This window comes from Saccharothrix lopnurensis (assembly GCF_042658445.1).
In the GTDB taxonomy this organism is placed as follows: Bacteria; Actinomycetota; Actinomycetes; order Mycobacteriales; family Pseudonocardiaceae; genus Actinosynnema; species Actinosynnema lopnurensis.
On sequence record NZ_JBHSQO010000003.1, the window covers coordinates 59,724 to 117,394 of the forward strand.

Here is a 57,671-nt window from a genome sequence, read left to right on the forward strand (position 1 = left end):
GGTGGTGGGCCGGGTGGGGGGGGGGGTGGCCGCGGTGGGCGCCGGAGCAGCGGCACCCACCGCGGGTCACCGGATCAGCCCCTGGTGCAAGGCTGACCGTTCACCCGGAAGTCGGTCGGTTCGCCCGAACCCGACCCCGAGGAGTTGAACCCGACCTGCGTCGAGCCGCCGTTGGCGAGGTTGCCGTTCCACTGGAGGTTCGTCGCCGTCGCCGCCTGGCCGGACTGCGACCAGGTCGCCGACCAGCCCTGCGAGATCCGCTGGGTGCCCGGCAGGGTGAACTCCAGCTTCCAGCCGGTCCACGCCTGGCCGCTGGCGTTGGCGATGGTGATGTTCGCCGACATGCCGCCGCTCCACGACGTCGCCCGCCAGGTGATCTTGCAGGACCCGGCCGGGGTGTCGGTGGCCTTGGTCCGCACGGTCGTGGCGACCGACTGCGACTTCAGCCCGGCCCCGTTCTTGGCCACCACCGCCAGGTGGTAGGCGGTGTCGGGGGTCAGGCCGGTGAGCGTCGCCGACGGGCTGGTGACCGTGGTCAGCACCCGCTGGGTGGTGCCCTCGACCGACACCACGTCGTACCCGGCGACGCCGCTCTCGGCGTCGGTGGACGCGGTCCACGTCAGCTTCGCGCCGGTGGTGGTGATGTCCGACGCGGACGGCGCGCCGGGCTGCGACGGGGCGGTCGTGTCGACCGGCGGGGCCGTGGTGACCTTCTCCGCCGCCCAGTTCGCCACCCACGCGAACGCCGAGTTCCAGTTGACCGTGACCTCGTTGACCGAGTACGCCTCGATGTGGTCGACGAAGCACTTCTGCGGCGCGCAGCCCTGGAGCAGGCGGGCCGCGATCGGGTCCTGGAGGGCGCTGTTCGGACCACCGGAGAGCGCGCCGGGCGGCGCGGTCGGCAGCTCGGGGTCGAGCTGGTTGGCCCAGTGCCGGTGGTGGACGTTCTTCACCGGCTGCTCGCCGTAACCGGTGACGTAGGAGTACGACAGCGGGTTGCGGCCCAGGAAGTAGTGCAGCGCCTGGAACACGCCCTCGCGGTACTTGGCCTGGCCGGTGAAGTCGTGCGCCAGCGCGAGCACGGCCGTGTTGTTGGCGATCAGGCCGCCCGAGCCCCAGTCGTACTCGCCGGTGCGCGTCTTGTACGGCGCCGGGTAGCCCTGGCTCGCCATCTGGGTCAGGTGCTTGTCCGCGATCGCGACGAACGCGTTCTTGATCGCGGTCACGTCGGAGGCCGGCAGGCCGTTGGGCACCAGGGCCAGCGTGATGTCGCCCAGCGGGCCGGTGGCGCCCCAGTCGAAGCCGCGGTCGTCCAGGCTCGCGGCCCGGTAGTGCGGCGACGAGGTCAGGTCGGACCGGTAGGTCGACTCGCCGGTGGTGGTGAACAGCTCCGCCGCGGCCCAGTAGAACTCGTCGGTCACGGTCGGGTCGCTGTAGGAGCCGCCGCCGGTGCCGTCGTTCGGGTCGGCGATCTTGTTCGGGTTCGCCTTGGCCGCCGCGTACGCCTTCACGGCCGCCGCCTGCGCCTTGGCCGAGAACGTCGGGTCGATCGTCTTCCAGATGCGGGCGGCCTGGGCGGCCACCGCGGCCGTGTTCAGCGTCGCGGCGGTGCTGGTGTCCGACAGGCGCCGCGGCTGCGGGTCCTCGTGCGGCAGCAGGGGCAGGCCGGTCCAGTTCACGTCGTGGATCTTGTGGTGGACCATCCCGTTGGGCGCCTGCATCTTCAGCAGGAACTCGACCTCCCAGCGGGCCTCGTCCAGGATGTCGGGCACGCCGTTGGCGCCCTCCGGGATGCGCAGCTTGCCGTCGCCCAGGGCGGCGGCGTCGCCGATCAGCTTCGCGCGCTCGTAGGTGTTGAGCACCTGCCACGCCGAGATGCCGCCGTTGACGACGTACTTGCCGTGGTCGCCCGCGTCGTACCAGCCGCCGCGCACGTCCAGGTTGTAACCGCAGCTCAGGGTGGCCAGGCAGGGCACGTTGTTGTCGCCCTGGTTCGGCGCCACGTTGAGGTGGCCGGCCGGGCGGGCGTACGTCTCGCCGACGTACTGCGCCTGGATCTCGATGCCGCTGCGGTTGTGGTAGAAGTACGCCAGCGAGTCGTAGCGCAGCTTCGAGAACGCGGTCGTGCCGATGTCGAACGGGAAGCTGGTCTCCGTGCCGACGGTCAGCGCGTAACCGGTGCCCGGGGTGTTGAACGACGAGAAGTCGATCAGGTGCACCCGGTCGCCGGACGCCGCGTCCAGGCCCTTCGGGGTGGTCTGACCGGTGGCCACGGTGGCGCCCGCGGCGTTCTTCAGCGCCCACGTCTGGGCCGCGGTGGCGTCGGAGGTCAGCGTGGCGTGCTTGGTCAGGCCCGGCACGTACGCGACCTGGTCGACGTTGATCTTCTTCGCCGGCTCGTTCACGTCGCCGCCCGGCGGCTTCACGCCGCCGACCAGGGAGACGTTGTCCACGCAGACCGTGTTGGCCGCGGCCTGCCCGCCGAGCTGGAACGACGCCTGGCCGTTGCCCGCGTCGGGGAAGTCCAGCTCCGGGGTGAACGTGAAGCTGAACGACTGCTTGGTGGTCGTCAGCTGCACGGTGTGGGCGGCGATGCCGCGGTACGGGCTGACCGCCTCACCGAGGTTCGCCGTGATCGGCTGGGGGCTCGCGGCCCAGGCGTCGAACTTCATCGTGTACGACTGGCCGGCCTCGAACGGCACGCCGTTCTGGCCGATCAGCGCGTCCCACGGGTTCGCCGTGCCACCGGGGACGGTCGCGCACAGCTCGCCGTTGACGACCCGGTTGCCGACCCCGGTGCCCGCCCACCACGGGTCGGCGCCGGCGCTGAAGTTCCCGTTGATCAGGCGCTCGTAGTCCGCGGCGTAGGCCGTACCGGACGCCAACGCGCCGCTCACCGCCACTAGGGCGAGGGCCGCGGTGGTCCGACGGCGCCACCGGGGAGAAGGAAGCGATCTCATGGACTTGGGTCTCCTCCGTCTGCTCTGACGGTTGACGACGCTTCTGGGAGCGCTCCCTGGGAGCGCTCCCAGAGACTCTAGGGTGAGCCCTCGCACATTCACAAGACTGAATTTGACCCCTGGTCAACCCGGCGTCACGCACCGTGCCGGCCGGTGCGGCAGGTCCGGGCGCCGGTTCCCGCCCGTGGCGGGGGCGCGGCGCGCGCCGGGCTCCTCCCCGCTCCGGGGGAGGGTCGGGTGGGCCGATCGGGCGCACCCGGGGTGATCCGGTCGGGGTGTTCCCCCGGGGACGGGTGACCGGCCGGCGCGGGACCACCGCGGCGCCGGCCGGTCGTGGTGGAGGGGCCGGTCAGACCATCCCGGCGTAGCCGCCCTTGACGAAGTGCTGGGCCATCGTGGCGTAGACCGCTGGGTCCTCGGGGGCCCACGTGCCCAGGCCGTCCACGTAGCGGTTCAACATGCAGAACGCGGCGGCGATGAGCACGGTGTCGTGCACCTCCAGGTCGCTCGCGCCCTCCTCCTTCGCCTTGGCGACCAGCTCCGGCGTCACCGCCCGCCCGCTCTCGGCCACCGCCGCCGCGATGTCCAGCAGCGCGTTGAGCTTCGCGGACCGCACGTGGTCGGCGGGCAGCTGGGCGGCGGCGAACGCGGCGTGGGACGAGGCGCAGAAGTTGCAGCTGTTGAGCTCGGACACGTGGGTGGCGATCAGCTCGCGCTCGCCCCGGGACAGGTCGCTGGGTCCGCGCAGCAGGACCTCGGCCAGCTCGCCGAGCGGCCGGGCGGTGTCGGGCCGGTAGGCCAGCAGCCCGCCGATGCCGGGCAGGTCGTTGTTCAACTCGATGTGCGCCATGCACCCCAGTGTTGTGATCGACGACGGGGCCGGCGACCGTCGAACGGGTCAAACCACCCGGCCTGGCCCGTACCGGGCGTAGTCGCGGGTGACGCGTCGTCCGCGGGGGGTGTGCGGACCGCGCGGCCGGGAAGTCCGCCGGGACCCGGGCCGGCGACCCGCGTCAGGCGCGCGCCGCCCGCGCGTACACCGCCGGGGTGATGCCGTAGCAGCGGCGGAACCACCGGGTCAGGTGCGCCTGGTCGGCGAACCCCGTGGCCGCCGCCACCCCGGCCGGCGGCACGCCCGCCGACAGCAGGGCACGGGCCTCGCGCAGCCGGCGCTGGCGCTGGTGGTCGCTGGGTGACAGCCCGTACCGCGAGCGGAACGCCCGGTAGAGCGCGAACCGGCTCAGCCCGGTCGCCCCCGTCAGCGCCTCGACCGGCACGTCCTCCGCCCAGTGCGCCTCCAGCAGGTCCCGGGCCGGGCCGGGGTCGCCGTCGGGGCCCGACCGGGGGCGCGGCGGCATCACGTGCGCCGCCATCGCGTGCACGGTCCGCACCAGCTGCTCGTCGCGGGCGAGCGCGGTGCCCTCGCGCAGGGCGGTGTGCAGGTCGCGCAGGGCGTCGGCGAGGGCGGGCGCGTGGCGCACCGGGTCGCGGAACAGCGGCGCCCGGGGCAGCAGGTCCGCGACCAGCTCCGGTCCGATGTGGATGATCCGGTAGGTGAAGCCGTCCTCGGTGGCGGGGTAGCCGTCGTGGACCTCGTCCGGGTTGAACGCGACCACGGTGCCCGCCGGGCTGGTGTGCGCCCCGCCCCGGCACCGGAACGACTGCGCGCCCTCCTCGGTCACGCCGAACGAGTAGGCGTCGTGGCTGTGCCGGTGGTAGCGGTGCGAGGTGAAGTGCGCGTGCATCGCCTCCACGGGGCGGTCCGCCGCCCGCCAGTAACGGGTCCACTGCACGCCCCCATTAGACCGCGTCCGTCCCCGGACAGACCGCCGGACAAACGTAGAAAATGCTCAGGTTTCACCTTGACTGGTGTAGACCATTTCCGGTTGAGTGACCGTCAGTCACGTCCAGGGCGCTCAACGTCGAAATGAGTGATCACGTGTCGAGATTCCGCGTACTGGCGGCCGCAGTCGCCTTCGTCGTCGGGGCGGCACTGACCGTCTTCGTCGCCAACACCGCCTCCGCGGCGGCCTGTGCCTCCGCGTGGAGCCCGTCCGCCGTCTACACCGGCGGCATGACGGCCTCGCACAGCGGCCGCAACTGGCGGGCCCAGTGGTGGACCCAGAACGAGGCGCCCGGTTCGGCCGCGGTCTGGGCCGACCAGGGCACCTGCGGCGGCGGCACGACCCCGCCGCCGGCCTGCACGCACCCGAACTGGGTGCAGGGCCAGTTCTACGCCGCGGGCAGCATCGTCCGGTACACCAACGGCCTCTACTACATCGCCGAGCACGACAACCCGGGCTACGACCCCACCATCAGCACCTGGTACTGGGAGCCCTACACCTGCTCCGGCGGCCCGACCACCACGACCAGCACGCCCGCACCCGGCGGCTTCGTGGTGAGCGAGGCGCAGTTCAACCAGATGTTCCCGAGCCGGAACCCCTTCTACACCTACGCCGGCCTGACCGCGGCGCTGAGCGCGTACCCTGGTTTCGCCAAGACCGGCAGCGACACCGTCCGCCGGCAGGAGGCCGCGGCGTTCCTCGCCAACGCCAACCACGAGACCGGCGGCCTGGTGCACGTCGTCGAGCAGAACCAGGCCAACTACCCCCACTACTGCGACCCCGGCCAGCCCTACGGCTGCCCCGCCGGCCAGGCCGCGTACTACGGCCGCGGCCCGATCCAGCTCAGCTGGAACTTCAACTACAAGGCCGCGGGCGACGCGCTGGGCCTCCCGCTGCTGACCAACCCGTGGCTGGTCCAGAACGACGCCTCGGTCGCCTGGAAGACCGCCCTCTGGTACTGGAACACCCAGAACGGTCCGGGCACCATGACCCCGCACAACGCGATGGTCAACGGCTACGGCTTCGGTGAGACCATCCGCAGCATCAACGGCTCCCTGGAGTGCGGCGGGCGCAACCCGGCGCAGGTCCAGAGCCGGATCAACGCCTACCAGCGGTTCGTGGGCGTCCTCGGCGTGCCGGCGGGCAACAACCTGTCCTGCTGAGCGCCGTCCGGGAGGGGTCGCGCCCGCGCGGCCCCTCCTACCGGGCCAGGTGCGCGAGCACGGCCCAGCCGAACGACCCCGGCGACGCCTCCCACGGCACGTGGCCCGCGCCGGGCAGCACGACCCGCGCCACGTCCGGCAGCGCGTCGGCCAGCACGTCCGCCGGCGCGCTGCCGGGCCCGGCAGCTCCCCGACCAGGGGCGCCGTCCACCGCGCCGCCCACCGCGCCGGCTGCCGTGCCGTCCACGAGCAGCGTCGGCACGGCCAAGCCGCGGCACCCGGCGGGCGCCTCGCGCGGGCCGGTCGCCGAGACCGCGACGAGCGACGACACCAGCTCCGGGTTGGCCAGCGCGTAGCGCAGCGCCACCTCCGCGCCGCCCGCGTGGCCCAGCAGCGCGAAGCGGGACAGCCCGAGGTGGGCGCGCAGGGCCTCCAGGTCGGCGAGGGAGCCGGACTCCCGCTGCTCCCAGCGGATCACGCGCACCCGGACGGCCAGCAGCCCGGCCAGCGCGTCGAACCCGCCCCACCACCCGCTGCCGCCGTGGCACAGCACCAGCGGCTCGCCGGCGCCCAGCTCGACCGCGCGCACCACGTGACCGCCGTTCGCGATGACCTCGTGCTCCTCCATGCCCGCCAGTGTCAGCCAACCGCGCGGCGGATCACACCCGCGGTGCCGATCGGGCGGTGGCGCGCCCGCGCGCCGGTGACCGACCGCTCGGCGTTCGCGCGGTCGACCCCGTTCCGCCCGGCTCCGCGCGACAGCGCCTCGCGCGCCGCGACCGGGCCGGCGTACCGCGTTCCGGGATGTCCGTTCACAGTCGGGGGTACGGGTGGCTGGACCAGTCGGTTCACTCCCTTGACCCGGATGTCGTTCCCGATTATGGTCTAGACCACGTTGCGGTGCGTCATCCCCTCCTGACGCGCCGCATGATCCGGCCGCCGCGGACAACGGACCCTGCACCGGAGACCTCCCTGGGTCTCCTGCGAAGGAGCTGGACACATGAGCTTGAAACGCAAGCTGGCCGCGGTTCTCGCGGGCACCGCCGTCGCACCCCTGCTGGTCGTCGTGTCGGCGGGCACCGCGAGCGCCCACGGCTACATCTCCTCGCCGCCCAGTCGGCAGGCGATGTGCGCCCAGGGCCGCATCTCCAACTGCGGCCCCATCGTCTACGAGCCCCAGAGCGTCGAAGGCGCCAAGGGGCAGCAGAACTGCCACGGTGGCGTGGGCTCGTTCGCGCAGCTCAACGACGACAGCCGCCCGTGGCCGACCACGAGCGTGGGCAACAACGTGACGTTCAACTGGACGCTCACCGCCCGCCACTCCACCACCACCTGGCAGTACTTCGTGGGCGGCAGCAAGATCGCCGAGTTCAACGACGGCGGTCGCCAGCCCGCGGCCAGCGTGTCGCACAACGTGAACCTGGGCGGCCGCACCGGTCGGGTCAAGCTGCTGGCCGTGTGGAACATCGCCGACACGCCCATGGCGTTCTACTCCTGCGTCGACCTCCAGGTCGGGTCCGGTGGCGGCAACCCGCCGACCACCACCACGCCCAACCCGCCGACCACGACCACCACGCGGCCGCCGACGACCACGCAGCCGCCGGTGGGCGGCACGTGGGCGCCCAACACCGCGTACTCGGTCGGCTCGCAGGTGACCTACGGCGGCGTCTCGTACCGCTGCATCCAGCCGCACACCTCCCTCGTGGGCTGGGAGCCGCCGAACACCGCGGCCCTCTGGCAGAGGGTCTGACGCGGTGACACACGCCCGCCCGCGCTGCCCTGTACGGCGCGGGCGGGCTTCCGGCTTCGAGGAGGACGACCTTGCGACGCCTCGCGACCCTGTTGGCCGGCCTGCTGGTGCTCACCGCCTGCGGCGGGGGCGACCCCACCCCGCAGGCGGCCCCGCCACCGACCGCGTCGACCGCGGCGGAGACCGCCGAGTTCAACGACACCGACGTGATGTTCCTGCACATGGCCGTGCCGCACCACCGCGCCGGCCTGGAGATCGTGCGCCTGGCCGAGGAGCGCGACATCCGGCCGGACGTCAAGACCCTGGCCTCCGCCATCAAGGTCACCCAGCTGTCCGAAGTGGACTCGATGACCCAGTGGCTGGCGGACTGGGGTCAGCCCGAGTCCGCGGGTGACACCCCCGAGCTGCACGCCGGCCACGGCGGCGACCACTCGACCAGCCCGGAGGCCATCGCCGAACTGGCGGCCACCCCCGCCGCCGACTTCGAGACGGCGTTCCTGAACCTGCTCATCGGCCACCAGCACAACGCGGTCGAGATCGCGAAGCTGGAGCGCGAGGGCGGGGCCAACCCGCAGGCCAAGGAGCTGGCGAACCGGATCTTCGAGTCGCGCACGGCCCAGATCGCCCAGCTGCTCGGCTACCTGGGCTAGAGCTCCAGCCGCAGGGTGCTGGCGAAGCGCCGGTGCTCACCGGTCACCGGATCGGTGAACTCCAGCGCCTTCGCCAGCAACTGGAGCGGGTCGGTGAAGTCGTCCAGCGGCTTGTCCCGCAGCACGGGGTAGAAGTCGTCGTTGCGGATCGGCACGCCCAGCGACGCCATGTGCAGCCGCAGTTGGTGCGTGCGCCCGGTGGCGGGCACCAGCCGGTACCGGCCCCACCCGCCGCGGTGCTCGACCAGCTCCACGTGCGTCTCGGCGTTGACCGGGCCCTCGACCTCCTGCGCCGTGATCACGCCCTTGACCTTGACGATCCGGCTGGTCACCCGGCGGGGCAGCGCCAGGTCCGGCCGGTGCGGCGCGATCGCCTCGTACTCCTTGCGCACCAGGCGGTCCTTGAACAGCAGCTGGTACCGGCCGCGCAGCCGCGGGTCCACCACGAACATGATCAGCCCCGCGGTGACCCGGTCCAGCCGGTGGGCCGGGACCAGGTCCGGCAGGCCGAGGTCGCGGCGCAGCCGGACCAGGGCGGTCTCCACCACGTGCCTGCCGCGCGGGATGGTGGCCAGGAAGTGCGGCTTGTCGACCACCACGATCGCGTCGTCCCGGTGCACGACCCCGATCGCGAACGGCACCGGCGCCTCGTCGGGCAGGTCCCGGTGGAACCAGATCCAGGTGCCCGGGACGAACGGGGCGTCCGGCGCGACCGGCCCGTCCAGGCCGTGGACGCGCCCCTCGGCCAGCATCGCGTCGATCCGCTCGGGCTCGACCCGGTGCAGCCGCTCCACCAGGTGGTCTCGGACGGTCGCCCAGGGGCCCTCCGCGGGCAGCCGCAGGCGGGCGGGGTCGAGGCCGTGGCGCTGGGGGAGCGGTGGCCGGAGCTTGCGCCTCATCGGGCGGGCAGTCTACGCCCGCGCACCCCGCCCACCCGCCGGCCCTGCTCACCGCTCACCCCCACAGCACTGCGCGGGCACCGCCGCCCACGAGCGTGAAGTCCCCGATCACCAGCCCGGACCCCGTCACCCGCCCGGCGCCGCCCGCCACCGCCCCCGCCGGCGCGGGCAGCTCGACCGGTCCGCGCCGGCGGTCCCACCGGACCGGCCGGTCGACCGCGCCGCCCGCGCGCTCGCCGCCGCCCACCACCACGCCCCGGTCGTTGAGGTGCGCGGCGTGGCTGCGCCCGCCGCCCGGCAGGACGCCCAGGTCGGTGGCCCGCCCGTACCGGTCCCAGCGGGTGGCGCGCCCGTCGGCCTGGCCGACGACGACCCCGCGCGCGTCGACCGCCGTGGCGATGCCGCTCGCCGCGGACAGCGCGGTCACGCGACCCTCCCGGTCCCAGCGCACCGGGACGACCGAGTCCGCGCCGGCCGACTGCCCCACGGCGGTCCCGTCGTCCGCGACGGCCACCGCGTTGTGCGCCGCGCCGCCCAGGCCCTCCAGCACCGTGACCCGGCCGTCGCCGTCCCACCGCAGCGCGACCACGCCCGCCCCGGTGTACGCGCCGCCCACGACACCGCCCACGTCGTTGACCCCGTTGACCCAGCTGCCGAGCGTGCCGGGCGGCGTGGGCAGCTCGGTGACCCGGCCGTCCGGGTCCCAGCGCACGGCCCGCTGGCCACGTCCCCCGGTGTCGGAGACGCCCGCCACCGCGCCGTCGTCGCCGATCTCCTCGGCCCGGCTCGTGGTGGCGCCCGGCAGCGCGCCGAGGTCCCGCACCCGGCCGGCGGGGTCCCACAGGACGGCGCGCACGGTGCCCTCCGCGTCCTGCGCGTGGCCGACCACCGCGCCCCGCTCGTCGACCGCGTTCGCGGTGCCGACCGCGCCGCCCAGCGTGCCCAGGTCGGTGGGCGCGCCGGGGTGCGGTCCCAGCGCACGGCGCGGCGCGGCGACAGCGAACCCCGGGTGGGCGTTCACCACGATGCTCCCGCCCACCAGCGGTCCGGGGCCGGCGGCCGTCCGGCGGCCGGTCGCCGTCGGGTGGCCGCCTCGGTCGGCTGCCTCGGTCGGCTGCCGCCGGGCCGGTTGGCTGCCGCCGGTTGGCCGCGTCGCCTTGCCTCTGCCGGCCGGCCGCGTCGCCTTGCCTCTGTCAGCCGGCGCGCCGCCTCGCCGCCACCGGCCGGCCGCGTCAGCCGACGGCCGTCAGTCGGCCGCCGCGGTGAAGGTCACCTGGTAGCCCAGCGCGCCGAACATGCCGGTCAGCATCTTGCGGGTGTTCTCCTCCGCCCGCCCCGCCAACCCGGAGTCGCGGGCCGCGTCGGAGATCTTCTGCTCCGCGGCCACGTAGAACGGCTGCTGGTCCTGCGTCTCCACCAGGGAGCTGAGCCGGTCGAGCAGACCCCGCTCCTGGGCGAACACGTAGCACCGCTCCTGCACCAGGTTCGGCTTGTCCAGCACCGCCGGCGGCAGGGCCAGCTCGACGGTCTTGGCCTCCGGCGACACCGTGAACGACTCCTCGGCCAGCCCGCCGAAGTCGACGTAGGCGTTGACCGTGCCCGCGGCCACGAACAGGGTCCGCTGCCCGGCCAGCGCGGACGGCACGAAGCGCACGTCGTTCTCGATGTCCAGCACGACCTGGAAGTCGCCCGCCGCCGCGTGGTACTGGCTCAGGTCGCGCAGCGACTGCAACAACGCCGGCTGGCTCCGGTCGATGGTGTCCGTGCCGAAGCGCGGTACCACCACGAACACCGACACCAGGGCCGCGACCGCCACCAGCACCAGGCCCGCCACCACCACACCCATGCGCCGCTTCATGCCGCACGGGTACCCAGCGGGAGCTACCAGGGAACCCGCTTCCCGTCCCGGAAGAAGCCACCGGTGGGCCCGCCGTCGGGCAGCGTCGCCGCCCAGACCACGCTCGCCGCGCCGTGCTCGACCGGCCGCCCGCCGGGTCCGCCCATGTCGGTGGCCACCCACCCCGGGCACACCGCGTTGACCAGGATCCCGCGCAGCTCCGAGGCCAGCATCAGCGTCAACGCGTTCAGCGCGGCCTTCGACGTGCCGTAGGCGGGCGTGCCGCCGCCCATCGACGCCAGCGACGCGGCCTCGCTGGACACGTTCACCACGCGGGCGCGCCGCGAGGACCGCAGCAGCGGCAGCAGCGCCAGGACCGTCCGCCACGGTCCGTAGAAGTTGGTCTCCATGGCCTCGCGCACCACCCCCAGATCGGCCGAGGAGGCGTGCTGCCAAGGGTCGTAGTGGATGGCGGCGTTGTTGACCAACACGTCGACCCGGCCGTACCGCTCGCCCAGGTACCCGGCCAGCCGCGCGACGGACCCGTCGTCGGTCACGTCCAGCCGGTGGTGGTCCACCCCCAGCTGATCGGCGACCGCCGCGGCCCGCGCGGGGTCGCGCGCGGTGAGCACGACGTCGTGGTCCAGGTTGACCAGCTGGCGGCACACCTCCCGCCCGATGCCGCGGTTCCCGCCCGTCACGACCGCCACCGGCGTCTCGCCCATCCCGCCTCCGTTCGTCGGGGCGGATTCTCCGGCACACCCGGGCCGGGCGCACCCACGCCGGACCGACTCGGTCAAGTGCGGCGGTCGGGCCCGGTCGGGGTCGCGCGTCACAGGTCGTCCCACCACCAGGCGATGGTGGGCAGCGGCAACGGGTCCGGGTTGTCGTCGGCGGGTTCGTCGGCCCAGCCCGGGGCCACCAGGCCGCGGTAGCGGGGCACCCCGAAGGCCCAGTCGTTGTTGCCGCGGATGGCGTGGCCCAGGCAGTCGAGGTAGGTCCGCAGGGCCACGCTGGCGGGCCGGGCGGCGACGACCTCGCGCAGCCGCAGGAACCGGGTCAGCACCCGGTCCCGCAGCCGCACGGCCTCCGCCACGGCCCGGTCGGGCGGCAGGCGCCAGTGGTGGGCCAGCACGTTCACCAGGTTCTGGTCGGTGTGGTGCTCCCCGGCCTCCTTGTCGTAGGAGTGGAAGTCGTTGTCCCACGCCGCCACCGTGATCGCCATCTCGGTCAGCGCCCGCACGGCGGGGGAGTCCATCTCCGCGCCGGGCACCTCCGGGCCGTTGGCGATCTCCAGCAGCGCGATGGTCGGCGCGCCGCCGCAGGTCTGGAGGCGCATCGCGGCGTAGTCGTCGAGGGTGGGCACGTGGCCGCGGGCGCGGTTGGCGACCTGCCACGTCGTCGCGAACAGCCACGCGCGGTGGGCGTCGGTGAAGCGCCGCGCCTGCGTGGGGGTGCGCAGCTCGTACACGTCGCGCACGATGTCCTGGACGGCCCGCGCGTACCGGTCGTCCACCGCCCCGCTCCACGGCGCGTCCACCGCGCGCTGCACGCGCGCCGCCATGGGCGGGAACGCCACGGGGTCGTCGCTGAACCGGCCGCCGTCGCAGCGCCGGTCGTCGAAGAGGAAGCCCCAGTACACCCACCGCACCGCGAGCCGGAGCCCGTCGTAGTCGGCGCGGGGGGCGAGCCGCGCGTAGAAGTCGGCGCTGTTGGTGCGCAGCAGGCGCTCGCGGGCCTCACCGTCGGCGGCGAGGCCGATGCGGTCGACCCAGGCGAGGGCGTCGCGCTCGGCCTCGGCCGCGCGCGGGTGGACCGCCGCGGGCACCGGGCAGTAGAACGGGCGCAGGCTGATGGACGCCGGTGCGTCGACGGCGGACACGTGCCGCCGCCCCGGAGCACGTCGTTCGACCGCGCGGCCCGGACCGTCCGCACAGGACAGTGCGGTGGCCGCGTGGAGGTGGCGGAGGACGGCGTCGGTCATCGGTGGCTCCTGGTGCCGCGGGGAGGGGTTCCCGGAGAACCGGGACGAGGGGGAACGTGCCTCACCCCCCGGTGCGGTTCAAGCGAATCGACGCCTTTCACGCCAGAGGTCCACGCCGATCACACGGACGTGTGCGCACGATCCCGGGATTTCCGGGCAGGTGACGCTGCGCAGTGCCCGCGCGCCGTGCCTCCCACCGCACGGGGAGTTTTGCCGGGTGAAGCCGCTGGTGGGTATTCCGCGGTCGAACCCGAACGGCGACGGCGCGCCCGAGCGCGGTTGGTGGCCGGCCACGCGGCCCCCGCCCCCCGACTGCCCCCGACTCCCGCTGGCTCCCCCTCCGACTCCCGCTGGCTCCCGCCCCCGGTTCCCACCTCCCGATCGCCCCTCGGCTCCTCTCCGAACCTCAGGCCGACCGGTGGCCCTCCAGCGACAGGTGGTCCTCGACGGGGAAGGGCAGGTGGTCCGCGGCGGGCCGGTGCCGGTCGGGCGATTGCTCGGTCGTCGTGCACCACCCGCGCTCCTGGTGCCACCGCAGCACCGCACCGCGCTCGGTCACCATCCGCGCCTCGAACGGCTCACCCGGGTTGAGGTCGACCTCGACCCGGGCCACCACGACCCCGGCGTCCCGCAGGTGCTCGCGCACGGCGTCGAGGTAACGGGTCACGGTCACCGCGCTGCGAGAGCTCACCAGAAGCATCCGGTCACACCTTTCCGAGTCGTCACCTCCTCCATCGGCACGGCGCGAGCCGATCATCAGGGACCAAAGTCCCGATCCGGAGGGGACCGAAGGCCCGAACGGGCGACGGGCCGACCGGCCGAACCGGGTGGCGCGATCAGCCCTGAGGGGGTGGGTAGGGACGCCCCCTCGGGGGTAACTCCCCGTCATGCAGAGGGCTGACAACAGGCGACCGGACGGGGTGGACGACGCGACCGTCGAGGCGGTCGGGGCGTTGACCGAGGCGTTGGAGACCACGGAGCGGGCGCGGGGGCACCTGTTCTCTTTCCACCAGCTGACGGGCAAGGCGGACGCGGAGGCGCAGCGGGCCGTGGGGCTGCTGCGCGAGGCCGGGCACGACGAGCAGGCCGACCGCCTGGAGGCCGAGCTGATCGGGCGCAACGTGATCCACGGCCGGTGGACGTTCCAACTCGTCGAGGACTACGACGACGGCTACTACCGCGCGTTCCGCGAGTGTGAACGAGAGGTGCGCGACCAGCTGGCCGGCGGCGTCCGGCACCTGTACGAGTCCGAGCTCAAGGAGCGCAACACCACCCCCGGCCGGCCGGGCCACGAACTGAACCCCTGACCGCGAGTCGTACGTCCAGGCCCGTCGTGTCGTACGTCCAGGACCCTCGAATTCAGCGTTCAGGTACCCCCGAACGGGTGCCAACCCCGTCGCGAACGTTGAACTCGGGGGTCCTGAACGTACGACACGGTGGTCCTGGACGTACGACTCGCGCGTTCTGGAGGTACGACACGGGGGGTCTGGACGTACGACTCGCGGGTGGGTCAGGGGTGGGGGTGGGGGTGGTTCAGGAGGCGGCGGGAGCGCAGGGCGATCTCCAGGGTCAGGCGTTCCTCCGGGTCGGCCAGGCGGTCGCCCAGCAGTTCCTCCAGCTGGTGCATGCGGTAGCGGACGGTCTGGGGGTGCACGTCCAGGCGCGCGGCGATCTCGCCGATCCCGCCCTGCGTCTCCAGCCACGCCAGCAGCGTGGTCTCCAGCCGCTCCCGCTGCTTGACCGTCAGGCCGGCGAACGCGGCCAGGGCCCGTTCGCTGAGCCGACCCACCAGGAACTCGTCGGACAGCAGCGCCAGCGTGGCCAGGTGGTCGTCGCACCAGGTCAGCGGTGTGACCGGCAGGACGCCCCGCCGCACCAGGCCCAGCGCGCGCCGGGCGCACGCCAGTGACTGCCGGGCCTCGGCCAGCGGCACCGCCGGCCCCACCGCCGCCCGCCGCCCGCGCAGGTCCAGCCGCAGCCGTTCGGCCGGGTTGGCCACGACCAGGCAGGGCGTCGAGCTCTCCAGGTCCACCAGCACGTCGCGGCCCAGCGCCACCGGCGGCAGTTGGTGCTGGTCCTCGCGGTACTCCAGGGCCACCACGGCGACCCGTGCGGGCAGCGGCCAGTCCGTGGTCGCGGCGAGGTCCGCGACGGAGCGCGCCGACGCCGGCTGCTCGGCCAGCACCAGCTTGAGCAGCTGCCGACGCCTGCGCTCCAGCGCGCCGCCGGCGTTGGCCTGCGCCTCGGCGTACCCGGCGATGGCGACCCGGCACAGCTCGTCGACCCAGGCGAAGATCGCGTCACCGACCAGGAACAGCGTGTCGGTGGGCACGCCCAGCTCGCGCCCCCGCTCGCTCAGGTGCCGCCACACCACGCGCGCCCCGACCCGCACGGCGGTCTGGAGCGAGTCCATGGTGCGACCTTCGAGGTACTCGATCCGACCGCTGTAGCGCAGCACGGCCTCCCAGTCGCCCTGCGCCGCGTCGGGGTTGACGATGATGTCGAAGCACTTCGAGATGGCCATCTCGACCGCGCCGACCAGGACCTCGCGGAACTTGCCCTCCAGGGGCCGCGCGTACGCGGGCACCGCGCGGCGGATCTCCCGCACCGCGTCGCGCACCAGGACGCCGGCCAGCGGCGCCATCCGCTCGGCCAGCTCGGTCGGGACGCTCGCCCAGAGCTGCCGCGCCGCGCTGTACTCGCTCGCCGGGTGGACCGCCGGTCCGGTCGTCGTGCCCCCGGCGAACGTCCGCTGCCGCGCCAACCCGTTCAGTGAGATCGTCATGCTGCCGCCTCCGCATGCCGAAGCACCGCCTTGGGACTTCGCCCGATCGACAGTAAAATCAGCCGTCGAGGGGTGTCAAACGCTCTTTTCGCCGCCTCGACGGCGTTCACTCGTTCGAGTGAGTAAAACCCCGTAGCGCCGTGACAACCAGGCACCGCGGAACGCGCACGTGGGTGATAAATCCGGCGGATGGTCGGCGCGCGAACGGCGTACCGCGCATTGTCGCCGTCACATTACTCCGAAGGTGCCTTTCACAAAAGACGTCCCGGATTTGGAGAGGGGAAGGGGGAAGGGAGGGAGAAGGGGAGGGGTAGGAGGGAGGGGGAGGGAGGGGAGAGGGGAAGGGGAAGGGGAAGGGGAAGGGGAGGGGCGGTGGGAGCCGGTGCGGTGGGCGGGTCGGTGGTGGCTGTCGGCAGCGGTCGGCGGACCGGTCGCGACGAAGTCGGACGGCACGCCCGCGGCCCGTGCCGTCCTGAACGCCGTCGGGTGTTCCGCCCTCGGAAATCCGCCGAAGAAAATGCCGGACCGGCGGAAGCCGGCGAGCATCGCGGTAGGCGGGTGGGGCTTCTCCGGAAAGCACGTGAGGCGGAGTGGAATTCCGGCCACCGGGAACCGGGTGAACGCGTGCGCCGGTCCCCGGAGGGGCGTCCTACTCGCCGCCCTCCTCCTTCTCCTCGCCGCGGCGGCGCAGGAACGAGAAACCGGGGATGCCGAGGATCGCCTGCTTCATGTCCTTGGTGACCTCCAGCAGCTGGTGGATCTCCGGACCCACCTTGTCCAGGGTCGTCAGGATCGGCAGCACGTCCTCCATGATGTGCTTGGTCAGCACCGGGAGCTGGTCCACCAGCTCGATCGCGGCGTCCACCTCGTGCGGCGACAGCTCCTCGACGAAGCGCCGCGCCAGCGGTTGCGCCTGCCGCGCCAACGGCGCGTAGTCGTCCATCAGCTCGCGCGACACGCGGGCCGTGCGGGCGACGTCGGCGGTGATGCCGTCCGCCGCCGCGGTCACCACCTTCGCCCGCTCGACCAGCGCCTCGGTCTCGGCCAGCACCCGCTCGGTGCGCGCCACCAGGCCGTCGGCCCGGCGGACCACGGTCTCGGCCGCCCCCAGCAGGTCCAGCACCCGGCCGGGCACGGCCACGGCGGTCTCCACGGTGGTCCTCGCCAAGGAGAACAGGGTGCGCGGCGTCAGCTCCATGCCACCACTCTGCCGTACCGGGACGTACCGGGCTCCCCGGTGATCCTTGTTGCGGGTCGTCCAGACCAATTACAGTGACCGGCGTCGCCGCCCCGACACTCCCCGGAACCGGGGGGTCGAAGGAGGTGCCCATGCCCAGGACGCCCCGGGCCCTGGCCGCGCTCGCGCTCACCGCCGGGCTGGCGATGGCCGCGCCGACCGCGCGGGCCCAGGTGGAGGCCGGTCCCTGGACCTCGTACTCGCCCTCGTTCACCGTGCAGGAACGCGGGTGCGGCGACGTCGCGGACCTGACCTTCCGGCTCACCTGCGCCACGGCGAGCGGCGACCAGCGCGCCGAGCGCCGGTACGCCACCTACACCGGCGGCACCCGCCAGTTCGAGGGGTCGTTCCGCGTCACCAGCCTGGGCGGCACGCGCGTCAGCCTCAAGCAGACGTTCCACGAGTCCGCGGCCGGGCCGTTCTTCATGCTCGCGGTCGAGCGCGGCGGGCGGCTGTACGCGGTGCACGGCGGCGCGACGGTCGCCACCGGCGCGACCGTCGGGGCGACGGTGCGGGTGAACACCGTGCACGTGGTCGGCGGCGAGCACCGCACGTACGTCAACGGGTCGCTGCGGCACACCTACGCCAGTCCCGGCGGCAGCTTCTACGACAAGTTCGGCGCGTACCGCACCAACAGCGGCCAGGGACCGGCCACCGTGGTGTGGAGCGGTGTCCGGTTCTGGCGCAGGTGAGGCGCCTCCTCGTGGTCCCCCTCCTCGTGGTCCCGGTGCTGCTCCTGGCCGCCTGCGGCCGGGAGCGGCCCGAGGAGCGGCCCGCGCGGCCGACCCCCGAACTCGTGGCCGAGCTGACCTCCGCCGTGGACGTCGCGCTGCGCTGGCGACCGGAACCGGGCGCCGCGGGCCAGGTCGTCGAGTACGCGAACGAGCCCGGGGGCGCCTACACCGCCCTGGAGTTCGCCCCGCCCCACCGGAACTCCTACGAGCACCTGGACCTGATCCCGCGGACCTCCTTCCACTACCGGGTGCGGTCGTTCCACGGCCCGGCGTCGGAACCCGCGGACGTGGCCCTGCCGCCGGGCGACGAGGTGCCGGAGTCGGACGGGCACGGGTGGGCCGAGCCCGTCCGGGGACCGAGCGGGACCCGGCCGGTGCGCTCCGCCGACGCCGCGCCCGCCGACTTCCGCGCGGAGGTCAGGCACGCCAACGGAATCCTGTTCACCTGGACCGATCGAGCGGCGGGGGAGGAGGGCTACCTGGTGGAGGTGAGGCCCGCCGGGGCGGCGGACTTCACCGTGGCCGCGCAGCTCGACCCGGACGTGCGGTCGTTCGGGTTGATCACGCTGCCCGAGGAGAAGACCGCCACCTACCGCGTGCGGCCCTACTACTACGGGGCCACCACGAACACCGCCCACCAGCGGACCGGCGGCCCCTAGGCCGAGACCCCCTCCTCGGCCTCCTCGGCGAACTGGGTCCGGTACAGCTCCTCGTACCGGCCGCCCGCCGCGAGCAGTTCGACGTGCGTGCCGCGCTCCACCACCCGGCCGCCCTCCACCACCAGGATCAGGTCGGCCGCCCGGATGGTCGACAGCCGGTGCGCGATGACCACCGCGGTCCGCCCGGCCAGCGCCTCGCCCAGCGCGGCCTGCACCGCGGCCTCCGAGGTGGAGTCCAGGTGCGCCGTGGCCTCGTCCAGGATCACCACGCGCGGCTTGGCCAGCAGCAGCCGGGCGATGGTCAACCGCTGCCGCTCACCGCCCGACAGCCGGTAGCCGCGCTCGCCGACCACCGTGTCCAGCCCGTCCGGCAACGACGCCACCAGGTCGGCCAGCCGCGCCCGCCGCAGCACCTCCGCCAGCTCCTCGTCGGTCGCCGACGGTTGCGCCAGCAGCAGGTTCGACCGGATCGACTCGTGGAACAGGTGGCCGTCCTGCGTCACCATGCCCAGCACCTCGCGCACCGAGTCGGTGGTCAGGTCGCGGACGTCGACCCCGGCCAGCCGCACCGCGCCCGCGTCCACGTCGTAGAGCCGGGGCAGCAGCGAGGCGATCGTGGACTTCCCCGCGCCCGACGAGCCGACCAGCGCCACGACCTGGCCGGGCTCGGCCCGGAAGCTGATGTCGTGCAGCACCTCCACGCCGCCGCGGGTGTCGAGCACCGCGACCTCCTCCAGCGACGCCAGGGAGACCTTGTCCGCCGACGGGTAGGCGAACCGGACGCCCTCGAACTCCACCGACACGGGCCCGTCCGGCACGGTGCGCGCGCCGGGCTTCTCGGTGATCAGCGGCTTCAGGTCGAGCACCTCGAACACCCGCTCGAAGCTCACCAGCGCGCTCATCACCTCGACCCGGGCGCTGGCCAGGGCCGTCAGCGGGGCGTACAGCCTGGTCAGCAGCAGCGCCAGCGCCACCACCGAGCCCGGGTCCAGCTCACCGCGCAGCGCGTAGAACCCGCCCAGTCCGTAGACCAGGGCCAGCGCCAGCGCGGAGACCAGGGTCAGCGCGGTGAGGAACACCGTCTGCACCATCGCCGCGCGCACCCCGATGTCGCGCACCCGCCGCGCCCGCACCTCGAACTCGGCCGACTCGTGGGCGGGCCGCCCGAACAGCTTCACCAGCGTCGCGCCCGGCGCGGAGAACCGCTCGGTCATCTGGGTGCTCATGGTGGCGTTGTGGTTGGCCGCCTCGCGCTCCAGCCGCGCCAGGCGGGAGCCCATCCGCCGCGCGGGCACCACGAACACCGGCAGCAGCACCAGCGCGAGCAGCGTGATCTGCCACGACAGGCCGATCATGACCACCAGCGTCAGCACCAGCATCACCAGGTTGCCCGCCACGCCGGCGAGCGTGTCGCTGAACGCCCGCTGCGCCCCGATCACGTCGTTGTTGAGCCGGCTCACCAGCGCCCCGGTGCGGGTGCGGGTGAAGAACGCGACGGGCATCCGCTGCACGTGGTCGAAGACCGTGGTCCGCAGGTCCAGGATCAGGTCCTCGCCGATGCGCGCGGACAGCCACCTCGTCAGCAGGCCGAGCGCCGCCTCCACCACCGCGATGCCCGCGATCACGCCGGCCAGCCCGACGACCACCCCGGTGGCCGAACCGCTGACGATCGCGTCCACCACCCGGCCCGCGAGGACGGGCGTCACCACCGCCAGCACCGCCATGACCACGCTCAACGCCAGGTACTGGGTCAGCCGCGTCCGGTGCGGCCGCGCGAAGGCCCGGATGCGGCGCAGCGTGGCGGCGGAGAACGGCCGGCGGTCGTCCTGCGCGTTCGTCACGTGGTACAGCGACATCCACGCGGTGGTTTCCATGTCCATGGGCCGAACGCTAGGACCTGGAGCCGACTGGAGGTCAAGGAACCGGGGTGGTCGCGCGGCGGGTTCGCCGAAGTCGGGAATGACCGGCGGTCCGGCGGCGTTGACGTTCAGGAGACTGGTCTGAGTACATGGGGAGGCACGACGTGGCGCTGGACCCGGAGGAGCTGTTCGAAGTCGACTCCGACGTCCCGGACCTGACCGGAGCGGTGCTGCTGCACCACTTCGACGGCTTCATGGACGCCGGTGCGGCCGGTTCGGTGCTGGTCGAGCACCTGTTGGAGACGCACGAGCACCGGGTGATCGCCCGGTTCGACGTCGACGACCTGATCGACTACCGGGCCCGCAGGCCGCCGATGACCTTCGTGACCGACCGGTGGGAGGACTACGCCGCGCCCGAGCTGGTGGTCCGCCTGCTGCACGACGCGGTCGGCACGCCGTTCCTGGTGATGCACGGCCCGGAGCCGGACCGCCGGTGGGAGGCCGTGGTCGCCGCGGTGCGGTCGCTGGTCGAGCGCTGGGGCGTGCGGCTGGCCATCAGCTTCCACGGCATCCCGATGGGGGTGCCGCACACCCGCAAGCTCTCGGTGATCTCGCACGCGACCAGGCCGCAGCTGGTGGTGGAGAAGTCGCCGTTCAACCGGGTGCAGGTGCCGGGCAACCTGTCGGCGCTGCTGGAGCTGCGCCTCGGCCAGGCCGGGCACGACGCGATGGGCTTCGCGGCCTACGTGCCGCACTACCTGTCCCAGAGCACCTACCCGACCGCCGCGCTGGGGCTGCTGGACTCGATCACCAAGTCGACCGGGCTGGCCCTGCCGATCGGCGCGCTCCACGAGGCCACCCGGCGCACCGACGCCGAGATCGCCCGCCAGGTCGCGGACTCGGACGAGGTCGCGCAGGTGGTCGAGGCCCTGGAGCGGCAGTACGACGCCTTCGCGGAGGCGTCGGAGAACCTGTTGGCGGCGGCGGGCGAGCCGCTGCCGAGCGCGGACGAGCTCGGGGACCAGTTCGAGCGGTTCCTGGCCGACCAGCAGCGCGACCACTAGCGGGACGAGGGCCGGCGGGAACACCGCCGGCCGGGACGTCCTCGCCGGGCAGTCCCCCGCCGGGGCACCCTCGCCGGGGCGTGCCCGCTGGCACACCCTCGCCGGGACGTCCCCGTCGAAGGCGTCAGAGGTCGAGCTCGGCCAGCAGGCGGTACGAGGTCAGCAACGCCGCCCGGTCGTGGGTGCTGGTGGTGACCAGCACCTCGTCCGCGCCGGTGCGCTCCACCAGCGCCTCCAGGGCCTTGCCGACCTCGGTGGGGGTGCCGTGGACGTGGCCCTCCAGCGACTGCTCGAACAGGGCGCGCTCGCGGTCGGTCATCGGGGTCGCGAGGATCTCCTCCGGAGTGCTGAGCGGCGGGAACTCGCCCCTGGTCCGCGACCAGGTCATCGCCCACGCCTCCGGGACCAGCAGCCGCCACGCCTCGTCGGTGGTCGCCGCCGCGGCCACGTTCGCGGAGATCACCACGTAGGGCTCCGACGCCCAGACCGAGGGGCGGAACCCGGCGCGGTAGGCGTCGATCGCCCCGGTCATCGCCCGTTCGCCCCGGAAAGAGCCGATCACCAGCGGCAGGCCCTGCTCGGCGGCCACCCCGGCGCCGGTGGCCAGCACGAAGGGCCGCACGCGCAGGCCGGGCGCCGGGTAGGCGCGCACCGGCCGGTCGTCGGTGAAGTGGCCGAGCAGCTCGGCGAGCCTCGGGCCGAAGGCGTCGGCGTCGTCCCGGTCGTGGCCCAGCGCCGCGCGGACGGCCCCGGTGAAGCCGACCGACCGGCCCAGGCCCATGTCGATCCGCCCCGGGAACAGGGACTCCAGCACGCCGAACTGCTCGGCGACCACGAGGGGCTGGTGGTTGGGCAGCATCACGCCGCCGGTGCCCGCGCGGATGGTCGTGGTGGCCGCCGCGACGGCCGCCGCCAGGACGGTGGGGGCGGAGCCCGCCACGCCGGGGACGCCGTGGTGCTCGGAGACCCAGAACCGGTGGTAGCCGAGGGCCTCGACCTGCCGGGCGAACCCGACGGTCTCGCGGAGGGCCTCGGCGTGGGTCTGCCCGGAGCGCGTGCGCGAGCGGTCCAGCACCGAGAGCTTCACGGTCGGTCCAACGCGGGCTGACGTGCGGGAATTCCCCCGGGTGTCGACCGAAGGAGGTGGGCACGGGCCGCTGCCCGTGCCCACCTCGACCACGGCCGCCCCGGACCGGCGAGGCCCGCGGCGGCGGTCGCGGCCCTTCCGCGACCGACGGGGAGAGTCGTCGGTCGCGGGGGTCCCGGCCGCTCCGGCTCGGATCGGTCACCGGCCCCCGGCACGTGCTCCCGGGACCGGTTGCCCGCCGATCAGGCCGCGACGTTCCACTTCTGGTTGGCGGCCCCGGTGCACGTCCAGATGTGGAGCCGGGTGCCGTTGGCGGAGCTGTTGTTCTGCGCGTCCAGGCACTTGTTCGCCTGGATGTTCACGATGTCGTTGGCCCCGCTGACGGCCCACCGCTGGGCCCCGCTGCCGTTGCAGTCCCACAGCTGCACCAGGGTGCCGTCGGCGGTGCCGCCGGAGGCCGCGTCCAGGCACTTGCCCAGGGCGCGGAGGGTCTCACCCTGGCGGGTCCACTGCTGCGCCGCGCTGCCGTTGCAGTCGTAGAGCTGCACCGCGGTGCCGTTGGCGGGGTTCGCGCCGGCCACGTCCACGCACTTGCCGCCGATGCCGGTGATCCGGTTCCCGCCCGCGGGCGGGTTGCCGTCGACGGTGGAGACGCGCACGTAGTCGATCACGAACTGCTGCGGGAACGTGGTGCTGGCGTCCGGGTAGCCCGGCCACTCACCGCCGACCGCGAGGTTGAGGATGATGAAGAACGGCTTGTTGAACACCCACTGCCGGCCGCCGAGGTCGGCGGGCGTGCGGCGCTGGAAGACGTTCCCGTCCACGGACCACGCGATGCCGCTGGGCGACCACTCGATGGCGAAGGTGTGGAAGCCGTCGGCGAAGTTGGGGCCGTTGTACGCCGAGCCGATGCCGCCCGCGCCGGAGTAGCCGGGGCCGTGGATGGTGCCGTAGACCGTGTCCAGGTCGTGGCCCAGGAACTCCATGATGTCGATCTCACCGCTGCCCGGCCACGGGTTGCCGGAGTTGATGTCCTGGCCGAGCATCCAGAACGCGGGCCAGATGCCCTTGCCGCGCGGCATCTTCATCCGCGCCTCCACCTTGCCGTAGGTGGTGGTGAACTTGCCGGCGGTGTTGATCCGGGCGGAGGTGTACTGGCAGCGGCCGTACCAGCAGTTCCAGTTGCCGGGGTTCTCCTTGCGAGCGGTGATGACCAGGTTGCCCTGGCCGTCCATCGAGGCGTTGCTCGCGGAGTTCGTGTACCACTGGTGCTCGCGGTTGTTGCCGTTGTTGTTGCCCGTCTCCGTGTTCCACCTGGAGCCGTCGACCCGCGTGCCCGCGGCGCCGTTGAACTCGTCGGCCCAGGTGACGGCCATGGTGCCCACACCGGGGTCGGCGGCGGGTGCGGCGACCACGCCCTGCTGCGCGACGGGCACCGCGAGGGCGCTCAGGGCGAGCGCGACCGCACTCACCACCACTCGTGTCCTCATCGACACTCCCTTCAACTCTGGCGGCGGCCAGGGCAGAACTTACTGCATGGCCTTTAATCAAGTCACGATGAAAGTAGGGGGCTCTACTCTTCGACCCAGGCCGGGACACCCACCGGCACGACGAGGAGGTCAACACCCGATGGCCATGCTGCGCAGCTACGTGTCCGGACGCTGGCACACCCCCGACGGCGAGGGCGCGCCCCTGCACGACGCGGTGACCGGCGAGGAGATCGCCCGGATCTCGTCGCGGGGGATCGACATGGCGGCGGCCCTGGACCACGGCAGGCGCGTCGGCGGCCCGGCCCTGCGCGAGCTGACGTTCCACCAGCGCGCCGCCCTGCTCAAGGCCCTGGCCTCGCACCTGCGCGAGCACCGCGACGAGCTGTACGCGCTGTCCGCCCGCTCGGGCGCGACCAGGACGGACTCGCTGATCGACGTGGACGGCGGCATCGGCGTGCTGTTCGGCTACGCGAGCAAGGCCAAGCGCGAGCTGCCCAACGACCGGGTCTACGTGGACGGCCCGGTCGAGCCGCTGAGCCGGGGCGGCACCTTCGTCGGCAGGCACATCGCCACCCCGCTGCGGGGCGTGGCCGTGCAGATCAACGCCTTCAACTTCCCGATGTGGGGCCCGCTGGAGAAGTTCGCGCCGGCCTTCATCGCCGGGGTCCCCTCGCTGGTCAAGCCCGCCTCGCAGACCGCCTACATCACGGAGGCGCTCGTCGGGCTCATGCTCGGCTCCGGCCTGCTGCCCGAGGGCTCCCTCCAACTCGTCTCGGGCGGCGCGGGCGACCTGCTCGACCACCTCACCGAGCAGGACCTGGTCGGCTTCACCGGGTCCGCGTCGACGGCCCGGCTGCTGCGCACCCACCCGACCGTGGTCCGCAACAGCGTGCGGTTCAACGCCGAGGCCGACTCGCTGAACTGCTCGATCCTCGGCCCCGACGCGGTCGCGGGCACGCCCGAGTTCGACCTGTTCGTCAAGCAGCTGGTCGCCGAGATGACGGCCAAGGCCGGCCAGAAGTGCACCGCGATCCGGCGCGCCCTGGTCCCCGCCGGGCTGCTGGACGCGGTGGCGGAGGCGGCGAGCGCGCGGCTGGCGAAGGTGGTGATCGGCAACCCCGCGAACGAGACCGTGCGGATGGGCGCGCTGGCCGGGCTGGAGCAGCGCGAGGAGGTGCGGCGGTCGCTGAAGGCGCTGCTGGCGGCCGGCGAAATCGTGCACGGCTCGCTCGACCGCGTGGACGTGGTGGACGCCGACGCCGAGCGCGGCGCGTTCCTGTCCCCGGTGCTGCTCAAGGCGGACCCCGACCACGCCGAACCGCACGAGGTCGAGGCGTTCGGGCCGGTGTCGACGCTGCTGCCCTACCGGGACGCGGCGCACGCCGTCGAGCTGGCCGCGCGGGGCGCGGGCAGCCTGGTCGGCTCGGTCGTCACCCACGACCTGGACTTCGCGCGCGAGGTGGTGCTCGGGGTGGCCCCGTGGCACGGCCGCCTGCTGGTGCTCGACCGCGACGACGCGAAGGAGTCCACGGGGCACGGCTCGCCGCTGCCGGCGCTGGTCCACGGCGGTCCGGGGCGCGCGGGCGGCGGCGAGGAGATGGGCGGGATGCGCGGCGTGCTGCACCACATGCAGCGCACCGCCGTGCAGGCGAGCCCGCGGGTGCTCGGCGCGGTCACCAACCAGTGGGTCACCGGCGCCCCGCGCACGGAGTCGGACGTGCACCCGTTCCGCAAGTCGCTGCGGGAGCTGCGGATCGGTGACTCCGTGGTCGCCGGGCCGCGCGTGGTGACGATGGCGGACGTCGAGCACTTCGCCGAGTTCACCGGCGACACCTTCTACGCCCACCTGGACCAGGAGGCCGCGGCGGCGAACCCGTTCTTCGGCGGCCGGGTCGCGCACGGCTACCTGGTCGTGTCGTTCGCGGCGGGGCTGTTCGTCTCCCCCGAGCCGGGGCCGGTGCTGGCCAACTACGGCCTGGAGAACCTGCGGTTCGTCACGCCGACGTTCCCGGGCGACGAGCTGACCGTGACGCTGACCGCCAAGCAGATCACGCCGCGCGAGGACCAGGACTACGGCGAGGTCCGGTGGGACGCCGACGTGGTCAACCAGAAGGGCGAGTCGGTGGCGAAGTACGACGTGCTCACGCTGGTCACCAAGGAGTAGGGGAGCGGGCCCCGGCCGGGTGGCCGGGGCCCGTCCCGCGCGGGCGGGGACCACGGGCCGGGAACAACGGGGCGGCCCCGCGGTGTTGCGCCAGGTGAAGATCGTTCCCGACGGACGAGGAGCACCACAGTTGGCCGGCACCACCACGATCGGCGGCGACCTGACGGTCAACCGCCTGGGCTTCGGCGCCATGCGGTTGACCGGGCGGGGCATCTGGGGCCACCCGGCGGACCGCGACAACGCGGTCGCCGTGCTGCGCCGCGCGGTCGAGCTCGGCACCACCTTCATCGACACCGCGGACTCCTACGGCCCGCACGTCAACGAGGAGTTGATCAAACGGGCGCTGCACCCGTACGCGGACGACCTGGTCATCGCCACCAAGGGCGGCCTGCTGCGGACCGGCCCGGACCAGTGGGTCCCGCTGGGCAGGCCCGCCTACCTGCGGCAGGCGGTGGAGACCAGCCTGGTGCGCCTGGGCGTCGAGCGCATCGACCTCTACCAGCTGCACCGCGTCGACCCCGAGGTGCCGCTGGAGGACCAGCTCGGCGTGCTGGGCGAGCTGCGGGACGAGGGCAAGATCCGGCACATCGGCCTGTCCGAGGTCGGCGTCGACCAGGTCCGCGCCGCGCGGGCCGTCGTGCCGGTCGTCAGCGTGCAGAACCTCTACAACCTGGCCAACCGCGGCCACGAGGACGTGCTGGAGCACTGCGAGGCGAACGGCATCGCGTTCATCCCGTGGTTCCCGGTGGCGACCGGCGACCTCGCCCGCCCCGGCGGCGTGCTGGACGCGGCGGCCGCGGAGTACGGGGCCACGCCCGCCCAGCTCGCGCTGGCGTGGCTGCTGCGCCGGTCGCCGGTCGTGCTGCCGATCCCCGGCACCTCGTCCCTCGCGCACCTGGAGGAGAACACCGCGGCGGCGGGCGTCGAGCTGGCGCCGGAGGCGTTCGAGAAGCTGTCCGCCCTGGCCTGAGCCGCTAGGCGGGGCGGGGCAGCCGCCGCGCGACCTTGCGCCGCAGCTTGTCCGGCAGGTCGTCGCCCGCCGCCAGCAGGCCGGGCAGCAGCTCGGGCTCGGACAGCACCGCGCGGAACGCGTGGGCGATCGTGACGTCGTGGTCGGGCCGGTGCTCGACCACGACCTCGTCCCCCGCCGTGACCGTGCCGGGCTCCAGCACCCGCAGGTACGCCCCGGGCAGCGCGCGCCGGGTGAAGGTCTTCACCCAGCCGCGCCGCTCCATCACCCGGGCGAACGTCCGGCACGGCACGCGCGGGTAGGTCACCTGGAGCAGCGTCCCGCCCACCCGCCAGCGCTCGCCCAGCCGCGCGCCGGACACGTCCAGGCCCACCGTGGTCAGGTTCTCCCCGAACAGCCCCGGCGGCACCTCGTGGCCCAGCTCCTCCGCCCAGGCGTCCAGGTCCTCCCGCGCGTAGGCGTACACCGCCTGGTCGTCGCCGCCGTGGTGGCGCAGGTCCGAGATGTGGTCCCCGACCAGGCCGCTGCCGCCCACGCCCCGGGGACCGGGCGCGCGGACCTCGACGGGGGTGGGGACGGGGCGCTTGCCGATGCCGGTGTGGCCGGTGTCCGAGTCCTCGAACGCGACGCGGGAACCGAGGTTGACGGAGAGCACGTGAGGCATGGCGCCGACGGTAGTCCAGGCACTTCGCGGGTTCGCGCCCACGAGCGGGGGCGCGTGGGGGAGGATGGCGGGACCACACCGCTCCCGGGGAGGACCATGCGCAGGGCAGCAGTCGCGTTCGTGCTGGCCGCGGTGCTGTCGGGCTGCGCGGAGCGGACCGGCCTGCCGGAACCGACGCTGGGCCCGGTCCTGGACGACAGCGCCGCGCTGGTCGCTCTGGTCGGGGGACGCGCCGACGAGCAGCGCTCGGTCCGGTTCGACGCGGAGACCACCATGTCCGGGCTCGACGTGGGGCTGAACGGCGACCTGGTGCGCGCCCGCGAGGGCCGGCTGGTGTCGCTGACCGACTCCGCGACCGACGTGGTCGTGCTGGCCGACGCGGGGTGGTCGCGCGGCCCCGGCGGCGCCTGGACCCGGCACGAGCTGGCCGACCGGGCGCCGGTGCGGGCGGACACCACGGTGGCCGGCCTGCCGGACGAGGTCGACCCGGCCGCGGTGGTGCGCTCGCTGGCGGGCAGCCTGGTCGTGTCGCGGGACGACGTGGACCTGGACGGCGTGCCGACGCACCGCTACACCATGCTCGTCGACCTGCGGCGGCAGGCGGACCGGACGACCGGCACCACCCGCCGCGCGCAGCTCATGGCGGCCTACGAGTCGGGCTTCACCGCGACGGCGACGGTGTGGGTGGGGCCCGGCGACCTGCCGGTGAGGGTGGAGCAGGTGATGAAGACGCTGGACGAGAACGTCTTCCAGCGCACCCTGCACCGGTTCACCGACTGGAACGCCGACCTCCGGGTGACCGCGCCCGCCCGGTAGTTCCTCAGCGGGGTTGCCCCAGCGGAGTCGCCTCAGCGGAACCGCTGGGCCCGCTCGACGTCCGCGGTCAGCGCCGGCGCGCCGTCCACCCCGCCGCCGACGACCCCGCCCGCCGCGATCCGGTCCAGCGTCGCCAGCCCGGCCTCGGTCACCCGGCCGAACACCGCGTAGTCGGGCCGCAGCACCGAGTCCGACGTGACCAGGAAGAACTGGCTCCCGTTCGTGTCCGGCCCCGCGTTCGCCATGGCCAGCGTGCCGCGCGGGTAGGTCCGCCGCGGGCCGGTCGGGTCGTTCGGCGCCGGCGGCAGCGTGGTGGGCAGCTCGTCCCGGTACCGGTAGCCGGGACCGCCCTCGCCCGTGCCCGACGGGTCGCCGCACTGGAGCACCTTCAGCGTCGGGTACGCCGTCAACCGGTGGCACGTGGTCGCGTCGTAGAAGCCCCTGCGCACCAGGTGCAGGAAGCTCTGCACCGTGCAGGGCGCCTGCGCCCGGTCCAGCACCACCGGCACCGGACCCCGGTTCGTCTTCAGCAGCACCCCGGGGTGGCCGCGGTCCGGCGTGCGCCGCGGGTCGGGCGGCAGGGGGACCGGCCGGGCGGCGGGCTCGTCCGGCGTCCTCGTGTAGCCGCACGGCCCGTGCGTCGTATCCGGCGGCGTCGGGGGCGACGCCTGCGCCGTCCCGCCACCGAGGACCGCGGTCAACGCCACCACCAGCAGGATTCTCACCACACCAGGTCTAGCGGACCCCGTCGGGACCCCACCAGGGCCGGACGGCGGGTCCCAGCGCCGCCGCGAACGCGCTGAGCTCCTCCCGGTCGGACCGACCGGTCTTGGTGATCAGGCTCGCCACGTGCTTCTCCACCGTGCGCGGCGAGATGTGCAGCCTGGTCGCGATCGCCTTGTTCCCCAGCCGCCCCGCGAGCAGCCGGAACACCTCGAACTCGCGCACCGTCACGCCCCGCTCCCGCAGCTCCCCCGGCACCTGGTCCGACCCGGTCCGCCGCTGCGGCACGGTGGCCCCGGCCTGCCGCAGCAGCGCGCGGCACGCGCCGGCCACCGCCGCGTGCCCGGCCTGGTGGAAGAACTCCTCGGTCGGCCGCAGCCACGCCACCGGCTCGCCCCAGCCGTCCGCCACCGCCGCCTCCGCCACCAGCCGCAGGCCCAGGTGCCGGGCCAGCGGGTAGATCGACGCCGCGTCCCGGGCCGCCCGCACCGCCTGCGCGGCCTCGGCCTCCCGCCCCGCGCGACCCGCCAGCACCGCCAGCGCGAGCTGCCCGAACACCCGGTTCCAGCGCATCCCGGCCGCCGCGGGCCGCGTCGCCGCGCGGTAGGCGTCCTGGTCGAGCCGCCCGGACAGCGCGTCGAGCAGCAGCTGGAGCCCGTGCCGACCGGACAGGTGGTAGACGGTCGGCGTCTCCTCCTCGTGGGCCAGCGCCCGCGCCAGGTCCCGCTCGGCCGCCGCCCGGTCCTCCTCCAGCAGCGCGCAGAACGCCCGCGCCAGGCCATAGCACAGCGGCCGCTCCTGCGAGCCGACCCCGCCGACCTCGTCGAACGCCTCGATCGCGGCGTCCATCTCGGCCCGCCTGCCCTGGTGCGCCGCCGCGGTGGCCTGCGCCATCAGCCCGTACAGGGTCAGGTGCTTGAGCTGCAACCGCCGGGTGTCCGCGACGGTCCGCGCCAGCTCCTCCGCCGCGCCGTCGTACTCCCCGCGCAGCACGGCGTCCAGCCCGAGGATGCAGTCCGCGTTGTAGGCCAGGCTGATCGCGCCGACCCGCAGCGCCTCCTCGTGCACCTCCACCAGCCCCGTCGCCGACCCGTCGGCCAGCCACTCCAGGCCCGCCTGCCTCAGCAGCGCCCACACCCGCTGGATGATCAGCCCGTGCTCCTCGGCCAGCTCGCGCGCCCGGCTGAAGCACTCGGTGGCCAGGCCCAGGTCGCGGTCGCGCGCCAGCACGCCCAGCAGCTGCCACGTCTCGCAGCCCACCTCGGGCAGCGGCACGCGCTTGGCCGCGTCGGCCGCGCGCCGGGCCAGGAACTCGGCCGTCGCGATCCGGTCCGGCACCTTCAGGTGCAGCGTCATCAGGGCCGCCACCGCGTCGAGCCGCGCCAGGTGCTCGTCGTCGGGCTCCGGGCCGAGCAGCGCGCGCGCCGTGTCCACGTGCACCGCGCTCTCGGTCCACCGGCCCGCGGTGTTGGCCACCTGGGCGAGCTTGGTGTGCAGCTCGGCCCGGCGCACCCGCGGCAGGCCCGCCGCGCTCAGCTCGGCCAGCGCGTCCACCAGCGCGAACGCCCGTTCGAACCGGCCCGCCTCGCCCAGCGCGGGCAGCAGCGAGTCCAGCACGTCGGCCCGGATCTCCACGTCCACCTGGCTGGCCAGCAGCCGGTGCGCGTGGTCGAGCAACCGCACCGCCGACCCGGCCGCGCCGTCGTCCAGCGCCCGCCGGCCCGCCTCGGCCAGCAGCACGCCCGCCTCCGCGTGCTGCCCCGCGTCCAACCGCAGCGACGCCACCAGCGCGCACCACTCGCCGGGCAGGTCGGGGTGCAGCTCCCGCACGGCGTCGGCGGTGCGGCGGCTCAGCTCGGCCCGGTGCGGCGGCGGCAGCTGGGCCAGCAGCGCCTCGGCGGTCAGCGGGTGCCGGAACGCGTACCAGTCGGGCACCGGCTCGTCCGGCGTCACCAGCTGCGCGGCGACGCCCGCGTGCAGGTGGGCCAGCATCCCCCGGTCGTCCATGCCGGTCACCCGGCGCAGCACCGACAGCGGGAACCGGTGGCCCAGCACCGCGGCCGTCGACAGCAGCTCGCGCCCCTGCGGGCCGAGCCGGTCTGTGCGGTGCGCGATCGCCCGCACCAGCGCGGTCGGCACGTCGACGCGCAGCTCGCCCAGCACCTGCCACCCGGCCGGGCCGCGCACCAGCTGACCGCTGTTGACCAGGCCGTGGAGGATCTCCTCGACGATGAACGGGTTGCCCGCGCTGTCCGCCCACAGCCGGTCCACGGCCTCGCCGGGCACCTCGTCGTCGGCCACCTCCAGGCACAGCGCGGCCAGTCGGCGCACCCGCGGCTCGTCCAACCGGCGCAGCTCCAGCAGCGCGCCCGCCTCCCGCTGGGCGGCCAGGCGCACCACGTCCAGCGTCGGCCCGGGGTCCGCGCGGGCGGTCACCAGCAGCGCGGCGGGCACCTCGTCGAGGTTGTCGGCCAGGTAGTCGACGACCGCCAGCGTCTCCGCGTCCGCGTCGTGCAGGTCCTCCAGCACCACCAGGCACGGCCGGTCCCGGCCGACCAGGGCCAGCAGCCGCAGCACCGCCTCGGCGAGCACCACCACGGAGTGCCCCTGCCGCGGCTGCTCCTCGACGCCCCACTCCGGCACGAGCCGGCCCAGCACCGCCTGGTACGGGCCGAGTTCGCGCAGGTCGGGGCCGTCACCGGCGCGCAGCAGCGACATCAGCGCCTCGGCCAGCGGCCGGAACGGCACGATCGGGCCGATCGTGCTGCCGCGGCCCCGCAGCACCCGCATCCCGCGGTCGAACGCGGCGCCGGCGGCGAAGCGCGCCAGCCGGGTCTTGCCGATGCCCGGCTCCCCGACGAGGAACACGGTGCGGCCCCGGCCGTCGACCGCGTCGGACAGTACCCGTTCGAGTACCCGGAGTTCTTCGTCGCGGCCGACCACGACCGGCGCGCGGTTGTGCATGGGGCGAACCTTAGCCAAGCCGAACTACCGCACGCCAAACTGCCCGCACCCCCAGTGTGGGCGGGCAGTTCGGCGGTCCGGCGGGACGGGCTACCCGTTGATGACGGGTGCGCTCACGGTCCCGCTGGCGGCGCTCGCGGTGACCACCGCGTAGGCGCCGACGGCGAGGGCCATGCCGGCCAGGGCCCGGGCGCGGCCACCGACCCGGCTCTTGCGGGACAGCGCCATGTCCCCGGCGGGGTGGTCGCCGTCCTGGGCCTCGTCCCAGGTGGTGACCGCGTCGTGGCCGGCGTTGCTCATCGGGTGTTCTCCTCGTGTGGGTCGGGGTGGTGCGGGGTGTCGAGCAGGAGCACGGAAGGCACCTGCCCGGGGAATCCGAGGCGGAGCAGGCCGTACCCGATGCCCGAGAGGCCGGTCAGCAGCCCGGCCGACGACACGCCGCCCGGGGTGCCGCAGCGGGCCCCGTACTGGTCCAGGGCGCCGAGGACCAGGCCGGCGCGCCGGGTCTGCATGGCCGAGGCCAGGGCGTGCCCGCGTTCGGCGAGCACGGTCAGCGCCTCGACCACGCCCAGTTCGCCGTGGCACAGGCTCAGGTCTCGCAAGGGGTCGTGCACCGCCAGGGCGTTCAGGCACCGGTCGAGGTGCAGGGTGTGGGTGTCGACCGGCTGGTCGGGGTGCGCGGCGTGCGCCAGCACGGCGCCGGCCAGGCCGGAGCACCAGCTGTGGTCGGCCTCCGCCACGTCGAGCAGCCGCTGCTTGAGCGCCTGGTCGGCACGCAGGTTCGCCCGCCCGGCCACACCGTACCGCTGCTCGCGGCTGACCCGCGCGTAGCGCAGCAGCGCCCAGCCGACACCCGCCCGGCCGCGGGCGAAGCCGTCGCCGCCCGGCGTGGCGGTGAGCAGCCGGTCGGCGTAGGCGCGGGCCAGCGCGTCGGCCGCGACCAGGCCGCTCTCGGCCCGCACCGCCATCATCGCGCCCAGGCCGCCGGCCCAGCCCTCGACCAGGTTGGCGGGGTCCTCGCCGCCGGCCTCGACCCCCGCCGCCACCTCCAGCGCGGTGCGCAGCCAGCCGGTGATCTCCGCGTCGTCCAGCAGGTTCGCCAGCCGGGCCAGGGCGTAGCAGATGCCGCCCAGGCCGTGGAACGCGCCGCTGCCCACGGTGACCGCCAGCTCGTCGTCCCGGGCGAACGCGTCGAGCAGGGCCGGGACCGGGGTGAGCGCCTCGCGGGCGAACTCCAGGTAGCGGTCGGCGCCGGTGAGCCGGCCCAGCTGCGCCAGGAACAGCGCGACGCCGGTGTAGCCGTTGGACAGGCCCGCGCCCATGGCCGACACCGCCCAGTGCCGGTCGTCGACCAGCTCCAGGCCGACCCAGTTCACCCGGCCGGGGGCCGTGGCGGCGTGCGCCAGCACCTCGTCGGCGACCCCGCACGCGGCCACCAGCAGCCGCTGCGGGTCCGGCACGCCCGCCTCCAGCGGGGCCGGCAGCACCTGCCCGGTGCGGTGCTCCACGGGGCGCGGCCGGCCCGCCAGCGCGGCGGTGATCAGCCACTGCTGGTGGTGCTTGTCGACCTCGTCCAGGGCCGAGACCTTGGCCACCACCGCGTCCAGGCCGGACACCGGCAGCAGGCCGGGCAGCCGCTCGCCCCGCGCGCTCCACGCGTCCCGGCTGTCCGGCCGGGTGGTGAACAGCGGCACGTCGCCCGCCCACAGGTCGGTCACCTCGTGCGGCACGAGCGCCCGCAGCACGTCCGAGTCGGCCGAGTCGTCCCACAGCAGCCGCAGCACGTCCTCCCGGTCGTCCGCGCCGCGCAGCGCGTCCGGGTGGGTCGACTCGTCCAGCAGCGTCGCGTACAGGTTGGTCATCCTGGGCACGAACCGCACCGGCAGGTCCGCGAAGCGGCCCAGCGCGCCCAGCAGCTCGTCGCGGTGGTCGCAGAGCGCGTCGTAGCCGATCCGGAACCCGGCCAGCAGCGCGCCCAGGTAGTCGGCGGGCTCGGCCTCCACGCCGTCGAGCACGGGCCGGTTGTGCGCGGGCGCCAGGGGGGTGGGCCTGCGCACCAGCCGCATCCGGTCGGTGCCGGCGTGCAGCCAGGCCACGCCGTCGACGGGGAAGCCGCGGTCGCCGCCGACGCCGCCCACGTCCAGCGCGCCGTGCTCGCCCAGCAGCACCAGCGGCAGCACGGCGGTGCGGTGCACGGACCGGGCCAGCGACCGCACCGCCGGGTCCGCCGGCACGCCGGTCTCGGGGTGGAACAGCGTCTCCACGTCCACCAGCACCGGCTGGTCACCGGCCGCGATCAGGTTCTCGTAGTGCATGTCGGTGCTGTCGACGACGTAGAGCAGGGCGGTCAGCGCGCCCAGCCGGTGGTAGAACCGGCCCACCTCGGCGACGTCCGCGCACGGCGCGTGCTCGACGAACTCCAGCCACCCGTGCCCGGACCGCGTCACCACGCGCGGCAGCCGCAGCCCCACCCCGGCGTGCCCGTCGAACCACGCCAGCAGGTCGACGAACTCCCGGTGCAGCGCCACCGACCTGGGCTTGTAGACGACGCGGCGCCCGTCGGCGAAGGTCAGCACGGCCACCGACCGGCCCCGCGCGTGCGGGTCGCCCCGGCCGACCTCCACGTGCGCGACCGCACCCGGGTCGCGGCCGTCCAGCAGCGCGCGGACGATCTCGTGGCGGTCCTCGGTGAAGCGGTCCAGCAGCTCGGTGTGCGCCTCGACCGCGTGCAGGCAGGCTTGCCCGAGCAGCCGCGCGAGCACCGGGTACTTGGCGAACAGGGCGGTCAGGTCCACCTGGCCGACGAAGGCGGCGAACCGGGCCTGCGGCGTGTCGCCGGCGAGCCGGCCGGCGACCCGCTCCAGGTTCAGCTCCAGCACGAGGGTCCGGGCGGCGATCCGGGCGAGCCGCCCGCCCAGCGACCGGGCGAAGTCGGCGCCCAGCCGCCGGTCGCGGGCCACCGCGGCGCGCACCAGCGGGCGCAGGGCGAACGCGAACGCCTCGTCCCAGCTCCCGCCGGGGAAGTCTGCACGGGCCGCGGTCGCGGAGGCGCGTTCCACGAACGCGGCCCATGAGGGCCGCCCGCGAGGGGCGACCGGTTCGTGGGGGTTCTCGCGGACGCCGCTCTGCCACCAGGCGGTGGGGGGCCGGTCTACGGCGGACGAGAACACGCTGCTCAAGGTGGCACGCGCCGAACCGGCCGCACATGGGGGCACCGCCCCCAGATTTGCGGTCACCCCGCGATCAGACCGCACATGTGCGGTTCAAGCGCAGTTCTCCGCGTGCCCGGCGGCGTCCCGGTAGTCGTCGGGGAGCGAGACGACACCCATCTTCTCGACCGCGTCGTTCATCACCGCGACGGCCTCGGTCATGTCCTGGATGGCGGAGGAGTACACCTCGACGGTCAGCTCGGGCGCCCCGTCCACGGTCGACTTGGCCTTGGCGAACTCGTCACGCGCCCGCCCCAGCGGCTCGCGGATGACCTCGACCGCCGTGTCGGCGGCGGGCTCGGGCGCGGGCGTCAGCTCGTCGAGGTCGTGCAGGACGACGTTCAACACGTCCACCACCCGCCCCAGCGACTCGCTGACGGCCTTCTTGGCCTGCGCCGGGTCCCCGGTGGGCGGGTCGAACTGGACACCGCCCGAAGCGATCATGTAATCGGCCACCGCGCAGAAGTTGTTCACCCAGCGCACGACCCCCGTGTCCGGCGCGGCGGGGAGCTCGCCCGGCACCGCCCGGCCCGCCACCGGCGTGCCGCAGCCCGCCACCCCGAACACCGCCAAGGCCACCACCCACCGCTTCACAGTGGAGTTGTACCCCAGCGGGCCCCGGTGGGGCGGCAAAACCGCCGGTCTCGCAAACGCGCGCAAACCACCGCAAGCCAAGCGTAAATCCTGCCCTATAGTTGCTACATGACGCAACGTCGGTTGGCAGAAGTGGCCGCGAAAGTAGGAGTGAGCGAGGCGACCGTCAGCCGCGTGCTCAACGGCAAGCCCGGCGTCTCCGACGCCACCAGGTCGGCCGTGCTCACCGCGCTGGACGTGCTGGGGTACGAGCGCCCCACGCAGCTGCGCGGCGAACGGGCCCGCCTGGTCGGCCTGGTCCTGCCGGAGCTCCAGAACCCGATCTTCCCCGCCTTCGCCGACGTGGTCGGCAACGCCCTGGCCCAGCGCGGCTTCACCCCGGTCCTGTGCACCAGGACCGCCGGCGGCGTCTCCGAGGCGGACTACCTGGAACTGCTCCTGGAACAGCACGTCTCCGGCGTCGTCTTCGCCGGCGGCCAGTACGCCCAGGCGGACGCCTCCCACGACCACTACCGCCAGATGACCCGCCGCAAGCTCCCGGCCGTGCTCATGAACGCCGCCATAGACGACCTCGGTTTCCCCAGGGTCTCCTGCGACGACGCGGTAGCCGTGGAACAGGCGTTCGGCCACCTCCTGGCCCTGGGCCACACCCGCATCGGCGCCGTCCTGGGCCCCACCGACCACGTCCCGTCCCGCCGCAAGCTGACCGCCCTCACCACCTGCGCCGAGAACGCCAACGCGGAACTCTTCGAAGAACACGCCATGTTCTCCCTGGAAGGAGGCCAAGCAGCCGCGACCCGCCTCCTGAACAAGGGCGTCACCGCCATCGTCTGCGCCTCCGACCCCCTGGCCCTGGGCGCGGTCCGGGCAGTCCGCCGCCAGGGCCTGAAAGTCCCGAACGACATCTCGATCGTCGGCTACGACGACTCGGCCTTCATGACCTGCACCGAACCCCCGCTGACCACCGTCCGCCAACCCATCGAAGCCATGGGCCGCGCAGCCGTGGAACTCCTGGCGAACCAGATCGCCGGCACAGCGGTCCCCGACGAAGAACTCCTCTTCGAACCAGAACTGGTGGTCCGCTCCTCCACCGCCCCGGCCCCCCGCTGACAGCACCACGCCAGGCACCCACCCCCCAGCACCCCCAGCGCCCCAGCACCTCCCACAGCACCTCATCGGACCCGCCACCAGCAACGGGTCCCGATTTGACATGGGTTCGAGTGCCATAGGCTGGTCGGAGCCGGCAGGCTCGGCGGGACGCTTTACCCCGCCGTGCCTGCCGGCTGCGGCCTGCCTCCGGTACTCGTAAGGGCCCCATGTCACATCGAGACCCTTCGCAACCAGGCACCCAGGGCTACCCAAGCCCAGCCCTCCCGCACCCGAGTGCAGAACTCACCCCTCCCGAACGTTCGACACGACAGTCCCGAACGTTCGACTCGCGCACCCCAACGCGCAACCACTCACCTCGGACCACCCCACGTCAACCGTGAACCCCACCGGCCCCAACCGTGAAACTCACCGGTCCTGAACGTACGACTCGCCCGACGCGAACGTACGACTCACCGGGCCCGAACGTACGACACGACCGGCCCGAACGTACGACTCGCGGAACCGAGATGTACCGGGACGACGCGCGCACCTCTATGGGAGCGCTCTCGCTTGAGCGGGGCTGTCAACCCGAGCCAGCAGGCTTACGAACCTGTGTCGCGAAGTTGCGGAATGAAGTAGACATCTTGCGGATATGTGTCAGGTAGACCTACCGTGTGCGCCACACCACACCCGAGGAGGGTCCGCCGACATGAACTCACCCAACCTCCGCAGAGCGGCGGGGTTGCTGCTGGCAGGCAGCCTGAGCCTCACCGCAGCCACGGCCTGTTCCCAGGGCGACGACCAGGGGGCCTCCAACGGCAAGGTCACGCTCGTCGTCAACGGCCAGCCACCGCAGACCCAGGCGTTCGACCGCAAGGTCTTCGACGAGGACGTCGCGGAGTTCGAAGCGGCCAACCCCGACATCGACATCGAGCCGCGCGAGGGGTTCATGGACCCCCAGACGTTCTCCGCGAAGCTGGCGGGTGGCCAGCTCGAAGACGTCTACTACGCCTACTTCACCGACCCGGCGAACCTCATCGCCCGCCGCCAGGCGGCCGACATCACCGAGTACGTCGAGGACGTGCCGAACTACGGCGCGATCCGCCAGGAGCTCCGCGACGTGTTCAGCGCGGACGGCAAGGTCTACGGCGTCCCCACCGCCAACTACTCCATGGGCCTGGTCTACAGCCGCAAGCTGTTCACCCAGGCCGGCCTGGACCCCGACCAGCCGCCGAAGACCTGGGACGACGTCCGGCAGGCCGCCAAGAAGATCGCGGACCTGCCCGGCAACGAGGTCGGCTTCGCCGAGTACAGCCGCGACAACCAGGGCGGCTGGCACTTCACCGCCTGGATGTACTCCGTGGGCGGCCGCATCGCCCGCCAGGACGGCGGCAAGTGGGTCGCGGACTTCAACAACGACCGGGGGAAGGAAGTCCTGAACCACCTCAGGGACATGCGCTGGACCGACAACAGCATGGGTGAGAAGCAGCTGCTGGTCATCGAGGACGTCCAGCAGATGATGGGCGCCGGCCAGCTCGGCATGTACATCGCCGCGCCGGACAACGTCCCCACCCTGGTCAACCAGTTCGACGGCGACTACGCCGACTACGGCCTGACCGCCATCCCCGAGGGCGAGGGCACGCTCATCGGCGGCGAGGGCTACATGGTCAACCCCAAGGCGTCGCCGGAGAAGATCCGCGCCGGCCTCAAGTGGGTGGCCTGGAAGTACCTCAACCCGGACCGCATCGAGAAGAACCTCCAGCGCTACAAGGACCAGGGCCAGCCCATCGGCCTGCCGGTCCCGCCGGCCGCCGACATCTGGACCGGCGACATCGCCGCCAAGCAGGACCAGCTCAAGAAGAGCATGGCCACCGTCCCGGTCGAGAACTTCCAGTCCTACGTGGACGTCAAGCCCGAGGGCCTCATCGAGCCGCCGAACGCCCAGCAGGTCTACGCGGTGCTCGACAACGTCATGCAGGCCGTGCTCACCAAGTCCGACGCGGACGTCGACCAGCTGCTGGCGGACGCCGAGGCCAAGGTGAACAACGTCCTCTCGCAGGTCAAGTGATGCGCCGCCGCGTCGCGGAGAACCTGACCGCGTACGGGTTCCTGGCCGCCGCCCTGGTCTGCTTCGCGGTGTTCTCCTGGTACCCGATCGCGCGCGGGGCCGTGCTGGGCTTCCAGCAGGTCGACTTCGTCAACGACCCCGTCTGGGTCGGCTGGGAGAACTTCGAACGCCTCTTCGCCGACCCCCTGTTCGCCACGGCGTGGCGCAACACCCTGCTGTTCACCGCGCTGGCGCTGGTCTTCGGCTTCGTCGTGCCGTTCCTGCTCGCGGTGGTGCTCAACGAGCTCCGGCACTTCAAGGCGTACTTCCGGCTGGTCGTGTACCTGCCGGTGATGCTGCCGCCCGTGGTCGCCGCGCTGATCTGGAAGTGGATGTACGACCCCGGTCCGGGCCTGCTCAACACCGCGTTGCGCGGGCTCGGGCTGGAGGGCCTGTCGTGGCTGGACAGCTCCGACACCTCGATGCTGTCCCTGGTGATCGTGGCGACCTGGGCGAACCTGGGCACCGCCACGCTCGTCTACCTGGCCGCCCTCCAGAGCATCCCGGGCGACCTGTACGAGGCGGCCGAGCTGGACGGCGCGGGCGTGCTGCGCAGGCTGTGGCACGTCACCGTCCCGCAGACCCGCTTCGTGCTGCTGGTGCTGCTCCTGCTCCAGGTCGTCGCGACCATGCAGGTGTTCACCGAGCCCTACGTGATGACCAGCGGCGGCCCCGACGACTCCACCGTCACCGTCCTGCTCCTGCTCTACCGCTACGCCTTCTACTACAACGACTTCGGCACCGCGAGTGCCCTGAGCCTGTTGCTGCTGCTGGTGCTCGGCGCGTTCACCGCGCTGTACCTGCGGGTGACGCGGAAGGCGGACGCGTGAGGACGCTCATCGCGCCGGGGCGGTCGCGCACCGGCTACACCATCGCCCTCGTCGTCACCACGGTCGTGCTCACCGCGGTCTTCGTCGTGCCCCTGCTCTGGGTCGTCGTCTCCGCCATGAAACCGGCCGTCGAGCTGGCCCGCGTGCCACCGACCGTGCTGCCGGACACCTGGACCCCGGGCACCTACGCGGAGGCGTGGGACCTGATGGACCTGGGCGCCTACTTCTGGAACACGGTCGTGGTCGCGGTGGGCGTGTGGGCGGTGCAGCTCGCCGTGGACGTGCCCGCCGCCTACGCGCTGTCCCGGCTCAAGCCGGTGCTGGGCCGGGGAATCCTCGGCGCGATGCTGGTGACCCTGATGATGCCCGCCGCGGTGCTGCTGGTCCCCACCTACATGACCATCGCCGACCTGGGCCTGCTCAACAACCCGGCCGCGCTGTGGCTGCTGGGCGCGGCGAACGCCTTCACGGTGTTCCTGCTCAAGCGGTTCTTCGACCAGCTGCCGGTGGAGGTGCTGGAGGCGGCCCGGATCGACGGCGCGAACCAGCTCACCATGCTGTGGCGGGTCGTGCTGCCGCTGTCCAGGCCGATCCTGGCGGTCGTGTCCATCTTCGCCGTGGTGGCCGCGTGGAAGGACTTCATCTGGCCGCTGCTGGTGTTCTCGGACCCGACGCGGCAGACGCTCAGCGTGGCGCTCCAGCGCTTCGCCCCCGACACCCCGGTCAACCTGCTGCTGGCGGGGCTCGTGCTCTCCAGCCTGCCGATGATCGGTCTGTTCCTGGTGTTCCAGCGGCACGTGCTCGCGGGTCTCACCGCGGGCAGCGTGAAGGGGTGACCCGGACACCCGTGCCAGGCCGACCCGACGCCCGCGTGAGGCCGGTCCCGCACCCGTGCGGGCCGGCCGACACCCACGCGGGGCCTGCCAGTACCGAAGGGACCCCGTCACCCGGGGGCCCATCACCGAGGGAGGGATCCACATGAACTGGTGGCGAGGTGCGGCCATCTACCAGGTGTACCCGCGCAGCTTCGCCGACGGCAACGGCGACGGGGTCGGGGACCTGGCGGGACTCCGCCAGAAGCTCCCCCACCTCGCCGAGCTGGGTGTGGACGCGATCTGGCTCAGCCCGTGGTACCCCTCCCCGATGGCCGACGGCGGCTACGACGTCGCCGACTACCGCGACATCGAACCGGTGTTCGGCACGCTCGTCGAGGCGGAGAAGCTGATCGGCGAGGCCCACGCCGTGGGCCTGCGGGTGATCATCGACATCGTCCCCAACCACTGCTCCGACCGGCACCCGTGGTTCCAGGAGGCCCTGGCGGGCCGGGGCCGCGACCGGTTCTGGTTCCACGAGGGCGACGAGCCGCCGAACGACTGGCGGTCCCGCTTCGGCGGGCCGGCGTGGAGCCGCACCCCCGACGGCAAGAGCTGGTACCTCCACCTCTACAGCCCCGAGCAGCCGGACCTGAACTGGACCAACCCCGAGGTCCGGGCCGAGTTCGAGTCGATCCTGCGGTTCTGGCTGGACCGCGGCATCGACGGCTTCCGCATCGACGTGGCCGACGGCCTGGTCAAGGACTTCTCCCGGCCGGACGCCGAGACCCCGTACTCCGACCAGGACGGCGTGCACGAGATCTACCGCTCCTGGCGGCGGGTGCTGGACGAGTACCCGGACGACCGGGTGTTCGTGGGGGAGATGTGGCTGCCGGACCCGGCGCGGTTCGCCCTCTACCTGCGGCAGGACGAGCTGCACTCGGCCTTCAACTTCGACTTCCTGTGCTGCCCGTGGGACCCGACCGAGCTGCGCCGGGTGATCGACGCGACGCTGGCCGCGCACGCGCCGGTGGGCGCGCCGCCCACCTGGGTGCTGTCCAACCACGACGTGACCCGGCACGTGTCGCGGATGGGCCGCGCGGACACCTCGTTCGACTTCGGCCGCCGCCAGCACCTCACCCCGACCGACCTGGAGCTGGGCGCGAAGCGGGCGCGGGCGGCGATCATGCTGACCACCGCGCTGCCCGGCTGCGTCTACGTCTACCAGGGCGAGGAGCTGGGCCTGGAGGAGGTCGACGACCTGCCGGACGAGCTGCGGGAGGACCCGGTGTGGGAGCGCTCGGGCCACACCGACCGCGGTCGGGACGGCTGCCGCGTGCCGATCCCGTGGGGCGACGACGGCGCGACGTGGCTGCCGCGGCCGGCGCACTGGGGGTCGCTGTCGGTGGCCGCGCAGACCGGGGACCCGGACTCGATGCTGGCGCACTACCGGAACGTGCTCGGGCTGCGGCACGCCGAGCGGGCGCTGGGCGACGGGCCGATGGAGTGGCTGGACCTCGGTCCGGGGGTGGTCGCGTTCGCCCGGGGCGACGACTTCGCCTGCGTGCTCAACCTGTCCGCCGAGCCGGTGGCCCTGCCGGAGCACGACGGGGTGCTGCTGACCAGCGGTCCCCTGGCCGACGGGGCGCTGCCGCCGGACACCGCGGCCTGGCTGCGCCGCACGCGCTGAGCGGTTGCCGGCAGCACCCCCGGGATTCCCGCCGGGTCCCCTCAGCAGGTGGGCGGTCCGGGGGCACCCGCCCCCGGACCGGCCTTCCCGGTCCGCTTCACCAGGTTGCACTCCAGCCGGCCGAGCACCCGCGCCGCCTCGGCCCGCTCGCGCTCGTCCATGCCGTCGACGGTCGCCTCCTCCAGCTCCCGCCACACGCGCTCCACCTCGCGGCGCAGCGCCTGGCTCGCCGTCGACGGCTCCACCAGCGTGGCGCGGCCGTCGTCCGGGTCGGGCACGCGGCGCACGAACCCGGCGCGCTCCAGCCGCTGCACGGTCCGCGTCATGGTGGCCGAGTCGGTGTCCAGCACGCAGCACAGCTCGGACTGCCGCCGCGGCCCGTGGTCCCACAGGTGCATCATCACCAGCTCCTGGCCCGGGTGGAGCCCCGCCTGCCTGAGCAGCTGACCCGCGAGCATCCGGTGCAGGCGCGCCACGCGGAAGATGGAGTGGCTGATCCGACCGTCCACCGCTGCCCCCGGCACAGGGATTGACGTGCGGATTTGGTCGTTGTCGGACATATCGACAGGGTACTCCGGTCCCGTTGTGATCGCTGACACATGACGTAGTGGGGAATACTTCGCACGCGGTTAGCTGTTCGGACAGGTAAATGGGCTATCCGGAGGGGACCGCGATGAGCACCGCGTTCGAGCCGTTCGACCTGGCGGGCACCGAGCTCGCCAACCGCATCGTCATGGCGCCGATGACCCGCAGCCGGGCGCCCGGCACCCTGCCGACCCGCGCGACGGCCGAGTACTACGCGCAGCGCGCGAGCGCCGGCCTGATCGTCACCGAGGGCATCCAGCCGTCCGCGGTGGGCCAGGGCTACCCGAACACGCCGGGCCTGCACAGCGACGAGCAGGTGGCGGCCTGGCGCGTGGTCACCGACGCGGTGCACGGGGCGGGCGGCCGGATCTTCGCCCAGCTCATGCACGCCGGCCGCATCGGGCACCCGAGCGTGCTGCCCGACGGCCTGCACCCGGTGGGCCCCTCCGCGGTGCGGCCGGCGGGCAAGCTGTTCACCGGCGCCGGCATGGTGGACTTCCCCACCCCGGTCGAGCTGACCGGCGTCGAGGTCGAGGCCACCGTGGCGGACTTCGCCGCCGCCGCCCGCAACGCCGTGGCGGCCGGGTTCGACGGCATCGAGCTGCACGGCGCCAACGGCTACCTGCTGCACCAGTTCCTGTCCGGCAACTCCAACCGGCGCAGCGACGAGTGGGGCGGCCCGGTGGAGAACCGGATCCGCTTCGCGGTCGAGGTGGCCCGCGCGACCGCCGAGGCGATCGGCGCGCACCGCGTCGGCCTGCGGATCTCCCCGGCCAACCGGTACAACGACATCGCCGAGGACGACCACGGGCAGGTGTACCCGGCGCTGGTCGACGCGATCAACCCGCTGGGCCTGGCCTACCTGCACATCGCCGAGCAGGACGAGCGCCCGCTCACCCTGGAGCTGCGCGAGCGCTTCTCCGGCGCGCTGATCCTCAACCCGCACACCCCGGACGGCGTGACCGGCGTGGACGAGCTCCACCTGGTGGAGGACGGCACCGCGGACGCCCTGGCGTTCGGCGCCCTCTTCCTGGCCAACCCGGACCTGCCCGCCCGCCTGGCGAGCGGCGGCCCGTTCAACGCCCCGGACCAGTCCACCTTCTTCGGCGGCGCCGAGAAGGGCTACACCGACTACCCGGCGCTGGCCGCCGCCCGCTGAGCGGCACCACCCCGAAGAACCCCGGACGACCCCGCAGCTCGAACCCGGGGGTCCCGGAGCACGAGCCCCGTTCACCCGCGAGGTGGACGGGGCCTCCTGTTCTCGGAACCCGGAACGCGTGCGAACCGGACCGGGATCGACCGGAAATTCACCCACCGGTGTGGGTTCGGTCACGAAAACCGGGCGCAACCCGGTCAACACGCGTCACGATGTGCCGCTGGTCACGCTTTCGTGGCGGTGTTGGCCCGAATGCCCGGCCCGACCGGACAGCGGTGGCCCGAGCAGGCAACAGGAGGTGGGACGTGCGGGCGGACGAGCGCAAGCGCCGCATCCTGGCCCGAGCACGCGCCGACGGCCGGGTTGACGTGGCGGAGATCGCGGTCGAGCTACAGGTGGCCCAGGAGACCGTGCGCCGCGACCTGCGGGCGCTCGACGAGCACGGCCTGGTCCGCCGCACGCACGGCGGCGCGTTCCCGGTGGAGAGCGCGGGCTACGAGACCGGCCTGAAGTTCCGGACCCACTCGATGGTGCCGGAGAAGCGGCGGATCGCCCGCGCCGCCGCGGAGCGGTTGGGCGACGCGGAGACGGTCTTCATCGACGAGGGCCACACGCCGCAACTCGTCGCCGAGAGCCTGCCCACCGGTCGGCCGCTGACCGTGGTCACCGCGTCGCTGCCCACCGCGGCGGCCCTGTCCGAGGTGCCCTCGACCACGGTCCTGCTGCTGGGCGGCCGGGTGCGGGGCCTCACCCTGGCCGCCGTGGACCACTGGGCCATCCGGATGCTCGCGGACATGGTGATCGACCTCGCCTACCTCGGGGCGAACGGCATCTCGCGCGAGCAGGGCCTCACCACCCCCGACCCGGCGGTGGGCGCGGTCAAGGCGCAGGCGCTGGCGTCGGCCCGCCGGCGGATCTTCGTCGGCGTGCACTCCAGGTTCGGGGTGTCGAGCTTCCACCGCTTCGCGCGGGTCGCGGACCTGGAGGCGATCGTCACCGACTCGGCGCTGCCCGCGGGCGAGGCGCACCGCTACTCCCTGCTCGGCCCGAAGGTCTTCCGGGTCTGACCCGCGAACCCCCGGACCCCGCCGCGGCCGGACTGCCGTTCGTCGCGACGCCGGTGATCCCACCGGTGCCGCTTTCGCGTGCCCGCGGCAAGACCGGGGTTCCCCCGCCGGCACGCGAAAAGGCCCGGTCTCCTCGGCGGCAGCGGGGGACCGGGCCTTTCGGCGTTCGTGTCGGCGCGTCAGCGCCTCAGTGCGTCAGTCGCGGGCCGCACGCCTGCGCTGCATGATCAGCAGCGCCGCGCCGCCACCCAGCAGGACCACGCCGATCACCAGCGGGATCGCGATGCTGGCGCCGGTGTTGGCCAGCGGGGTCTCCTCGGCGGCGATCGGCACGACCGAGGTCGGGGCGACCGTCGTGGTCGGCGACACGGCCACGGAGGACTCCTGCGCCGGCGGCTGCTCGGCGGGCGGCTGCTCCGCGGGCGGCTGCTCGGCCGGCGGCTCCTCCCCGGGGGGCTCCTCGGCGGGCGGCTGCTCGGCCGGGGGCTCCTCCTCCTCGACGCAGGACGGGACGGTCTTCGTGCCGCGGATCGACCACTTCTTGTTGTTCTGCTCGTCGATCGGGTCGTTCCACGCCTCGATCACAATGGTGTAGGTCAGCTCGACCTTGCTGTCACTGGTGTAGGTCTTCTCGAAGTTCTTGTCGAACGACTGGCTGTCGATCTCCTTGCCGTCGAGCGAGACCTTGACCGTGTTCTTGTTCGCCTCGTGCTTGTCGTACTGCGTCGCCTTGATGGTCAGGGTGCTCTTCTCGCCCTGGCACCCGGCGATGAAGTCCTGGTTGTGCGCGAAGGCGGGAGCGGCGAAGAAGACGGACGCGGACGTCGCGACGGCGAGGGTGCCGAGGAACGCGCCAGCTCTGGCGAGCTTCATGAGAGTGCTCCTGAGGGGAGGGCTGAGGAGAGACGGCGGTCACCATATACGGGGAACGGCAACCACTCGATTGGGGGACCTGTGATTACTTTCCGCATCTACCGCCGCAACCGTCCCCAGAGGATGGCCAGCGCGATCCCACCGCCCGTGAACAGCGGCGATCCCAGGGCCGACAGCAGACCTGCTCGCCCCCCGAACGTTCCGGTTCAGCCTGATCAGCCGCGCTGACCACGGCTTTCACCGAGGTGGACGGCAGGTGGGAGATCAACGGCCGTGTGGTGCCCGTGGTCGTTTCCACAGTGGTCGAAGTCGTGACGGTCGCTACTTCGTTTTTTGGCGCAATCGTTACCGGCGCCGTGGTCACCACGGGCACCTGGCGCGTGTGGACGATCACTTTCCGGGTGAACGACCGGGCCTTCGACCCGCGCGGGTCGTCCCACGCGCGCGCCCGGACCACGAAGGCGTGCGGCACGCTCCCGGGTTCGCCGCAGGTCCGCCGGAAAGACCGGCGGAACCGGCCGTCCTCAAGGGACCGACCGCCGCCGGACACCTCGACCGGGTCGCCCCGTCGCCCGTCGTACCGGCTCAGCTCGACGGTCGGCCCGGCCCGGCCCCCGACGCGCCCGCCCTTGATCGACGGGGTGCGGTCGGACGCGGGGGTCGCGGTCGCGGGGGTCGAGACCAGGACGCCGGGGGCGACCCCGGCGATTCGGGCGGACGGCATTCCAGTGCTCCGGGTGGTGCGGCGGGGGGTGCACTTCCGGGTACGGACACCGGGGGCCCGGCGTTCAACCCGGGCGTTGGTCGATTCGGGTGAAACCCGCCGCGCCGGGGGTCCCGGGGCCGGGCACGCCGCCCCCCGGGCCCCGAGCCCCCGCCCCCAACCCCCGGGCCGCCCTGCTCGCCGGAATTTCGCGACCCCACCGGCCGGCCCTCACCGACAATGCCGGGATGCCCAGGCCGGTGTGCACGCGCCGGCCAGGCTGGCCGACGACTGGCCGGCGCAACGGCAGGCGTGCCTCGACGTGCTGTGCGGCTACCTCAGGACGCGGCGCGAGGACGAGCGGGACGACGACCAGGTCCGCCGGGCGATCACCTCGGCCCTCGCCGCCCACCTGCGCCGCGACAGCGGTGAGCCGAGCTGGTCGGACCTCCGCGTCGACCTCGCCGGGGCCCACCTGGTGGACGTCGACCTCACCGGCGCCGTGTTCTCCCGGCGGGCCCGCTTCGCCGGCGCGGCGTTCACCGGTACCTGCGTCCTGGACGGCGTCACCTTCGAGGGGGCGCGGACTTCACGGGCGCGCGGGTGTTCAACGGGCTACTGCGGCTGGAGGGCTGCGAACCGGGGAAGGGCACCGCGTTCCGGGGGTTCGGGACGGAGCGCGGCGGGACGGTCGTCCTGTTCCAGCGGACCGGCAGGCGGGTCGACTTCTCCCGCGCCGGCGGCGGCTTCCCGGCCGACGCGGACGTCGGCCTGGGCGGCGTGACGGTGGCCGACAGGGGAGAGGTGGTGGTCCCGCAGGTGCTGATCGACACCGGGGTCGTCCGGTGGGGGCCGTTCTCCTCCGCCCCCGAGGACGCCCTGACGTTCACACCCCGGGACGACGACCCGTTCGCGCGCTGGAGTTCGCGGGACGCGGACACCGGTGCGGGCGGCCGGTCGCACCGGCCGCCCGCACCGGTGGTCGTCAGCTCCTCGCGTACACGTCCGTGCCGACCGACGTCACCGTCGAGAGGCCCGCGAACAGCTGGTTCACCCGGTTCGCCTCCTGGGCGTTCGGGTAGGTGCTGCGGCAGGACGTGCCCGCGCTGCCGCCCGACATCAGGTACGAGCAGATGCCGTTGTACGTATCGGGCAGGCCGAGGCCGTGCCCGATCTCGTGCGCCACGATCCGCAGCGACGAGTGACCCGCCGCCACGTCACGCGTGTCGATGTAGATCGTGGCGCACCCGAGCCCGCAGGGGTAGGCCCGGGAACCGCCCCCGGTGGTCGCGGAGATCCGGATCGTGGCGCCGCTCCCGCGGACGAGCCGCAGGTTGGGCACCCGGGAGTTCCAGATCTGCGCGGCCTGGTCGGCTTCCGCCGAGTAGCCGGAGGCGCTGTAGTAGACGGTCCTGGCCATCGCCGACGGCGGCGCGGCCGCTGCCGACGCCGGACCGACCAGGACCGTCGCCAGCAGGGCGAAAGTGGTGAACAACGCGCCCACCAACGGGCGTGCGAATTTCTCGACCACACGATCTCCTTCGGTGCAGGGGTGGAAGGTTCTCGTGTGTCACGACATTAAGAGCAGGGGAACGGCCGGGGTCATAGGTCTTGGTCATAGATGCCGCTGATGCCCCACGGCAGCGCGTCCGCCATCAACCCCACCATGCCCGAGACCAGCCGCAACTGGTCGACGTCGCGGACGTCGGCCTCCACCAGGCGCGGCGAGCACACCACCACCGCCACCGCCTGCGCCCGGGACAGCGCCACGTTCACCCTGTTGCGCGACAGCAGGAAGTCCAGGCCGCGCGGCAGGTCCACGGCCGCCGACGAGGTCATGGTGGTGACCACCACCGGCGCCTCCTGGCCCTGGAACCGGTCCACCGTGCCGACCCGCACGTGCCCGTACCCGTGCTTCTCCAGCTCCCGCCGCACCAGCCGCACCTGGAGGTTGTACGGCGCCACCACCAGGAAGTCGTCCTCGTCCAGCGCCCGCGCGCCCGGCCCGTCGACCCACAGCCTGCCCATCAGCGACCGCACCACGTCCACCACGGCCGCCGCCTCCTCTGCCGACGACGTGGTGTTGCCCGAGTGCTCCACCGAGTGCAGGTAGACGCCCGGCCGCACGCCCGCGACGGCGCGTTCGGCCGCGCTGGGGTGGGCCCGCAGCAGCCCGGCGTAGGACAGGTTCGACACCGGCTCGCACACCGCCGGGTGCAGCCGCCGCGTCTGGTCCAGGAAGTAGCCCAGCTCGGGCGGGATCACGTCCGCGTCGCCGATCAGGTGCCCCAGCGCCGACGCCTCCGCCCCCGCCGGGTGCGTGCCCTGCACGACCTGCGGCAGCTGCTGCGGGTCGCCCAGCAGCACGAGGTTGCGCGCGCACGTCGACACGGCCAGCGCGTCGGCCAGCGCGAACTGCCCGGCCTCGTCCACGATCAGCACGTCGAACGGCTGCTCGCGCAGCGCGGTGTTGGCGAACGTCCACGCCGTGCCGCCGACCAGGTGACCGCCGCCCTGGTCCGTCCGCCACCGCACCAGCGCCGGGTTGTCGCGCGGCTGCTCCCAGGCGCAGTCCTTCGCCGGCGCGCCCTTCGCCCGCTTCGCGGTCGGGATCGGCACGCCCAGCTCCCGCCCCGCCGCCAGGGCCGCCGAGAGCACGTTCTCCACCGCCTTGTGGCTGGTGGACGTCACGCCGACGCTGCGCCCGCCCCGGATGAGGTGCGCGATCAGCCGGCCCGCCAGGTAGGTCTTGCCCGCCCCCGGCGGCCCCTGCACGGCCAGCGCGGAGCCGTCCAGCGCGTCCACGGCCGCGATCACGTCGGCGATCAGGTCGTCCGAGCGCGGCAGCGCCCCGACGCGCAGCCGCGGCGGCGTGCGCCGCACCAGGTCCACGCCGGGGTGCGGCGGCAGCTCCGGCAGGGCGTCCACGACCGCCGCGGCCAGGTCGTAGACCGCCTCGTCCTTCGGCGTGGGCCGCACCGGGCTGCCGGGCAGCACCGCGATGGGCTGCTCGCCGTCCACGTCGTCCGGCGAGGTGCTCTCCAGCAGCACGACGTCCTCGGCCGACTCGGCCACCACGACGGCGTCCCGCGAGCGGTTGGGCGCGCCCTTGTAGAGCAGCCGCACCTGGTCGCCGGTCGCGAACGGGTGCGGGCGCTCCGGGTCGCACCACGCGCGCACCTCGCGCTTGGCCTTGCGGACCCGCCCGGAGGGCATCACCCAGTCCTCGGCGCGCACCGACACCGGCACCGCGCACGCGCCGTCCGACTCCAGCTCCGACAGCGGCGCGCCCATCTGCCGGAAGAAGTCCCACCACGCCGGGTTGGTCTCGCGCCGGTGGTAGCCGACGGCGGCGGCCAGCAGCGCCCGCGCGCGCTGGTCGTCGTCCGCCTCGGCAGGGTTGTCCGGCAGCCCCTCCACCAGCGGGTCGACCACGGCCGCCAGCCGCGCCGCCCGCTCGGCCCGGCGCTGCGCGGCCAGCTCGTCCTCGATCTCCTGGGTGAACGACGGCTCCGGCACGTGGGGCTGGACGCCGGCCTCGGCGCGGACGTCGACCAGGAACCGGTACAGCCGCAGCGCGGAGACGCAGTCGGCGGCGTTGTAGTCGGCGATGCCGGCCAGGACCTCCTCGGCGCGCGCCGGGTCCGCGCCGCGCAGCGCCAGGTACTGCTCGTACGCCTCGATGCCGGAGAGCGCGTTGGTGACCTCGCCGGTGCGGGCGGGCATGTACAGGGGTTCCAGGTACTTGATCGAGTACGACCGCTGCGACACCCGCAACGCCTTGCGCACCACCGAGTACAGGTCCACCAGCGCGCCGGAGCGCAGCAGGTGGTCCACGGCCTCCTCCCGGGTGCCGTGCAGCGCGGCGAGCTTCTTGAGGGCGTTCACCTCGTAGGGCGCGTAGTGGTAGACGTGCGCGCCGGGGTTGGCCTCCAGCCGCCCCACCGCGAAGTCCACGAACCGCTCGAACGCGAGCTTCTCCAGCCTGCGGTTGTGCGCCCAGAACGGCGTGAACGCGCCCTCGGCGTCGACCACGCCGAACAGGTACTCCAGCCCCTCGCCGTCGAGCGCGAACGGGTCGCCCTCCATGTCGAAGAACAGGTCGCCCGGGTCGGGCACGGGCAGCGCGGCCAGCGCCTCGGGCGCGACCACCTCGAACGCCACCTCGCCGGTCGGGTTCGCCTCGGTGCGGGAGCGGTCCTGGACCACCTGGAGCGCGGCCTGGGCGCGCAGCCCGGCGAAGGTCGCGGCGGACATGGTGGCGGGCCGGTCGGCCTGGCCGGCGACCGCCAGCGCGTCGATCGTGCCGAGCCCGGCGGCGGTGAGCTTGCGGCGCTGGTCGGCGCGGATGCCCGCGACCAGCGACAGGTCCCGGTCCCGCTCGCGACCGCCGGCGCAGTGGCGGGCGAACCGGCAGGTCGCGCAGGCGGGCCGCTCGTCGTCCCAGAGCCGGGCGGGCAGGACCGCCGGTTCGGCCAGCCGGACCCGCAGCCGGGCGGTGAGGTCGCGGACCAGCGGCCGGAAGTCGGCCACCCGGAACGAGCGGGTGGTGTCGTCGCCGAGCAGCAGGTGCATCCGGGGGCCGGCGTGCGGTCCCAGGGCGTCCGCGTAGGCGGTCAGCTGCACCACGGCGGCCGGGGTGGCGTGGCGGGCGAGCTTCGCGTCGTGCGGCTCGTAGCGGTGCGCGCCGTCGTGCTCGCCCGCGACGAGGAAGTCGGCGCGCCCCTGGAAGCCGTCCGCGTAGAAGACGGCCTGGTAGATCACCGGGGCCCGGTCGGCGATGGCGGCGGCGGTCCGCGCGGCGGCGGCCACCAGCGCCTCGTGGGTGGGCGCGGGCTGGGGGATCTCGACCACCTGGCCCCGCGCCCGGAACCGCTCCAGCACGGCCTGCTCGTGCGCCAGGCCGTGGCGGGCGGCCAGGGTGCCGCGCTGTTCCTCCGGCACGGGCGCGCCGGGGACCCCGCGCGACAGGGCCAGCGACAGCCGGCTGCGGTGCTCGCACTCCAGCAGGTCCACCAGGTCCGACGGGGAGTGCACCAGGTGGCCGTCGGCGTTGAGCATGGCGCGCAGTATCGCCGCCGGACGCCCCCGGTCCGAGGACCGCCCCCGGCGCGTCGCGGACTGCGACGCTCGCCACCCGGGGTGGTCACCACCTGCGGCGCACACCACCCGGGGTGGTCACCACCTGGCGCTCGCCACCCGCGGGCGCTCAGCCGGACCGGGCGCTCGCCACCCAAGGCGCCCACCACCTGGTGCTCGCCACCCGGCGCTCTCCACCTAGGGCGCTCTCCACCTAGGGCGCTCAGCCGGACCGGGCGGCCTCCCATCGGCCCCGGTGCGCGGCGGCCTCCGCCTCGGCCTCGGCCAGCGCGGCGGCGGGCAGCGGTTCGGCGCACCACGCGCGCAGCACGGCCGCCACCTCCGCGGTGAACCGCACGCCGGTCGGCGTCAGCGCGCCGCTGTCCAGCAGCGTCTCCGCGGCGGTCAGCGCGGCCGACCGCCAGCGCGCGTACTCCACCCGCGCCGCCGCGCCCGGCCGGTCCCGCCAGAAGCCCGCCACGCCCAGGTGCGCGTACGTCCCGTGCAGCAGCCCGGCCGCCGGCCGCGGGTCCTCCCGCCACGGCGCGTAGAACAGCTCCCGCCGGTCGGGCTCGACCAGCGCGAACAGGTCCATCAACGCCGACAGCTTGCTGTGCTGGACCTCGTGCGCCAGCGTCACCGCGACCGCTTCGGCGTCCGGCGCGGGCGACAGGAACACGCAGCCGTAGGCGTCCGCCACGGTCGCGCTGCTGGTGCCCGAGGGCGGCGGCGGCATCGGCGTCAGCACCGCCACGACCTCGGCCACCTCCGCGGCGACCGCCGGGTGGTCCCGCGCCAGCAGCTCCCACGCCGCCCCGACCTGCTCCCGCAGCCGCGGCAGGTCCGGCGCGGTGTCCACCGGCAGCCCGTCGGGCACCCCGCCGCCCGCCCACAGGTCCACCTGGAGCACGGCGGGGCCCAGCCTGACCTCGGGCAGCGGCTCGTGGCGCAGGCCGGGCCCGACCACGACCCCCAGCGACGGCAGCGCGACCACCTCCGCCGGCGGGAACCCCGGGTCCACCGGCACCCCGGCGCGCACCGCCGCCGCGGCCGCGGTGAACGCCAGCTCACCGGCCCGCCCGCGCCCCGCGACCGTCCGCGTCGCCCACGCCCCGACCGACGGGTGGTCGAGCACCCGCGCCACCGCGCCGGGGTTCGCCCGGTGGGCCTCGCAGAGCAGTTCGTAGGCGGGGCGCGCCTCGGGGGCGGACGCGATGGACCGGATCATCAGCAGGGTCCGGCTGCGCCGGGCCAGCCGCAGCACCCGCAGCGCCGACCCGCCGCCGCCCCGGGCCAGCGCGGTGAAGTCCGCCTCGGACAACCGGAAGGGCTCGACGGCGGGGGAGTCGCCGGGGGAGCCACCACCCACCGACCCCGCGCCCACCGACCCCGAGACCGGCCCCGCGTTCACGCCAGCTCCGCGAGGTCCGCCGCCACCCTCGACCGCACGTGCCCGATCAACCGGGCCAGGTCGGGGCAGTACACCGAGGGCCGGTCGAACCCCGCGCCCGCCAGGTACCGGTGCGCCCGCAACCCACCACCGCACACCCGCACCACCGGGCACCTCCGGCACACCCCCGACAACCCGGCCAACCCCTCCCGCGCCGCCCGCACCGGCGCCAGCTCCACCGCCGCGTCGAACGGGTCGCGCGCCACGTTCAACCCGGTCGCCGCCGCGGCGGGGGAGGACGACGCCAGGATGTCCGAGACCTCGATCGACCCGTCCGTCTCGACCACCACCTGGGCGGGCGGGTTCAGCCCGATGCCCTCCACCCCGGACCCGCCGCCCAGCAGCACGTTCAGCAGCTCCTCGAACAGCCGCACCCCCGTCACCGGCCGTTCGTACCAGCGGTCGAACACCGCGATCAGCCACTCCGCATAAGGCGTCCCGGGCGCGCCGGCCGCCCGTCCCGGCGGCGGCGCGGACCAGTTGCCGTGCGGCAACAGGAAATCGATGGCGGGCGGCGAGAATTCCACCAGCGACTCGTAGGTGCGCACCGGGTCGTTGCGCACGTCCACCACGCACAGCAGCCCGCCGTACACCCCCGGAAACCCGCGCAGCAACTCCAGCGCCGAACGCACCGCCGCCCCGCTGCCGGTGCCGTCCGGGCGCTTGCGGTGCCGGTCGTGCTGTTCCGGCGAGCCGTCCACGCTCACCCCGACCCGAACACCCAGCGAGTCGAACAACACCGCGAATTCCCGGTCCAGCAGGGTGCCGTTCGTCTGCGCGGTGAACCGGACCTCCGCGGGCACCTCGGCGCGGAACCGCGCCACCAGCGCGGCGATCGCGGCCCGGCCCGCGAGCAGCGGTTCCCCGCCGTGCAGCACCACTTCCACCTCGGTCAACCCGTGCGACCGCACGTGCTCCGCCACCCGTTCGGCGGTGTGCGCGACGACGTCCGGCGACATCGCCCGCGGCCGCGACCGCCACCGCTGGTCGGCCAGTTCGTAGACGTAGCAGTAGTCGCACGCCAGGTTGCACCGACCGTGCACCTTCACCACGAACTGGCGGAACGGCAGCGCTTTCATCAACCCCCCGATTCCGGTCCCCCGGAGCAATCAAACACAGCTCACCGCCCGCTACTTCCGCCGATCGGAGGATTCGCGACGCTTTTCCCCGCACTTCACTACGATGGAACCGCGCCCGTCGGTCCGACCGGCATTCGGGTGAGCGAGCGGACAAACCCGCAGCATTGCGGTGAGGGGGCACGCCGGAGATGGCCGAGGAACCCGTCCTGGAGTCCGAGCTGCTGGACGTCACGGGCATCGACCCGGCCCGACTGGCCGACCTGCCGGACACCGCGCTGCGCGCCGCGCTGCGCCGCATCCTCGCGGAGAACGCCGAGCTGCCCACCAGGTTCGCCGCGTTCGAGAGCTCGCTGTGAGCGCACCCGCGATCCCGGCCGTCCGGGTGAACGGCGGCTGACGGGCGGGCGCGTGCCCGCGATCCCGCCCCCCGGTCCCCCGCCGCCCTGGAGCAGCACATGAGCAGCCCGCGCACCACCCCGCACCACCCCGCGGTCACCGCCTTCCTGTCGGCGACCGGCGGCACGGGGCGCACCAGCGCGGTGGCCAACCTGGCCTGGGTCCTGGCCACCGCCGGCCGGCGCGTGCTGGTGGTCGACTGGGGCTCGGAGGTGCCGCGCGTCCGCGAGTACCTGGAACCGTTCCTGGTGGCCCGTCGGGGCTTGCCCGACGCCCTGGCGCGCGGCCTGCTCGCCGCGTACCGGGCGGAACCCCCGGGCGACGAGGACCCGCTGCCCGCGGTGGAGCGGTTCGCCCCGCCCGCCGGTGAGGCCGGGGCCGCGGGCCACGTCGACGTGGTGTCCCCGATGGCGACCGACCCGGCGGGCAGGCCGCGGCCGGAGACCAGCCACGGCGACGCCGGCGCGATCGCCGAGCTGCGCGCCAGGCTGGCCGAGTCGGACTACGACCAGGTGCTGATCGACGCGCCGACCGGCGCGGGCGAGGAGTCCCTGACCCTCGTGGCGACGCTGTGCGAGCTGGCCGTGGTGTGCTTCCGGCCCCGCCCGCGGGCCATCGCGGACGCGGCCGACCTGGCGTCCCGGCTGCGCAAGCGCGCGCCGATCCGGATCGACGTGGTGCCCGTGGCGACGCTGTTCGACGACGCGGACGAGCAGTCCCGCGCGCGGCGCATCCGCTCGGCCATCCACGCCGCGTTCGCCGAACTGCTGGCCGGGCAGCCGAAGCGGGTGCCCGACGGCGGCGCGGTCGAGATCCCCTACCGGCCGTACGACGCGTTCGACCCGCTGCTCGCGATCCTGGTGGAGGAACCGGGCAGCGGCGCGCTGGAGACCCAGTACGGCAGGCTGGCCGCGGCCGTGACCGCCGGCGCGGTCACCGAGCCGCCGCCGGTGTCCCCGGTGCTGCGCGCCCGCTACCGGCGGGTGTTCGGCCTGGCCTCGACCGCCGAGCCGGACCGGGTGGTGGTGGCCTACGCGCCGCGCGACCGCCCGTGGTTCGACTGGGTGCGCGGCCGGTTGGAGCACGCGGGCGCGCGGGTCCGGTCGCTGGCCGACGCGCGCTCGTGGCCGGCCGCCGAGCCGCCGCCGGGCGTGGTGGTGCTGGCCTCGCCGCACCTGGGGCCGGTGCGGCTGCCCGACCGGCCGCTGACCGTGCTGCGGCTGGCGCTGGCCGAGGACGACCCGCTCGACGAGGGCCTGTCCGTGCACGAGCACACCCCGGAGACGCTGAGCGCCCGGCTGCTCGGTCACTTCGGCCTGATCGACCGGCCCGGCACGGAGCACGAGCCCGGCATGCGGGTGCCCGGCGCGCACCCGCACGTGTTCGGCCTGCCGCCGCGCCACCCCGCGTTCACCGGTCGGGACGAAGACCTGGAGGCGTTGCGCGACCGGCTGCTGGAGGCGGGTGACGACCGGGCCGAGGTGACCGTCGGCGGCGTGTCCGGCGTCGGCAAGAGCGAGCTGGCGCTGGAGTACGCCTACCGGTTCTCGTCGGACTACTCGGCGGTGTGGTGGCTGCCCGCGCACGATCGACAGGTCCTGCTCGGCGCGCTGGCCGACCTGGCGGCCCGGCTGCGCCAGCCCGGGTCCACCGACTACGGCACGCTGGCCGCGCTGGAGCGGCTCGCCGGCGACCCCGCCTACGCCCGGTTCCTGCTGGTCTACGACAACGCCGACGACCTCGACCTGGTGGCGGACCTGCTGCCGGCCGGCGTCACCGGGCACGTGCTGATCACCTCCGCGACCGACGGGGGAGCCGGGCTGGAGCTGGTGCCGATGCGCGCCGACGACAGCGCGCGGCTGCTGCTGGACCGGGTGCCGGGCCTGACCGCGGAGGACGCGCGGCGCGTCGCCGACGCCGTGGACCACCTGCCGCTGTCGCTGGACCTGGTGTCGTCGTGGTTGGGGGAGACCGCGCGGGCCGAGCTGGGCGCGGGCTCCCGCGACGCGGACGCCGCCGAGTGGGCCACCCGCACCCTGCTGGAGCAGCTCGACCGGTCCGAGGTGGCCGGCACGTCCGAAGTGGACGGCGTGGCCCGGACAGGCGGCGTGGCGCGGGCGGACGACGTGGCGCGGGCGGACGACGTGGTCCGGGCGAACGACGCGGCCCCAGCGGACAACACGGTCCGAGCGGACGGCGTGGCCCGGGTGGTCGGCGTCGCCGTGGACTCGTTGCGGGACAACGCCACCGGCCGCCTCGCCGTGCTGGTCGCGCAGCTGTGCGCGTTCCTCTCGCCGGAGGGCGCGGACCTCGGGCTGGTGCGCTCGCGGGCGTTCCTGGACTGCCTGGTCGCGGCGGGCGGGGTGGACGCCGAGCCGCTGCGGCTGGACGCGGGCGAGGTCGACCGGGTGCTCTGGCACGGCGCGCGGCACGGCCTGTTCCGCGTCGACTGGGGCGACCAGTACACGCTGCGGATGCACCGCGTGGTCCAGCGCGCGCTGCGCGAGGCCATGCCGCCCGCCGAGCGGGACGCGCGGCAGGCGGACGTGCTCGCCGCGCTGGCCGCGCTCGCGCCGACCGAGGTGGAGGACAACTCGCCCACCCGCCGCGCCCGGTTCACCGAGCTCCAGCGGCACGTCTTCCCCTCCG

The 57,671-nt window shown here is 73.9% G+C and carries 47 protein-coding genes (1 of these 47 only partly in view); 20 read left to right on the forward strand and 27 right to left on the reverse strand.

Features of this window, described 5'->3' with window-relative positions:
* Positions 1-74 precede the first annotated feature (74 nt).
* The 3 genes from ACFP3R_RS04060 to ACFP3R_RS04070 form a co-directional block, all read right to left on the reverse strand.
* Positions 75-2,897, reverse strand: coding sequence for a glycoside hydrolase family 9 protein (locus ACFP3R_RS04060; RefSeq protein WP_380632967.1), 2,823 nt, complete (start codon positions 2,895-2,897; stop codon positions 75-77).
* Between the two features lie 412 nt (positions 2,898-3,309).
* A complete protein-coding gene (locus tag ACFP3R_RS04065) occupies positions 3,310-3,810 on the reverse strand; it encodes a carboxymuconolactone decarboxylase family protein (RefSeq protein ID WP_380632969.1) in 501 nt (166 codons plus the stop codon).
* Positions 3,811-3,973: 163 nt separating this feature from the next.
* Entirely contained in the window at positions 3,974-4,753 is a 780-nt protein-coding gene (locus ACFP3R_RS04070) for an AraC family transcriptional regulator (RefSeq protein ID WP_380632971.1), read from the reverse strand.
* 146 nt (positions 4,754-4,899) lie between these two features.
* Here ACFP3R_RS04070 and ACFP3R_RS04075 point away from each other — a divergent pair, with 146 nt between their 5' ends.
* Complete coding sequence (locus ACFP3R_RS04075; RefSeq protein ID WP_415364707.1) at positions 4,900-5,967, forward strand: glycoside hydrolase family 19 protein; 1,068 nt, start codon at positions 4,900-4,902, stop codon at positions 5,965-5,967.
* A gap of 37 nt (positions 5,968-6,004) precedes the next feature.
* Here the strand turns inward: ACFP3R_RS04075 and ACFP3R_RS04080 are convergent, their stop codons facing one another.
* Complete coding sequence (locus tag ACFP3R_RS04080) at positions 6,005-6,595, reverse strand: alpha/beta fold hydrolase (protein WP_380632975.1); 591 nt, start codon at positions 6,593-6,595, stop codon at positions 6,005-6,007.
* A gap of 372 nt (positions 6,596-6,967) precedes the next feature.
* Between ACFP3R_RS04080 and ACFP3R_RS04085 the strand changes: the two genes are divergently transcribed.
* Positions 6,968-7,717: a lytic polysaccharide monooxygenase gene (locus tag ACFP3R_RS04085; RefSeq protein WP_380632977.1), complete on the forward strand. Its 750-nt coding sequence runs from the start codon at positions 6,968-6,970 to the stop codon at positions 7,715-7,717.
* Positions 7,718-7,788: 71 nt separating this feature from the next.
* Positions 7,789-8,367, forward strand: a complete 579-nt coding sequence (locus tag ACFP3R_RS04090) for a DUF305 domain-containing protein (protein WP_380632978.1) — start codon at positions 7,789-7,791, stop codon at positions 8,365-8,367.
* On the opposite strand, the gene ACFP3R_RS04095 is transcribed toward ACFP3R_RS04090, so the two are convergent.
* The 6 genes from ACFP3R_RS04095 to ACFP3R_RS04120 form a co-directional block, all read right to left on the reverse strand.
* On the reverse strand, positions 8,364-9,266 hold the full coding sequence (locus ACFP3R_RS04095) for an RluA family pseudouridine synthase (RefSeq protein ID WP_380632980.1): 903 nt from the start codon (positions 9,264-9,266) through the stop codon (positions 8,364-8,366). The genes ACFP3R_RS04090 and ACFP3R_RS04095 overlap by 4 nt on opposite strands.
* A 55-nt stretch (positions 9,267-9,321) precedes the next feature.
* Complete coding sequence (locus ACFP3R_RS04100; protein ID WP_380632981.1) at positions 9,322-10,305, reverse strand: hypothetical protein; 984 nt, start codon at positions 10,303-10,305, stop codon at positions 9,322-9,324.
* A 207-nt stretch (positions 10,306-10,512) separates the two neighbouring features.
* Complete coding sequence (locus tag ACFP3R_RS04105; RefSeq protein ID WP_380632982.1) at positions 10,513-11,124, reverse strand: DUF4230 domain-containing protein; 612 nt, start codon at positions 11,122-11,124, stop codon at positions 10,513-10,515.
* 23 nt (positions 11,125-11,147) lie between these two features.
* Positions 11,148-11,828, reverse strand: coding sequence for an SDR family oxidoreductase (locus tag ACFP3R_RS04110; protein ID WP_380632984.1), 681 nt, complete (start codon positions 11,826-11,828; stop codon positions 11,148-11,150).
* A 107-nt stretch (positions 11,829-11,935) separates the two neighbouring features.
* The gene (locus ACFP3R_RS04115; RefSeq protein ID WP_380632986.1) at positions 11,936-13,087 is read right to left on the reverse strand and encodes a terpene synthase family protein; all 1,152 of its coding nucleotides are present in this window, start codon (positions 13,085-13,087) and stop codon (positions 11,936-11,938) included.
* Positions 13,088-13,493: 406 nt separating this feature from the next.
* On the reverse strand, positions 13,494-13,787 hold the full coding sequence (locus tag ACFP3R_RS04120) for a hypothetical protein (RefSeq protein ID WP_380632988.1): 294 nt from the start codon (positions 13,785-13,787) through the stop codon (positions 13,494-13,496).
* A 187-nt stretch (positions 13,788-13,974) separates the two neighbouring features.
* Here ACFP3R_RS04120 and ACFP3R_RS04125 point away from each other — a divergent pair, with 187 nt between their 5' ends.
* Positions 13,975-14,394, forward strand: a complete 420-nt coding sequence (locus tag ACFP3R_RS04125; RefSeq protein ID WP_380632990.1) for a hypothetical protein — start codon at positions 13,975-13,977, stop codon at positions 14,392-14,394.
* Positions 14,395-14,597: 203 nt separating this feature from the next.
* Here the strand turns inward: ACFP3R_RS04125 and ACFP3R_RS04130 are convergent, their stop codons facing one another.
* Together ACFP3R_RS04130 and ACFP3R_RS04135 are read right to left on the reverse strand one after the other, a co-directional pair.
* The gene (locus tag ACFP3R_RS04130; RefSeq protein WP_380632992.1) at positions 14,598-15,872 is read right to left on the reverse strand and encodes a PucR family transcriptional regulator; all 1,275 of its coding nucleotides are present in this window, start codon (positions 15,870-15,872) and stop codon (positions 14,598-14,600) included.
* Positions 15,873-16,521: 649 nt separating this feature from the next.
* On the reverse strand, positions 16,522-17,070 hold the full coding sequence (locus ACFP3R_RS04135; RefSeq protein ID WP_380632994.1) for a hypothetical protein: 549 nt from the start codon (positions 17,068-17,070) through the stop codon (positions 16,522-16,524).
* A gap of 131 nt (positions 17,071-17,201) precedes the next feature.
* Here ACFP3R_RS04135 and ACFP3R_RS04140 point away from each other — a divergent pair, with 131 nt between their 5' ends.
* Both ACFP3R_RS04140 and ACFP3R_RS04145 read left to right on the forward strand, forming a co-directional pair.
* Positions 17,202-17,801 carry a hypothetical protein gene (locus ACFP3R_RS04140; protein WP_380632996.1) on the forward strand — a complete coding sequence of 200 codons (600 nt, stop codon included), beginning with the start codon at positions 17,202-17,204 and terminating at the stop codon, positions 17,799-17,801.
* A gap of 11 nt (positions 17,802-17,812) precedes the next feature.
* The gene (locus tag ACFP3R_RS04145) at positions 17,813-18,502 is read left to right on the forward strand and encodes a fibronectin type III domain-containing protein (protein ID WP_380632997.1); all 690 of its coding nucleotides are present in this window, start codon (positions 17,813-17,815) and stop codon (positions 18,500-18,502) included.
* Here the strand turns inward: ACFP3R_RS04145 and ACFP3R_RS04150 are convergent.
* Positions 18,499-20,358: an ABC transporter ATP-binding protein gene (locus ACFP3R_RS04150; protein WP_380633359.1), complete on the reverse strand. Its 1,860-nt coding sequence runs from the start codon at positions 20,356-20,358 to the stop codon at positions 18,499-18,501. The two genes, ACFP3R_RS04145 and ACFP3R_RS04150, sit on opposite strands and share 4 nt — an antisense overlap.
* A 167-nt stretch (positions 20,359-20,525) precedes the next feature.
* Between ACFP3R_RS04150 and ACFP3R_RS04155 the strand changes: the two genes are divergently transcribed.
* On the forward strand, positions 20,526-21,425 hold the full coding sequence (locus ACFP3R_RS04155; protein WP_380633361.1) for a proteasome assembly chaperone family protein: 900 nt from the start codon (positions 20,526-20,528) through the stop codon (positions 21,423-21,425).
* A 124-nt stretch (positions 21,426-21,549) separates the two neighbouring features.
* Here ACFP3R_RS04155 and ACFP3R_RS04160 read toward each other — a convergent pair whose 3' ends face one another.
* Together ACFP3R_RS04160 and ACFP3R_RS04165 are read right to left on the reverse strand one after the other, a co-directional pair.
* Positions 21,550-22,512 (reverse strand): MsnO8 family LLM class oxidoreductase, encoded by a 963-nt coding sequence (locus ACFP3R_RS04160; RefSeq protein ID WP_380632999.1) that lies wholly within the window; start codon positions 22,510-22,512, stop codon positions 21,550-21,552.
* A gap of 242 nt (positions 22,513-22,754) precedes the next feature.
* Positions 22,755-24,002, reverse strand: coding sequence for a family 16 glycosylhydrolase (locus ACFP3R_RS04165; protein ID WP_380633001.1), 1,248 nt, complete (start codon positions 24,000-24,002; stop codon positions 22,755-22,757).
* A gap of 139 nt (positions 24,003-24,141) precedes the next feature.
* Between ACFP3R_RS04165 and paaZ the strand changes: the two genes are divergently transcribed.
* Complete coding sequence (paaZ, locus tag ACFP3R_RS04170; protein WP_380633003.1) at positions 24,142-26,166, forward strand: phenylacetic acid degradation bifunctional protein PaaZ; 2,025 nt, start codon at positions 24,142-24,144, stop codon at positions 26,164-26,166.
* Between the two features lie 130 nt (positions 26,167-26,296).
* Complete coding sequence (locus ACFP3R_RS04175; RefSeq protein ID WP_380633005.1) at positions 26,297-27,136, forward strand: aldo/keto reductase; 840 nt, start codon at positions 26,297-26,299, stop codon at positions 27,134-27,136.
* Between the two features lie 4 nt (positions 27,137-27,140).
* Here the strand turns inward: ACFP3R_RS04175 and ACFP3R_RS04180 are convergent, their stop codons facing one another.
* On the reverse strand, positions 27,141-27,800 hold the full coding sequence (locus ACFP3R_RS04180; RefSeq protein ID WP_380633007.1) for an MOSC domain-containing protein: 660 nt from the start codon (positions 27,798-27,800) through the stop codon (positions 27,141-27,143).
* A 96-nt stretch (positions 27,801-27,896) separates the two neighbouring features.
* Between ACFP3R_RS04180 and ACFP3R_RS04185 the strand changes: the two genes are divergently transcribed.
* Positions 27,897-28,616, forward strand: a complete 720-nt coding sequence (locus ACFP3R_RS04185; RefSeq protein ID WP_380633009.1) for a LolA-like protein — start codon at positions 27,897-27,899, stop codon at positions 28,614-28,616.
* Between the two features lie 32 nt (positions 28,617-28,648).
* On the opposite strand, the gene ACFP3R_RS04190 is transcribed toward ACFP3R_RS04185, so the two are convergent.
* The 5 genes from ACFP3R_RS04190 to ACFP3R_RS04210 all read right to left on the reverse strand — a co-directional run bounded on the left by ACFP3R_RS04190 (position 28,649) and on the right by ACFP3R_RS04210 (position 36,106).
* Positions 28,649-29,341 (reverse strand): peptidylprolyl isomerase, encoded by a 693-nt coding sequence (locus tag ACFP3R_RS04190; RefSeq protein WP_380633011.1) that lies wholly within the window; start codon positions 29,339-29,341, stop codon positions 28,649-28,651.
* Positions 29,342-29,351: 10 nt separating this feature from the next.
* Entirely contained in the window at positions 29,352-32,303 is a 2,952-nt protein-coding gene (locus ACFP3R_RS04195) for an AAA family ATPase (protein ID WP_380633012.1), read from the reverse strand.
* A gap of 90 nt (positions 32,304-32,393) precedes the next feature.
* The gene (locus tag ACFP3R_RS04200; RefSeq protein WP_380633014.1) at positions 32,394-32,603 is read right to left on the reverse strand and encodes a hypothetical protein; all 210 of its coding nucleotides are present in this window, start codon (positions 32,601-32,603) and stop codon (positions 32,394-32,396) included.
* Positions 32,600-35,362, reverse strand: a complete 2,763-nt coding sequence (locus ACFP3R_RS04205) for a type 2 lanthipeptide synthetase LanM family protein (protein WP_380633016.1) — start codon at positions 35,360-35,362, stop codon at positions 32,600-32,602. The genes ACFP3R_RS04200 and ACFP3R_RS04205 overlap by 4 nt, the downstream gene beginning before the upstream one ends.
* Positions 35,363-35,566: 204 nt before the next feature.
* Positions 35,567-36,106 (reverse strand): hypothetical protein, encoded by a 540-nt coding sequence (locus ACFP3R_RS04210; protein ID WP_380633018.1) that lies wholly within the window; start codon positions 36,104-36,106, stop codon positions 35,567-35,569.
* 108 nt (positions 36,107-36,214) lie between these two features.
* On the opposite strand from ACFP3R_RS04210, the gene ACFP3R_RS04215 reads away from it, so the two are divergent.
* From ACFP3R_RS04215 to ACFP3R_RS04235, 5 genes are all read left to right on the forward strand, one after another.
* Positions 36,215-37,216 carry a LacI family DNA-binding transcriptional regulator gene (locus ACFP3R_RS04215; protein ID WP_380633019.1) on the forward strand — a complete coding sequence of 334 codons (1,002 nt, stop codon included), beginning with the start codon at positions 36,215-36,217 and terminating at the stop codon, positions 37,214-37,216.
* 688 nt (positions 37,217-37,904) lie between these two features.
* A complete protein-coding gene (locus tag ACFP3R_RS04220) occupies positions 37,905-39,263 on the forward strand; it encodes an ABC transporter substrate-binding protein (RefSeq protein WP_380633021.1) in 1,359 nt (452 codons plus the stop codon).
* On the forward strand, positions 39,263-40,132 hold the full coding sequence (locus ACFP3R_RS04225; protein WP_380633023.1) for a carbohydrate ABC transporter permease: 870 nt from the start codon (positions 39,263-39,265) through the stop codon (positions 40,130-40,132). The genes ACFP3R_RS04220 and ACFP3R_RS04225 overlap by 1 nt, the downstream gene beginning before the upstream one ends.
* Positions 40,129-40,968 (forward strand): carbohydrate ABC transporter permease, encoded by an 840-nt coding sequence (locus tag ACFP3R_RS04230; RefSeq protein ID WP_380633025.1) that lies wholly within the window; start codon positions 40,129-40,131, stop codon positions 40,966-40,968. The genes ACFP3R_RS04225 and ACFP3R_RS04230 overlap by 4 nt, the downstream gene beginning before the upstream one ends.
* Positions 40,969-41,110: 142 nt before the next feature.
* Complete coding sequence (locus ACFP3R_RS04235) at positions 41,111-42,634, forward strand: glycoside hydrolase family 13 protein (RefSeq protein WP_380633030.1); 1,524 nt, start codon at positions 41,111-41,113, stop codon at positions 42,632-42,634.
* A 41-nt stretch (positions 42,635-42,675) separates the two neighbouring features.
* Here the strand turns inward: ACFP3R_RS04235 and ACFP3R_RS04240 are convergent, their stop codons facing one another.
* Positions 42,676-43,143 carry a MarR family winged helix-turn-helix transcriptional regulator gene (locus ACFP3R_RS04240; protein WP_380633033.1) on the reverse strand — a complete coding sequence of 156 codons (468 nt, stop codon included), beginning with the start codon at positions 43,141-43,143 and terminating at the stop codon, positions 42,676-42,678.
* Between the two features lie 164 nt (positions 43,144-43,307).
* Here ACFP3R_RS04240 and ACFP3R_RS04245 point away from each other — a divergent pair, with 164 nt between their 5' ends.
* Both ACFP3R_RS04245 and ACFP3R_RS04250 read left to right on the forward strand, forming a co-directional pair.
* Entirely contained in the window at positions 43,308-44,378 is a 1,071-nt protein-coding gene (locus ACFP3R_RS04245) for an alkene reductase (protein WP_380633035.1), read from the forward strand.
* A gap of 302 nt (positions 44,379-44,680) precedes the next feature.
* Positions 44,681-45,442: a DeoR/GlpR family DNA-binding transcription regulator gene (locus tag ACFP3R_RS04250; RefSeq protein WP_380633036.1), complete on the forward strand. Its 762-nt coding sequence runs from the start codon at positions 44,681-44,683 to the stop codon at positions 45,440-45,442.
* A gap of 195 nt (positions 45,443-45,637) precedes the next feature.
* Here ACFP3R_RS04250 and ACFP3R_RS04255 read toward each other — a convergent pair whose 3' ends face one another.
* Positions 45,638-46,315, reverse strand: coding sequence for an LPXTG cell wall anchor domain-containing protein (locus ACFP3R_RS04255; protein ID WP_380633038.1), 678 nt, complete (start codon positions 46,313-46,315; stop codon positions 45,638-45,640).
* A 965-nt stretch (positions 46,316-47,280) separates the two neighbouring features.
* Between ACFP3R_RS04255 and ACFP3R_RS04260 the strand changes: the two genes are divergently transcribed.
* Positions 47,281-47,802 carry a pentapeptide repeat-containing protein gene (locus ACFP3R_RS04260; protein ID WP_380633040.1) on the forward strand — a complete coding sequence of 174 codons (522 nt, stop codon included), beginning with the start codon at positions 47,281-47,283 and terminating at the stop codon, positions 47,800-47,802.
* A 201-nt stretch (positions 47,803-48,003) separates the two neighbouring features.
* Here the strand turns inward: ACFP3R_RS04260 and ACFP3R_RS04265 are convergent, their stop codons facing one another.
* The 4 genes from ACFP3R_RS04265 to ACFP3R_RS04280 all read right to left on the reverse strand — a co-directional run bounded on the left by ACFP3R_RS04265 (position 48,004) and on the right by ACFP3R_RS04280 (position 54,626).
* Positions 48,004-48,549 (reverse strand): snapalysin family zinc-dependent metalloprotease, encoded by a 546-nt coding sequence (locus ACFP3R_RS04265; RefSeq protein WP_380633042.1) that lies wholly within the window; start codon positions 48,547-48,549, stop codon positions 48,004-48,006.
* Positions 48,550-48,620: 71 nt separating this feature from the next.
* Positions 48,621-52,079, reverse strand: coding sequence for a TM0106 family RecB-like putative nuclease (locus tag ACFP3R_RS04270; protein ID WP_380633044.1), 3,459 nt, complete (start codon positions 52,077-52,079; stop codon positions 48,621-48,623).
* 241 nt (positions 52,080-52,320) lie between these two features.
* On the reverse strand, positions 52,321-53,508 hold the full coding sequence (locus tag ACFP3R_RS04275; protein WP_380633045.1) for an aKG-HExxH-type peptide beta-hydroxylase: 1,188 nt from the start codon (positions 53,506-53,508) through the stop codon (positions 52,321-52,323).
* On the reverse strand, positions 53,505-54,626 hold the full coding sequence (locus tag ACFP3R_RS04280; protein WP_380633046.1) for an FxsB family cyclophane-forming radical SAM/SPASM peptide maturase: 1,122 nt from the start codon (positions 54,624-54,626) through the stop codon (positions 53,505-53,507). Before ACFP3R_RS04280 ends, ACFP3R_RS04275 begins: the two co-directional genes overlap by 4 nt.
* Positions 54,627-54,814: 188 nt before the next feature.
* Between ACFP3R_RS04280 and fxsA the strand changes: the two genes are divergently transcribed.
* Positions 54,815-54,982: an FxSxx-COOH cyclophane-containing RiPP peptide gene (gene fxsA, locus ACFP3R_RS04285; protein WP_380633048.1), complete on the forward strand. Its 168-nt coding sequence runs from the start codon at positions 54,815-54,817 to the stop codon at positions 54,980-54,982.
* 99 nt (positions 54,983-55,081) lie between these two features.
* Positions 55,082-57,671, forward strand: the 5' portion of a protein-coding gene (gene fxsT / locus ACFP3R_RS04290) for an FxSxx-COOH system tetratricopeptide repeat protein (RefSeq protein WP_380633050.1). 1,268 nt of this gene lie beyond the right edge of the window; the window shows 2,590 of its 3,858 coding nt (coding positions 1-2,590); the start codon lies at positions 55,082-55,084; its stop codon lies off the right edge, out of view.

Coding starts and splice junctions, on each gene's coding strand:
- ACFP3R_RS04065 (WP_380632969.1), bottom strand. CDS start 3,810: ATGGCGCACATCGAGTTGAACAACGACCTGCCCGGCATCGGCGGGCTG.
- ACFP3R_RS04080 (WP_380632975.1), bottom strand. CDS start 6,595: ATGGAGGAGCACGAGGTCATCGCGAACGGCGGTCACGTGGTGCGCGCG.
- ACFP3R_RS04085 (WP_380632977.1), top strand. CDS start 6,968: ATGAGCTTGAAACGCAAGCTGGCCGCGGTTCTCGCGGGCACCGCCGTC.
- ACFP3R_RS04095 (WP_380632980.1), bottom strand. CDS start 9,266: ATGAGGCGCAAGCTCCGGCCACCGCTCCCCCAGCGCCACGGCCTCGAC.
- ACFP3R_RS04105 (WP_380632982.1), bottom strand. CDS start 11,124: ATGAAGCGGCGCATGGGTGTGGTGGTGGCGGGCCTGGTGCTGGTGGCG.
- ACFP3R_RS04110 (WP_380632984.1), bottom strand. CDS start 11,828: ATGGGCGAGACGCCGGTGGCGGTCGTGACGGGCGGGAACCGCGGCATC.
- ACFP3R_RS04115 (WP_380632986.1), bottom strand. CDS start 13,087: ATGACCGACGCCGTCCTCCGCCACCTCCACGCGGCCACCGCACTGTCC.
- ACFP3R_RS04120 (WP_380632988.1), bottom strand. CDS start 13,787: ATGCTTCTGGTGAGCTCTCGCAGCGCGGTGACCGTGACCCGTTACCTC.
- ACFP3R_RS04125 (WP_380632990.1), top strand. CDS start 13,975: ATGCAGAGGGCTGACAACAGGCGACCGGACGGGGTGGACGACGCGACC.
- ACFP3R_RS04130 (WP_380632992.1), bottom strand. CDS start 15,872: ATGACGATCTCACTGAACGGGTTGGCGCGGCAGCGGACGTTCGCCGGG.
- ACFP3R_RS04135 (WP_380632994.1), bottom strand. CDS start 17,070: ATGGAGCTGACGCCGCGCACCCTGTTCTCCTTGGCGAGGACCACCGTG.
- ACFP3R_RS04140 (WP_380632996.1), top strand. CDS start 17,202: ATGCCCAGGACGCCCCGGGCCCTGGCCGCGCTCGCGCTCACCGCCGGG.
- ACFP3R_RS04150 (WP_380633359.1), bottom strand. CDS start 20,358: ATGTCGCTGTACCACGTGACGAACGCGCAGGACGACCGCCGGCCGTTC.
- ACFP3R_RS04165 (WP_380633001.1), bottom strand. CDS start 24,002: ATGAGGACACGAGTGGTGGTGAGTGCGGTCGCGCTCGCCCTGAGCGCC.
- paaZ (WP_380633003.1), top strand. CDS start 24,142: ATGGCCATGCTGCGCAGCTACGTGTCCGGACGCTGGCACACCCCCGAC.
- ACFP3R_RS04180 (WP_380633007.1), bottom strand. CDS start 27,800: ATGCCTCACGTGCTCTCCGTCAACCTCGGTTCCCGCGTCGCGTTCGAG.
- ACFP3R_RS04185 (WP_380633009.1), top strand. CDS start 27,897: ATGCGCAGGGCAGCAGTCGCGTTCGTGCTGGCCGCGGTGCTGTCGGGC.
- ACFP3R_RS04195 (WP_380633012.1), bottom strand. CDS start 32,303: ATGCACAACCGCGCGCCGGTCGTGGTCGGCCGCGACGAAGAACTCCGG.
- ACFP3R_RS04200 (WP_380633014.1), bottom strand. CDS start 32,603: ATGAGCAACGCCGGCCACGACGCGGTCACCACCTGGGACGAGGCCCAG.
- ACFP3R_RS04215 (WP_380633019.1), top strand. CDS start 36,215: ATGACGCAACGTCGGTTGGCAGAAGTGGCCGCGAAAGTAGGAGTGAGC.
- ACFP3R_RS04220 (WP_380633021.1), top strand. CDS start 37,905: ATGAACTCACCCAACCTCCGCAGAGCGGCGGGGTTGCTGCTGGCAGGC.
- ACFP3R_RS04225 (WP_380633023.1), top strand. CDS start 39,263: ATGCGCCGCCGCGTCGCGGAGAACCTGACCGCGTACGGGTTCCTGGCC.
- ACFP3R_RS04235 (WP_380633030.1), top strand. CDS start 41,111: ATGAACTGGTGGCGAGGTGCGGCCATCTACCAGGTGTACCCGCGCAGC.
- ACFP3R_RS04245 (WP_380633035.1), top strand. CDS start 43,308: ATGAGCACCGCGTTCGAGCCGTTCGACCTGGCGGGCACCGAGCTCGCC.
- ACFP3R_RS04255 (WP_380633038.1), bottom strand. CDS start 46,315: ATGAAGCTCGCCAGAGCTGGCGCGTTCCTCGGCACCCTCGCCGTCGCG.
- ACFP3R_RS04270 (WP_380633044.1), bottom strand. CDS start 52,079: ATGCTCAACGCCGACGGCCACCTGGTGCACTCCCCGTCGGACCTGGTG.
- ACFP3R_RS04280 (WP_380633046.1), bottom strand. CDS start 54,626: ATGAAAGCGCTGCCGTTCCGCCAGTTCGTGGTGAAGGTGCACGGTCGG.
- fxsA (WP_380633048.1), top strand. CDS start 54,815: ATGGCCGAGGAACCCGTCCTGGAGTCCGAGCTGCTGGACGTCACGGGC.